We start from the raw sequence: 57,671 nt of genomic DNA, 5'->3' as shown, positions 1-57,671 counted from the left end.
TGTAAAGGGCGTTGCCATCCAGTTTAATATCGATATAGGGTACAATCTCATCGGCATCTTTTTCTTTTACAATGCCATATTTTAAAACATTCTCCTTGTTTACTGGAACTCTTATGTTTTCCACAGGGAAGTAATTGGTGCTTTTTAATTGCTCAGGATAACGGCTTAAATCTTCACCTTGTAATTCTAAAATTCTACGGTATTTTGTTTTAGGATTATCGCTAGATACAAAAGCGATAAAATCTTTAATCAACAACGTGTCTTTATTGTACGTACGTTTGTATTCTTCGGTATTAGGATCGTAGTACTTTAAGCTCTTCATTACATAATCTCGGGTGCCATATCTGTACTGGTCGTGCGTTAATGATGATGGAATAGGTTCACTCTCGTACGCTTGACGCTTCATCTGGTCGATATACCAATCCGTCTGAAATAAACTTGTGTTTATAATTCGCACATCGGTTCTATAACCTTCAATTTCTTGAGCGTACCAGAGCGCAAACGTATCGTTATCTCCAATGGTGAATAGAATTCCATTTTCTCCACAGGAATCTAAATACTTTTTAGCCATAGAATTGGCGGTGTATTTTCCTGAGCGGTCATGGTCATCCCAGTTATTAGAAATTAAAACAGTAGGGACTAATAATAAACAGACTAAAGTGACTGCCGGAGCGAGCATCGGACTATTAATACGGGTGCGTAACGCATTAAAAATTGCGAAAACGCCAAAACCAATCCACATAGCAAACACATAAAACGAACCAACGACCGAGTAGTCTCGCTCTCTAGGTTCAAACGGCCTGACGTTGGTGTACACTTGTATCGCTATTCCGGTAAAGAGGAAAAACACCAAGAGTATCCAAAAGAGTTTCTTGTCTCTATTGAATAAGAAAAACAAGCCGATTAATCCTAAAATAAACGGAAGGAAATAATAAGTGTTTCTTGCTTTGTTATTTTTTACATCACTAGGTAAATGATCTTGCGACTGGCCAAGAAGCCAAGCATCAAAACCATTAATACCACTTAACCAGTTTCCGTGATTGTCGTAACGCCCTTGTATATCATCTTGCCTTCCGGTAAAATTCCACATAAAATACCTCCAGTACATATACCCTAGTTGGTATTGAAATAAATAAGAGATATTACTTGCTAACGACGGCTTTTCGATGTCTAAATATTTTTGCCCAAATTGCTTTAAGAACACATGGTAATCTTCATAATCCACATTGCCTTTGGCAACTTCATTTTTAAACTGTGTAATGTAAGCAACGTCTTGCTTAAGGCTTTCGTTTAAATAGACTGAGAGTTGATCGCCATACACAGACATAAACTGGTCGTATTCAGTTTCAGTTAATTCGCCATTTTGGTATTTAACGATGAACGTGCTTATTTTTTGTTCTGAAAACGGATCGATAACAAATTCAGGTTTTAAGTCGAAATTTAAAAACCCCGTAAATATTAAATAATTCTCGGCATTTTCGCCACTCCACATACGCGGTAAAATGGCAGCTTGTTCAGAATTGAAATTTTGTTTGGCATTTTTATACGCGTTAACCACTACGTATTTTCCTGTAGCTTCGTTTTTCTCGTACTTAGGTTTGTCGTCTATGTAAGGTTCCTTTTTATCTAATCCTGTATATTGCTCTGTAAATAACGGCCCATAAAATAAATGCGTTTCTGGATACTGTTCTAAATTATAGTACGCCAATAGTTCTCTAGCACTCGACGGGTTGTTCTCATTAATAACAACGTTGGCATTGGCACGAATAGGGAGCATAATCCAGGTTGAAAACCCGATAACCACAAACGTAATACATAAGATACCTGTGTTGATATTGACGTAGTTTTTCTGGCGCGTATACCGCAAACTAAAGTAAATAGCAGCTACTAATAAAATACCGGCAATGATAGATCCCGAGTTAAATGGTAAACCTACAGTATTCACAAAGAATATTTCTATAACACTAAAAAAGCGTAAAATATTTGGTGCTAATAGTTTAAATATAAATAACAAAATAGCCACCGATACTACATTGGCAACTATAAAATTAAGCGGTGTTATCGTTTTGTAGTTTTTGAAATAATAAATCAGCCCCAAAACAGGAATGGTTAAGAGCCCCATAAAGTGCACTCCAAACGAGAGCCCGATAACAAAGGCGATAAGTATTAACCAGCGGTTACCTCTGGGCTTATCCATATCCATTTCCCAGCGTAATCCCAAATAGAATAAAATAGCCATAATTAAAGTGGCCATCGCGTACACTTCAGTTTCTACGGCATTATACCAGAATGAATCGGTAAATGCAAAAGATAAACTGCCCACAAGAGCACTTCCTAATATTGCAATAGCGGTTCCTTTAGTAAAGATTTCCGATTTTATTAGCTTCGGAAGTAGTATCGTAAGACTCCAAAACATAAATAATATAGTAAACGCACTAGAAACAGCACTTAGCATATTCATCATTAATCCTACTTGAGAGGGCTCTAAAGCAAAGGTAGAGAAGGTCGCTCCAAGCATCTGGAACAGTGGTGCTCCCGGTGGATGGCCAACCTGAAGTTTCGCAGAGGTTAAGATGTATTCTCCTGCATCCCAATAACTAACAGTAGGTTCTACAGTTAAACTGTATGTGATTAATGCAATTAAAAAAGCGAGCCAACCAATAATGTTGTTCCACTTTTTAAAGGTGATTGAGGTCATATTTTAAATTATAATATTAAACTGTGGCGAATTTAGTAATAATAATAAAAAGACACTAATCATTTGGGGAGTCTTAACGCAGAACCTTTAAAACACGATGAAATGCTTGTAATGAGTAGGTTAACGATAGGGGGCGAAAAAAAGATGTATTTTTGATGAAAATTTATTGATAAATGTTTGCGTAAATAAAAGTTTGTCTTAAATTTGCAGCAATGTTAGAAACACTGGCCTATGGTGTAACTGGCAACACGTCGGTTTTTGGTACCGAAGAGTCTAGGTTCGAGCCCTAGTAGGCCAACAGACAAATCCTAATTCTTTTATAGAATTAGGATTTTTTGTTTTCAGTCCTTTTTTTCTTAATTTTTGAAGTGCTAAAAAGGGATCATTCCTAAATGTTGTTTTGATCCAAATTCTATTTGAATAACAGTACAGTACTCCAAATCATATACTTGGAGTTAAGAAGTAGATTTTAAAAAAGGGTTTAGATTGGTCTCTTCGAGCGCCGTCGAGAGGTTACTTATAAAGTGACAAATAGAAAAGAATAGCTAACCGCGACAAGCCTAGGCTTTAGTGACTCTTTAGCGCCCTTGGAGGGGTGCACCGCCCCTTTAGAATTAGAATGAATGCTCTGCCGGGATATTTGGAAATTCGAACGCCTACACACAGATACACAGCTTTTGAGAATGCTGTGGAGTGCGTAAAAAAGAAAAGGATAAATAGCGTTAACACCTTACATCTAAATTATATCCCTCACTCAAAAAAAAGCACGATAAGTAAAGGTGTTTTGAAAAGCAACGCGATAAAGGCTGTCGTATCCCAAAGCCATGAATTCTTAATTCTCACTACGCCTTTTAGCGATACCCTATAGATGGTGTATGGATGCCCTATGGATACCCTATGGATAATGTATGAGGAGTGTATGGTTAAAAAGCGTTTAAAACAGCCTTTTTAAAAGTTAAGACAGTAAACTTAGTCGTATTAAATCTTAAAAGTAATTACGGGTCTTTTTGCGTGGTTCACTAAGTCCTCACTAATACTGCCATTTAAAAAGTGCGAGATCCCTTGTCGGCCGTGCGTGCTAATTCCAATCAAATCGGCATTAATAATTTGCGAGAAATTTAAAATGCCTTTCTCTACGCTCTCGTCATTATAGATGTTAGTTGTAAAATTCTCGAATGTATTACCTTCAATAAATTCTCGTATTCTTACTTTGGCAGTAGCGGTAGTTGTAAAATTCCCCATAGTATTCACCATAAGTAAGTGGATTTTAGCATTAAAAAGTTCGGCAAGTTTAATGGCTTGTTTGTAGGTGTCTTTATTATCATTTTTAAAATCTGATGCAAAAACAAACTCTTCAATAGTAAAATTAATATGTTCGTTTTTAATCACAAGAACAGGAACATCGGAGGTTCTTACAATTTTTTCTGCGGTCGATCCAATAAACATTTCTTTTAAACCATCTGCCCCGTGAGATCCCATAATGATTAAATCAATACTGTTTTTTTTACACGTTTCTAAAATACCTTGAGAAATTTCTTTAAAATCAACAGTATGCGTAATCGAGAGAGATTGTAAATAGTCTTTTTCTAAAAGATCTTCAAATTTTTTCTGAGCTAATTTCATGAAATAGACAGCTTCTGGGAGCTCGGTTGGCGTGCCTAACTCACTAATTTGTTGGAGTGGTAAATCTAGTAGATGCAGAAGTAAAAGCTCACAATCGTGTTTTTTTGCGAGCTGAGCAGCCACCTTTAATGCGTTTTCTGCTTCCGGTGAAAAGTCGGTAGGAACAAGTATTTTTTTCATAAAAGAGGTTGTTTTAGTTGTTTTTCTAAAGTTAACTATAAAATTTGATATTTCAATAATTATGTAAATCAATATAATTGTGTATATTTGCACCGTTGTAATAAAAAAAGAAAGCGAGGGGACGGAGAGTCCCCTCTTTTTATACTTAAGAATGTTTGTAGCAAAAGTCAAAGAATTATTAGAAAACGGACTATTAGAAAGAGAAGATCTTTTTCTAATAGATCTTACCATTTCGGGAGATAACGAGGTTACTATTATTATCGATGGAGATCAAGGCGTTAAGGTAGAAGATTGTATCTTTGTTAGCCGCGCAATCGAACATAATATTGATAGTGAAGAATACGATTTTTCTTTAGAAGTCGCTTCAGCAGGGGCAACAACACCTTTAAAATTGCCAAGACAATACAAGAAAAATATTGGACGCGAAATAGAGGTGAGAACAGCAACTGAAACGATTACTGCAAAGTTAGTTTCTGCTTCAGAGGAAGCAATAGAGTTAGAATGGAAAGCAAGAGAACCTAAACCTATAGGAAAAGGTAAAGTTACCGTTCAGAAAAAAGCAAATATTGTCTATGATAACATATTAGAGGCAAAAGTGATGATAAAATTTTAATTCAATAAGAGTTATGGAAAATCTTGCATTAATTGAATCGTTTTCGGAGTTTAAAGACGATAAATTAATCGACCGTGTTACATTAATGGCTATTTTAGAAGATGTTTTTAGAAATGCCTTAAAAAAGAAATTTGGAGATGATGATAATTTTGATATCATTATAAATCCAGATAAGGGAGATTTAGAAATATGGAGAAATAGAATCGTGGTAGCAGACGGAGAAGTGGAAGAGCCCAACCAGGAAATTTCATTATCTGAAGCGCGTAAAATTGAACCAGATTTTGAAGTAGGTGAAGATGTGTCTGAAGAAGTAAAATTAATAGATCTTGGTCGTCGTTCTATTTTAGCATTACGCCAAAATTTAATTTCGAAAATTCAAGAACACGATAACACTAATATCTACAAGCAATTTAAGGATTTAGAAGGATCTTTATATAGTGCAGAGGTACACCATATTCGTCACCGTGCCGTTATTTTATTAGACGACGAGGGCAACGAAATTATATTACCAAAAGAAAAACAAATTCCTTCAGATTTTTTCAGAAAAGGAGATAATGTAAGAGGGATTATTGATAGTGTAGAATTAAAAGGGAACAAACCGTCCATTATAATGTCGCGTACTTCTCCTAAATTCTTAGAAAAATTATTTGAAGCTGAAATTCCAGAAGTATTTGATGGTTTAATTACCATTCAAAATGTAGTGCGAATTCCAGGTGAAAAAGCAAAAGTTGCGGTAGATTCTTACGATGATAGAATAGATCCTGTTGGCGCTTGTGTGGGTATGAAAGGATCTAGAATTCACGGTATTGTTCGCGAATTAGGAAACGAAAATATCGATGTAATTAATTATACAACAAACTTACAGTTATACATTACGAGAGCATTAAGCCCGGCACGTGTAACATCTATTAAAATAGACGAGGAAAATAAAAGAGCAGAAGCGATTTTAAAACCCGAAGAGGTAAGTAAAGCAATTGGTCGTGGCGGTCACAACATCCGTTTAGCAGGCCAATTAACAGGTTACGAAATTGATGTCTTTAGAGAAGGTGCAGAAGAAGATGTGGAATTAAGAGAATTCTCAGATGAAATTGAAGGCTGGATCATCTCCGAATTTAGCAAAGCAGGTTTGGATACAGCGAAAAGCATATTAGAACAAGATGTTGAAGATTTAATAAAAAGAACAGATCTGGAAGAGGAGACAATTCTGGATGTTATTAGAATTCTTAAGGAAGAATTCGAAGATTAACATATATTTGAGTAAAATTAAAGGTTAAAGGCAATTTATGGCTGAAACGATTAGATTAAATAAAGTATTACGTGAGCTTAACATCTCGTTAGATCGTGCCGTAGAATTTTTGAATTCTAAAGGTATCGAGATCGAGAAGCGTCCAACAACGAAAATATCTCAAGACACTTATAACGTGCTTTCAGGTGAGTTTCAAACAGATGCGAGCAAAAAAGTAAAATCTCAAGAAGTTAGTGAAGCTAAGCAGAAAGAAAAGGACGATTTGCGTTTAAAACGTGAAAAAGAATTGGAAGCTAAGCAGAAAGAAGATGAAGAGAGAGAACGCGCTAGAAAGCAAGAGGTTGTTAAAGCTAATAAACCCCTTTCAGGCCCTAAACAAGTAGGCAAAATCGACCTTGATCCTAAAAAGGCCAAGGAAGAATCTAAGCCAGCTGAAACTCCAAAAGTAGAGACTCCTAAAGTTGAAGCTCCTAAAGTAGAAACGCCAAAAACTGAAGCCCCTAAAAAGGAAGCGCTTAAAGTGGACGCCGAAACTAAAAAGGAACCTTCAAAACCGGAGGTTAAAACAGAGACAGCTAAACCTAAAACTACAGTGTCTAAAACAGAACCTGTAAAAACAGAAAAACCTAAAGCGACAGATAAGCCGTCTGTGGACTCTAAGGAGACTGTTAAAAAAGTAGACACGCCAACACCCGCTAAAAAAATAGAGACTATAAAAGCAGATACTCCAAAAGTAGACACTCCAAAAGCCACTAAGAAAGCAGAAACTCCGAAAGCAGAAACACCTAAAGTAGATGCTGTAAAAGAAGACGCTGAAAAACCTGGCGAGCTCGTTGAAGAAACAGTTAAAACAAAATATCAGAAACTTTCAGGGCCAAAAATTGCAGGAGAGAAAATAGATCTTTCACAATTTAAAAAGCCTAAGAAAAAGAAAGATGATAAAAAAGAGATCGATAGCGCGAACAAGAAGAAACGTCGTCGTATCTCTAAACCAGGAGATAATAAACCGGGAACGTCAACAGGAGGGAATACCAGAACTAACGACAGATTTAAAGGGAAAAAAGCGACGCCTGTACGTCGTACTACCGTTGTTAAAGAAGATCCTAGTGAAGATGATGTTAAAAAACAAGTAAGAGAAACCTTAGAGAAACTTCAGGGTAAATCTAACAAAGGTAGAGGTGCTAAATATCGTAGAAATAAAAGAGATTCACACAGAGATCAAACTGAAAAATCGCTTGAACAACTAGAAGCTGAAAGCAAAATCCTTAAAGTTACAGAGTTTGTAACCGCAAGCGAGGTCGCTATGATGATGGATGTTCCTGTAACAAAAATTATCTCTGCATGTATGTCTTTAGGTATGATGGTAACAATGAATCAACGTTTAGACGCTGAAACGTTAACTATTGTAGCCGATGAGTTTGGTTATGAAGTAGTATTTGTAACTGCCGATATTGAGGAATCCATTGTAGAGGTTCTGGACAAACCGGAAGATTTGGTTACCAGAGCACCTATTGTAACGGTAATGGGTCACGTAGATCATGGTAAAACATCGTTATTAGATTACATCCGTAAGGAAAATGTAATCGCTGGAGAATCGGGAGGAATCACACAGCATATTGGTGCGTATGGTGTAGAATTAGAAAACGGACAGAAAATCTCGTTTTTAGATACACCAGGTCACGAGGCCTTTACCGCAATGCGTGCGCGTGGAGCTCAAGTTACCGATATCGCTATTATTGTAGCTGCTGCCGATGATGATATTATGCCGCAAACTAAAGAGGCTATTGCTCACGCTCAAGCTGCAGGAGTTCCTATTGTGTTTGCCATTAATAAAATTGATAAGCCAACAGCAAATCCTGAGAAAATTAAAGAAGGATTAGCACAAATGAACCTTTTAGTTGAAGATTGGGGAGGTAAAATTCAATCGCACGATATTTCAGCTAAACAGGGAACTGGTGTTAAAGAATTATTAGAGAAAATATTACTAGAAGCAGAGATTCTAGAACTTAAAGCAAACCCGAACAAGCCAGCAGTGGGTACAGTCGTAGAAGCTTATTTAGATAAAGGACGTGGTTACGTGTCTACTATTTTAGTCCAAGCCGGTACACTTCGTATTGGAGATTATGTATTAGCAGGTAAAAATAGTGGTAAGATTAAGGCTATGCAAGACGAAAGAGGCCGTGAGGTTCTTGAGGCCGGACCATCGACACCGGTATCTATATTGGGATTAGACGGTGCTACACAAGCAGGAGATAAGTTTAGTGTTTTTGCAGATGAAAGAGAAGCCAAACAAATTGCAACTAAACGTATGCAGTTGCAACGTGAGCAAGATGTACGTACTACTAAAACATTAACGCTTGCCGAAATAGGAAGACGTATTGCTTTAGGAACGTTTAAAGAATTAAATATTATTCTTAAAGGTGATGTTGATGGATCTGTTGAAGCTTTAACCGATTCGTTCCAAAAACTATCAACCGAAGAAATACAAGTTAATATCTTACATAAAGGTGTTGGTGCCATTACAGAGAGTGATGTGTTATTAGCAACTGCTTCAGATGCTATTATTATCGGATTTAATGTAAGACCAGTGGGTAACGCTCGCGTTATTGCAGATCGTGAAGAAGTGGATATTAGAACCTATTCTATTATTTATGATGCTATCAACGATCTTAAAGATGCAATGGAAGGAATGTTATCTCCAGAATTAAAAGAGGAGATTACGGGTACTGCCGAAATTAGAGAGATCTTTAAAGTGTCTAAAGTAGGTTCAATTGCGGGTTGTATGGTAATGAATGGTAAAATATTCAGAAACTCAAGAATTCGTTTAATAAGAGATGGTGTTGTAATGCACACAGGTGGTTTAACCTCTCTAAAACGATTTAAAGACGACGCTAAAGAAGTTGCTAAAGGATACGATTGTGGTATGCAAATTAAAAATTATAACGATATCGAAGAGGGCGATACTATTGAAGCGTTCCACGAAGTTGAAGTAAAAAAGAAGTTGAGATAAACATCTACCTTTTTAAATATAATAAAAAGCATCTATTGAAAAATAGATGCTTTTTTACTTTTATGAGTTACCAGATTTTAATAGCACAAACGCAATCGCGTTGTGCGCAATCTAGCGGCTACTTATACAGTGATGTGCTGTAGTATTCAAACTTCGGGTTTATTGTTCCTGAGAACACGGGAAAGGGCCGATCACGCCGTAACGAAAAAACCGAACGGTCTATGCTATTAGTTTACATTATGGATGTTTCTAAATTGAGACGCCACTTTAACGTCGTATGTATTCTTCAACATTAAGTAGTTTTTTGTTTAGTTAGGTCTATACAGTGATTTTATGTTTCAAATAGGGAATGGATTGAAAGGTGCTGTACTGCGTTTTTGTTTATATGTTATTCTGTAATTTTTAAGATAGTATAACAGCTGTTGCTTTCGGGTACAATCAAGCCAGCCTTATAGTACAGGAGATTTTGAAGATATTATCTATTAATTTCTGTGGTATCGCAATTCAGTGTATCGCTGTATTTAAAGTATGCTATAAAATGAGAACAACCGTGTTTTGTATAAAAAAACAGATTACGGCTACCCTATTTTATGAGTGGATTTCTATACTGAAGTGTTAAATAATAAGCGAGGTGTTTTCGAGGCTGACTGAATTTTAAACGGTACGTTATAGATGAGAGTTTAATCGGTCTCTAGAATTAAAGGTTATGTAATATATACGATCAATTCTGAAATATAAAACGTAACGTCTATAAGCTTCCCTAATAAAAAAAAAGCACCTCATTTAGCGATTTAAATGAGGTGCTTTTTTATTCCTACTAAAGGGAAGTAATTATTGTTTTTTTGGGTTTAAAGGAAAGGCATTCGGAAATGTTTTTTTAATTTTAGCTAAAGCCCGGTCAGCCTCTAATCGCGATCTAAAGCTTCCTGCATAAATTTTGTAATTAGGCGTCTCGTATTTAAGCGAAGTGCTCCAATCCGTATGTGCCTGCTTAAACTTACTACGCGCACTTTCCGCTCCTTCTAAACTCCCGGAGTAGATATTAATACGGTAACGCTCATTATCACTCTCATTAGTGTTTATTTCTTTCTTTAATTCTAACAATTTTGTAATTTTGGAATCTTGATTGATCACTAATGTTCCTTCTTGCGCGTGACTGTAAAAACAGACTGATAGTGTTAATAAAATCACTAAACTGCTGTTTCTTAATGGTAATAATTTCATAGAGTTATCTTTAGGTATGCAAATGTATAGGTTATAAACGTAAAATGGATGTATTTTCTTATTTAGAATTTATCTAAATTAATAATTAAGACTTCTCTAACATTTATAAAATCGACTTTAAGTATTACTTTTGCTTAGAAATTTATAAGCGTATATTTCTTTCTGAATATGAAAAAATCGTACCAAAGTTTGGAAGATAATTTAACTAATAATATGAAACAGGTGATTCACCGTAAATTAGGACGTAACATACTAGGTTTAGGTCTAATTATTTTACTAGCATTTTCTACTTCTCTTCAGGCCCAAGATGGCGATCCAGTTGCAGGTAAGGCATTGTTTAACACGAATTGTGCAGCTTGTCATAAGTTAGACAAGAAAATGACAGGACCCGCATTGCGAAATGTCGAGGCGCGTTTAGCAGACGAAGAAGGTTTAGACCGAGAGTGGCTAAACAAATGGATACGTAACAGTGCCGGTATGGTAAATTCTGGCGATGCGTATGCCGTAAAAATTTACGAAGAATATAATGGTGCGGCAATGTCTGCATTTCCTTTGTTCTCTGATGCGGATATCGATAATATCTTAGCGTATACAGCAGAAGAGAAAAAAGAAGCACCGGTTGGTGTTACGGGAGTTGGAGCAGTAGCTGCAAACCCCCAAAATGATGGTGCTTCCAATAAGTTAATTCTTGCCGGTCTAGCATTATTGTTTTCTTTATTAGCGGGAGCGTTATTCTTAGTAAATAAAACACTACGCCGTTTTGCAGACGAAAAAGGCTTAGAATTAAATCAGAAACCAAAAAACACACCCATTTGGAAAGCTTTTCTCCAAAACCAATTTTTAGTATTGGTAACTGTGGTGTTCTTATTGTTGGCTGGAGGTTATTTTGTTTACGGTTACTTAATGCAAGTAGGAGTAAATCAAGGTTACGAACCAGTACAACCTATACATTTCTCACACAAAATACACGCCGGAGATAACGGAGTCGATTGTAAATATTGCCACTCTTCAGCAAGAGTGAGTAAGACGTCAGGTATTCCTTCTCTTAATGTATGTATGAACTGTCATAAATCTATTTACGAATATAACGGGGAAACTTCTGCTGCGTATTCTAAAGAGTTCTACGATGGAGAAATTAAAAAATTATACGACGCTGTTGGATGGGATGATGCAGAGCAAAAATATACAGGAGTAGAGAAGCCAGTAAAATGGGTTAGAATTCATAATCTTCCAGATTTTGCTTACTTTAATCACTCACAACACGTTGTCGTTGCAGGGTTAGAATGTCAAACGTGTCATGGACCTGTACAGGAAATGGAAATTATGTCTCAACACTCTCCATTAACAATGGGGTGGTGTATTAACTGTCACCGTGAAACAAAAGTAAAAGTAAAGGACAATCCTTACTATACAAAAATTCACGAACAGTTATCAAAAAAGTACGGTGTTGAGGAATTAACAGCAGCTCAAATGGGTGGATTAGAATGTGGAAAATGCCACTACTAATAAAATTAATTAAAGAAGTAAATTCAATTATATAATATGTCATCAAACAAGAAATACTGGAAAAGTGTTGAAGAGCTAAACGAAAATAGTTCTATTGTTGAGACGCTAAAACAAAACGAATTTGTTAACGAAATTCCAACTGACGAGTTTTTAGGTGATAAAGACACGTTAGAAGGTTCTTCTACAACACGTCGTGATTTCTTAAAATATGTTGGTTTTAGCACAGCAGCAGCTTCTTTAGCAGCATGCGAAGGACCAGTAATTAAGTCAATCCCTTATGTAGTTCAGCCAGAATCAATTATTCCTGGTGTTGCAAACTACTATGCTACTACAATAGCTGATGGTTTTGATTTTACAAGTGTTTTAGTTAAAACCCGAGAAGGTCGTCCAATAAAAATTGAAAACAATACATTAGCCGTAACCGATGGTGGGGCCAATGCAAGAGTTAATGCCTCTGTTTTAGGATTGTATGATAGCTTAAGGGTGAAAACACCAATGAAAGGCGAAAGCGAAATTTCTTGGTCTACTTTTACTACTGAAACTTCTCAGAAACTAAGTCAATTAGAAGGTACAGGAAAGCAAATTGTGTTATTAACACAAACCTATGCAAGTCCATCTACCAGCAAACTGATTTCAGAATTTAAAGAAAAGTATAGCAATGTAAACCATGTTGTTTACGATGCTGTTTCAGAATCTGCAGCATTAGATGCCTTTCAAGCAAAATATAACGAACGTGGTTTAGCGGGGTACGATTTTTCTTTAGCAACGACCATTGTGTCTGTTGCTGCCGATTTTCTAGGAGATTGGCAAGGTGGAGGTTTCGATGCGAGCTATGCGCAAGGTCGTGTTCCTGTAAATGGGAAAATGTCTCGCCATATTCAATTTGAGTCGGTTATGTCTCTCGCTGGAGCGAATGCAGATAAACGTGTTGGAGTAACACCAAGTCAACAAAAATTAGTTCTAGCAAAATTACATAGTTTAATCGTAGGTAGTGCTTTTTCTAAAAGTTTACCGGCGCGTGTTGAGAAAGCAGCACAGTCTGCAGCATCACAGCTTACAAAAGCGGGGAGTACTGGTGTTTTAATATCTGGTATTAACGATGTCAATGCCCAAACCGTAGTTTTAGAAATTAATGAAGCTTTAAACAGTAGAGCTTTCGATCCTAAAACACCTATTAAAACAAGACAAGGTAATGATAAAGCCGTAAAAACTTTGGTTGCCGATATGAAAGCAGGTAAGGTTGGCGCTATTATTATGAGTGGTGTTAACCCACTATATACATTGCCAAATGCAACTGATTTTGCTGAAGGTTTAAAACAAACCGATTTATCTGTAACTTTCTCTATGAAGGCAGACGAAACAGCTTCTGTAACACAGTATATTGCAGCAGCACCTCATTATTTAGAATCTTGGGGAGATGTAGAATTAAGAAAAGGCCATTATGGTTTAATTCAACCTACAATCCGTCCGTTATTCAATACAAAACAATTCCAAGACGCACTATTAATGTGGAATGGAAACGATGTGGTGTATAGCGATTATATTAAAACACTCTGGAAGGAGACTATCTTAAATGGAGCTTCTTATAACAGTGCGTTGCACGATGGTGTTTTTGTTTCTAAAGTAGCTCCAGTAACAGAGGATACGACGGCAAATATAGAAGACGCTGTTGAAACTCCTGCTAGTAATGCATCAAGTGCTTTAGCAGCATCAGTTTTGGCGAAAGGAATGGAACTTACATTGTACACTAAAATAGGAATGGGAGATGGTCAACAAGCCAATAACCCTTGGTTGCAAGAGTTTCCAGATCCTATAACTAGAACATCTTGGGATAACTATTTAACAGTATCTGCTACCGATGCTAAAACGCTTGGTTTAGTAAACCAACACGTAGCAACAGGTGGTTTAGATGGAAGTTACGCCGATATTACGGTAAACGGAACAACAGTTAAAGTACCGGTTATTATTCAACCAGGTCAAGCAACGGGTTCTGTTGGTTTAGCTTTAGGTTATGGTCGTACAGCAGGTATAAAAGACGAAATGAAAACGGGTATTAATGGATACCCACTATATAACGATTTTAATAATGTTCAATCTGTAACTGTCGCTAAAGCTGCAGGGATGCACGAGTTTGCTTGTGTACAATTACATAATACATTAATGGGTCGTGAAGATATTATTAAAGAAACGACACTAGAGATTTTCAATACTAAAGATAAAAAACATTGGAACGCTGTTCCTATGGTTTCTTTAAATCATAAAGAAACTCCAGTAACGTCTCCAGAAGTAGATTTATGGGATGAGTTTGATCGTTCTATTGGTCATCACTTTAATTTATCTATCGACTTGAACTCTTGTACGGGATGTGGGGCTTGTGTTATCGCTTGTCACGCTGAAAACAACGTGCCAGTAGTAGGTAAAGAAGAAATACGTCGTAGTCGGGATATGCACTGGTTGCGTATTGACAGATACTACTCTTCTGAAGAGACTTTTGAAGAAGATATTACTAAGAAAAACGAGTTCTCTGGACTATGGGGAGATAAAGGGTCACTATCAGGATTTGGTGAATTAGAATCTGCCGCCGATAATCCACAGGTTGTATTTCAACCCATAATGTGTCAACACTGTAACCACGCACCATGTGAAACTGTTTGTCCTGTAGCGGCAACATCTCACGGGCGTCAAGGGCAAAACCATATGGCTTATAACCGTTGTGTAGGTACACGCTATTGTGCAAATAACTGTCCATATAAAGTACGTCGTTTTAACTGGTTCTTATACAATGGTAACGATGAGTTCGATTACCATATGAATGATGACTTAGGAAGAATGGTTATTAACCCTGATGTAACTGTACGTTCAAGAGGAGTGATGGAAAAATGTTCTATGTGTATACAAAAGACACAGAAAACAATTCTAGATGCTAAGCGTGACGGGCGTGTTATAAAAGATGGTGAATTCGAAACAGCATGTTCTTCAGCTTGTAGCAGTGGAGCGATGGCCTTTGGAGACATCAATGATAAAGAAAGTAAAGTTGCAAAACTATTAGAAGACGATCGTATGTATCACTTATTGGAATATGTAGGGACTAAACCAAATGTTCAGTACCATACAAAAGTGAGAAACACATCTGAAGCTTAGAATAAATTAATTAACGAACAATTATAAAAGGATTATGGCGTCTCATTACGAAGCACCTATTAGAAGACCCTTAGTTACAGGTGAAAAATCATATCATGATGTATCTGTTGACATTGCCGCTCCCGTAGAAGGAAAAGCAAACAAACAATGGTGGATTGTCTTTTCAATCGCACTAGTGGCATTTCTTTGGGGAATTGGTTGTATTATTTACACAGTATCAACGGGAATAGGAACCTGGGGTCTAAACAAAACAGTTGGATGGGCTTGGGATATTACCAATTTCGTTTGGTGGGTAGGTATCGGTCACGCAGGAACACTAATTTCTGCAGTACTATTATTATTCCGTCAAAAATGGAGAATGGCAATTAACCGTTCGGCGGAAGCAATGACTATCTTCTCCGTAGTTCAAGCAGGTTTATTCCCAATTATACACATGGGAAGACCGTGGTTAGCGTATTGGGTATTACCTATACCAAACCAGTTTGGTTCTTTATGGGTGAATTTTAACTCACCATTACTCTGGGATGTATTTGCAATTTCAACCTATTTATCGGTGTCATTAGTATTCTGGTGGACTGGTTTACTACCTGATTTTGCAATGTTACGGGATAGAGCAGTAAGACCGTTCCAAAAGAAAATTTATAGCCTTTTAAGTTTCGGTTGGTCAGGTAGAGCAAAAGACTGGCAACGTTTTGAAGAAGTATCTTTAGTACTTGCAGGTTTGGCAACACCATTGGTTCTTTCGGTACACACGATTGTATCTTTTGATTTTGCTACGGCAGTTATTCCAGGATGGCATACAACAATTTTCCCTCCCTACTTCGTGGCAGGGGCAGTTTTCTCTGGATTTGCAATGGTAAATACACTTCTTATTATTATGAGAAAAGTATGTAACCTTGAAGATTATATTACTGTACAGCACATCGAGTTAATGAACATTGTAATTATGGTTACCGGTTCTATCGTAGGTGTAGCTTATATTACTGAGTTATTTGTAGCGTGGTATTCTGGTGTGGAATACGAACAATATGCATTCTTAAACAGAGCAACAGGGCCATACGCTTGGGCGTATTGGATGATGATGTCGTGTAACGTTTTCTCACCACAGTTTATGTGGTTTAAGAAACTAAGAACAAGTATTATGTTCTCTTTCGCAATATCTATTGTAGTAAACGTAGGGATGTGGTTTGAACGTTTTGTAATTATTGTAACATCGTTACACAGAGATTACTTACCATCATCATGGACAATGTTCTCTCCAACATTTGTAGACATAGGTATTTTTATAGGGACTATAGGATTCTTCTTTGTATTATTCCTATTATACGCTAGAACATTCCCAGTTATTGCACAAGCCGAGGTTAAGACCATTTTAAAGTCTTCTGGTGAGCGTTACAAAAAAATAAGAGAAAGAGGTGAAAGTCTTTCAGGTACTGGAGCAGATGCTAGAACATCTGGTAGTGAAATTAAACAATCAAATACAGAAAAGTAGCCTATGGAAACTTCAAGAGTAATTCACGCTATTTATACAGACGATGATGTTTTAATGGCTGCTGTTAAAAAAGTAAAAGCCGAAAGATATCATATTGAAGAGATATACACGCCGTTTCCAGTCCATGGGCTTGATAAAGCGATGGGGTTAGCACCTACACGTTTAGCAATAACAGCATTCATTTATGGATGTATTGGTTTAATAGTGGCTACCTTAATGATGAATTTTATAATGATTGAAGATTGGCCTCAAGATATTGGAGGTAAACCAAGCTTTAGTTATTTAGAAAATATGCCAGCATTTGTGCCTATTATGTTCGAACTTACTGTGTTTTTTGCAGCGCACTTAATGGTGATAACATTTTATTTAAGAAGTAAAATATGGCCGTTTAAAAAAGCTGAAAATCCAGATCCAAGAACTACAGATGACCATTTTCTTATGGAGATTCCGGTGACCGGAGATGAAAAAAAATTACAGGATTTGTTATTTGAAACTGGTGCAGTAGAAGTTAACTTAGTCAATAATACGCATTAATTATACACTATGAAAAGTATTTTTAAAATTACAATATTAGCTTTAGTTTTAGTGTCTTTTGCCTCATGTCAAAAAAACTCTAGACCAAACTATGAATTTATGCCAAATATGTATGAATCTGTTGGCTATGAAGCTTATCAAGAGTCTGATGCATTTGCAAATGGAATTGAAGCTCAACTTCCAGCAGAGGGATCCATATCAAGAGGGCATATACCTATGGATATCGACGGCACTAATGACGGCTATTTATTAGCTAAAGAAACATTAAAATCACCTTTGGATTCAACGCAAGTAGATTACTCTAGAGGAGGACCACTTTATGTTATTTATTGTGGAATTTGCCACGGTAATAAAGGCGATGGTGCTGGTAATTTGGTGAAACGTGAAAAACTGTTAGGTGTTCCAAGTTATGCCGATGTAGGAAGAGCCATAACTGAAGGAAGTATTTACCATACTGTTTATTATGGTAAGAATGCAATGGGTTCTTATGCAAACCAACTTAACGAAGAGGAACGCTGGCAAGTAGTGGCTTACGTTTTACAGTTAAAAGCAGATTTAGAAAAATAAGATTTAGATAAAGTTTATATAAAGATATGTACACATTTTCAAGTAGACTAAAAATAGCTTCTATAGCGCTAATGGTCATCGGGGCATTAGGTATTGGATTTGGGTTTATGAGTTCTCATAAATCTTTTCAGGACGTTGAAACCATGTTATCTAATGAAACAGCCCACGGGGGTGGTCATGCGTTAGAAACTAAGGCACACGTTGTTGCAGGTGATACCAATCATACTGATAATGCGCACGATGCCAACGCACACGAGGCGCTCTCAAGTGTAGAACATAAAGTAGACGAGCATAAAGAACATGTAGAGCACGTTCAACACCAAATAGCGAATAGACCGTGGTCGGCTATTTACGTTGCTGCTTTTTTCTTTATGATGATAGCCTTAGGGGTCTTAGCATTTTATGCATTACAATACGCGTCCCAAGCCGGATGGTCTCCACTATTACTTCGTGTAATGGAAGGGATAACTGCTTACCTATTGCCGGGAGCTTTAATTGTACTTCTTATTGCGGCACTGTCTCATTATATAGGGCACAACAACATCTTTATTTGGATGGATCCTGAAATGGTAAATCCAGAAAGTGATAAGTTTGATAAGCTTATAGCAGGTAAACAAGGATGGTTAAACGTACCAATGTTTCTACTTAGAGGTTTAATCTTTATTGGCGGTTGGTCGTTATACAGATACTTCTCTAGAAAATTCTCTATCGCTCAAGACCAAGCAGACGATAATAAAAACTTTAAGAAAAACTTCCGTATCTCGGCGGCATTTTTAGTGTTCTTTATCTATACGGAATCTATTACGTCTTGGGATTGGATTATGAGTGTAGATCCACACTGGTTTAGTACGTTGTTTGGCTGGTATGTGTTATCAGGAATGTTGGTTTGTGGTATCACAGTCATCGCCTTAATAACCATCTACCTTAAGTCTAAAGGATTACTGCCGCATGTAAACGATAGTCATATCCATGATTTAGCTAAATATATGTTTGGTTTTAGTATTTTTTGGGCGTACTTATGGTTTTCACAATTTATGTTAATCTGGTATTCTAATATTCCAGAAGAGGTGACGTATTTCGTAACACGAATTGAAGATTACAATTTACCATTCTTTGGAATGCTTATATTAAATTTCATATTCCCAATATTATTATTAATGAATAGTGAGTACAAACGTATTCCTTGGTTTGTCGTTATGACAGGATTAGTAATCTTAGGAGGTCATTATATAGATGTATTCAATATGATTATGCCAGCAACAGTTGGTGATAGATGGTTTATTGGTATTCCTGAAATATGTTCAATGTTATTTTTCACTGGCTTGTTTCTGTTTATTGTTTTTACAGCATTATCAAAAGCACCTTTAACGCAAAAGAGAAATCCGTACATAAAAGAAAGCGAGAATTTCCATTATTAATTATAAATTAAGTAAAGAAGAACGACAACAATGACGGCTTTATTAACAATTTTAGTTTTAGTATTTATTCTAGTTGCCATCTGGCAAATGGTTAAAATATTTGATTTAACTCAAGGTAATTCAAAAGAGGATCATAATCAAATAGCAAACGATAAGGATAATAAGTATCAAGGGTATTTAATGTTAGGCTTTTTAGTCTTCATTTATGCCATTACCATCTTTAGTTTTATCGAGTATGGAGATTTGCCATTACTCTCTAACTCGGCATCAGAACACGGTCCAGAGGTAGATAGATTAATGATTCTTTCGTTAGTTGTAATCTTCATAGTACAAGCAATAACACAATTCCTATTACACTACTTTGCGTTTAAGTATAGAGGTGAAAAGGGTAAGAAAGCATTGTTTTATGCCGATAACAATAAATTAGAAGCCATCTGGACAACTATTCCTGTAATCGTTCTAGCAGCATTAATCATTCAAGGTTTATTTACTTGGACTAACATTATGAATGTGAACCAAGAGGATGATCCATTAGTGGTTGAATTATATGCACAACAATTTAATTGGACGGTGCGATACTCTGGAAACGATAACACTTTAGGTAAGGCTAACGTAAGGTTAATCGATATCGATAAAGCAAATATTCTAGGTGTTGATGAGTCAGATCCTAATGCCCAAGATGATATTATCGCAAAGGTATTACACTTACCTGTAGGACGCCCTGTTTTAATAAAAATGCGTTCTCAAGATGTATTACACTCGGCTTTGATGCCACACTTTAGGGCTCAAATGAACTGTGTTCCTGGTATGATTACGCAATTTGGGTTTACCCCAACAGTGACTACAGATGATATGCGGGTTACACCGGAAATGATCGATAAAGTCGCCAATATTAATAGAATCAGAGCTGAAAAAAGTGAAGAGTTGATTGCGGAAGGGAAAGATGCTTTAGCGCGTTATGAGTTTGATTACTTAGTACTATGTAATAAAATTTGTGGTACCTCTCACTACAATATGCAAATGAAAATTATAGTTGAAACGCAGGAAGAGTATGATGCTTGGATTAATAGCCAAAAATTATTCAAAGACTCTTTAAATAAATAACACATAAAAATATAAAGATATTAGATTATGTCAGCACACGCAGATACTCACGCTCACGACGATCATGGTCACCATCATAAAGAAACTTTTATAACTAAGTACATCTTTAGCCAAGATCACAAAATGATCGCTAAGCAGTATTTAATTACAGGTACGCTAATGGGGATTATTGGCGTATTAATGTCAATGATGTTTCGTATACAGATCGCTTGGCCAGAAGAACCAAATGTGCTTTTTGAAGCATTACTAGGTAAATGGGCACCAGACGGTGTTATGGATGCCGATGTTTATTTAGCACTGGTAACCATACACGGTACCATTATGGTATTCTTTGTACTTACAGCCGGATTAAGTGGTACCTTTAGTAACTTATTAATTCCGTTGCAAATTGGAGCACGAGATATGGCCTCTGGATTCCTTAATATGGTGTCTTATTGGTTATTCTTTATCTCTAGTGTAATTATGCTGAGCTCTTTATTTGTAGAAGCAGGACCAGCAGCAGCAGGATGGACAATTTATCCGCCGTTAAGTGCCTTACCAATGGCGCAAGGAGGTTCTGGTTTAGGGATGACATTGTGGTTAATCTCTATGGCTATATTTATTGCCTCATCGTTATTAGGATCCTTAAACTACGTCGTTACCGTTTTAAACTTAAGAACAAAAGGAATGTCTATGACACGACTTCCACTTACCATTTGGGCGTTTTTTGTAACGGCTATTATCGGTATCGTATCGTTTCCAGTGTTATTAGCAGCTGCGCTGTTACTAATAATGGATAGAAGTTTTGGAACGTCTTTCTTTTTATCAGATATTTTCATTCAAGGAGAAGTATTGCATTACCAAGGAGGATCTCCAGTATTATTCGAGCACTTATTTTGGTTCTTAGGTCACCCAGAAGTTTATATTGTAATTTTACCAGCAATGGGAATTGTTTCAGAAATTTTAGCATCAAATTCACGTAAACCTATTTTTGGTTACCGTGCCATGATTGCTTCAATTTTAGCAATTGCATTCCTTTCAACAATTGTTTGGGGACACCATATGTTCGTTTCAGGAATGAATCCATTTTTAGGTTCTGTATTTACATTTACAACACTATTAATTGCAATTCCTTCCGCAGTAAAAGCCTTTAACTGGATTACAACTATTTGGAAGGGTAACCTCCAAATGAATCCAGCGATGCTATTCTCTATAGGTTTTGTATCTACCTTTATTACAGGTGGTCTTACAGGAATCATTTTAGGAGATAGTGCTTTAGATATCAACGTGCACGATACCTATTTTGTAATTGCGCATTTCCACTTAGTAATGGGAATCTCAGCGATCTATGGAATGTTCGCAGGTATCTACCACTGGTATCCCAAAATGTTTGGGCGTATGCTAAATAAAAAATTAGGATATATTCACTTCTGGATTACAGCAATCTGTGCGTACGGAGTTTTTTTTCCAATGCACTTTATCGGAATGGCTGGTTTGCCAAGACGTTACTATACAAACAGTAACTTCCCACTATTCGACGACTTAGCAAATGTAAACGTTGTTATTACAGTGTTTGCTTTAATTGGTGGTGTAGTACAAATAGTATATTTATATAACTTCTTTGTCAGCATATTCTACGGTGAGAAAGCAACACAAAACCCTTGGAGAGCAACTACTTTAGAGTGGACTACACCTGTAGAGCACGTACACGGTAACTGGCCAGGAGAGATACCTCATGTATACCGTTGGGCTTACGATTATAGTAAACCAGGTCACGACACAGACTTTGTCATGCAAAACGTACCCTTAAAAGAAGGTGAAGAAGAGCTTCAACATTAAACATCCTTAAAAAAGGGGTCTCAATAAGAGATTCAAAATACTGAAGCCTTTCTATTAATTTAGAAAGGCTTTTCGTTTTTTAATAAAAAAGTATAGTACACTTCGTATATTTGTTTGAATAGAGACGACGTAGGCTACAGATTTAGAAGTATCTATAGCGCTGAGTAAAATATATTAGACTCTATTTTATATCGCATAAAAATAAAAAGAATCCCACTATTGTGGGAGGTACGTATGAACGAAAACCTAGATCCCACAAACGATAATTTTTCATCTGAAGAATTTGATGCTGAAAAAAACTTAAGACCCTTATCGTTTGACGATTTTAGCGGGCAAGAGCAGGTATTGGAAAACCTTAAAATTTTTGTTCAAGCCGCCAATAGAAGAGAAGAAGCTTTAGACCATACGTTATTTCACGGTCCTCCGGGATTAGGGAAAACGACTTTGGCGCATATTTTAGCGAACGAGCTTAATGTAGGCATAAAAGTAACTTCAGGACCTGTCTTAGATAAGCCCGGTGATTTAGCAGGTCTTTTAACAAATCTCGACGATCGTGATGTGTTATTTATAGACGAAATTCATCGTTTAAGTCCTATAGTTGAAGAGTACTTGTACTCGGCAATGGAAGACTATAAGATAGATATTATGATTGAATCTGGCCCCAATGCACGGACGGTTCAAATCAATTTAAATCCGTTTACATTAGTCGGGGCAACCACAAGATCGGGTTTACTTACCGCTCCAATGCGAGCGCGTTTTGGTATTCAAAGCCGATTACAATATTACGATACCGAATTATTAACAACCATTATTCAACGTAGTGCAGAAATATTAAAAGTGCCTATTACAATGGAGGCCGCTATAGAAATCGCCGGTAGAAGTCGTGGTACACCTAGAATAGCGAACGCATTACTGCGTCGTGTACGCGATTTTGCCGAAATTAAAGGAAATGGTAGTATCGATGTTAAAATAGCAAAATACGCGCTTGAAGCTTTAAATGTAGACGCGTATGGCTTGGATGAAATGGATAATAAAATTTTGGCAACCATTATTGATAAATTTAAAGGCGGCCCAGTAGGTATTTCTACGATTGCAACAGCAGTAAGTGAAAGCACAGAAACGGTAGAAGAAGTGTACGAACCGTTTTTAATACAACAAGGATTTATTATGCGTACGCCACGCGGACGTGAGGTAACCGAATTAGCCTATAAACACTTAGGTAAAATTAAAGGACATAGTGAAGGGGGGCTTTTTTAAACTGAAGTTCTGTCGAAAAGTTTTAAATGGCCACAAATAAAACCACCTATACAAAAGGGATTAAAGCCGAAGCAGAACGCCTCGGTTTTTTGTCTTGTGGTATCAGCAAAGCGGGATTTTTAGAAACCGAAGCACCACGTCTTGAAGATTGGCTCAATAAGAATAGAAATGGCCAAATGACGTATATGGAAAATCATTTCGATAAGCGCTTGGATCCTACAAAACTGGTAGACGATGCTAAAAGCGTGATTTCGCTACTGCTAAATTACTATCCTTCCGAAACACAAAAAGATCCTGAAGCACCTAAACTAAGCAAATACGCTTACGGACACGATTACCATCATATTATAAAAGGGAAATTAAAAGAACTCACCCACTTTATTCAAGATGAAATAGGTGAGGTCTCTGGCCGTGCCTTTGTAGATTCAGCACCTGTTTTAGATAAAGCATGGGCTGCCAAATCTGGATTAGGATGGATTGGTAAACACAGCAATCTACTCACTCAAAAAGTAGGGTCTTTTTATTTTATTGCGGAACTCATTATAGATTTAGATTTAGACTACGACGCGCCAGTTACAGATCATTGTGGCACCTGTACAGCGTGTATAGATGCGTGCCCAACGCAAGCTATAGTGGACCCATTTGTAGTAGATGGCAGTAAGTGCATTTCGTATTTCACTATAGAATTAAAAGATCAGTTACCGAATGCTATGAAAGGGCAATTCGACGATTGGATGTTTGGCTGCGATGTCTGCCAAGATGTGTGTCCGTGGAATAAATTCTCTAAACCACATAACGAACCCCTTTTTAATCCGCACCCCGAATTGTTGGAGATGACCAAGCAAGATTGGGAGGAGATAACAGAAGATGTTTTTAAAAAAGTGTTTCAGAAATCGGCAGTAAAACGGACTAAATTTTCAGGGCTAAAACGTAATATAGAGTTCTTAAAGGAGTAATATCCAAGTTAAAAAACTTACATTTGTGAGTCAACAATAATCAAAATAATATGAGTAAACAGAGCAGACGCAGGGAGGCATTGGTATACCATGCAAAGCCTACGCCAGGTAAAATTAAAGTAGTTCCTACTAAAAAATATGCAACACAAAGAGACTTGTCATTAGCATATTCACCCGGTGTTGCAGAACCTTGTTTAGAAATTCAAAAAGATAAAAATAACGCTTATAAGTATACTGCTAAAGGAAATTTAGTGGCTGTAATTTCTAACGGAACCGCCGTTTTAGGATTAGGGAATATAGGTCCCGAAGCTTCAAAACCGGTAATGGAAGGTAAAGGGTTGTTGTTTAAAATATTTGCCGATATAGACGTTTTTGATATTGAAGTGGATACTGAAGATATTGAAGTGTTTATTCAAACGGTTAAGATGATTGCACCCACTTTTGGTGGTATTAATTTAGAAGATATTAAAGCGCCTGAAGCATTCGAAATCGAAAGACGCCTAAAGGAAGAATTAGATATTCCGGTAATGCACGACGACCAGCACGGTACGGCAATAATTTCTGCAGCAGCATTGTTGAATGCTTTAGAATTGTCAGAAAAAAATATCCAAGATGTGAGAATCGTAGTAAGCGGTGCAGGGGCAGCAGCCGTTTCTTGTACACGCTTGTATATGGCGTTTGGTGCCGTACGTGAAAACATTGTAATGCTAGACAGTAAAGGTGTTATTAGAGACGATAGAGATAATTTAACATCGCAAAAAGCGGAGTTTGCTACGCATCGCGATATAGAGACCTTAGATGAAGCGATGGTAGATGCCGATGTATTTATTGGTTTATCTGCAGCCAACATAGTGTCTCCACGGATGTTGTTATCTATGGCTGCTAACCCCATTGTATTTGCAATGGCCAATCCAGATCCAGAAATCGAATACCAACTGGCAGTCGATACGAGAGACGATATTATTATGGCAACGGGACGTAGCGACCATCCTAATCAAGTGAATAATGTGTTAGGTTTTCCGTTTATTTTTAGAGGAGCTCTCGATGTAAGAGCGACTAAAATTAATGAGGAAATGAAAATGGCAGCCGTAATGGCATTAGCTAACTTAGCGAAAGAAGCCGTGCCAGAGCAAGTAAATATTGCATATGGTGAAACCCGATTAACGTTTAGTAAAGAATACATTATTCCAAAACCATCCGATCCACGTTTAATTGCCGAAGTACCCCCTGCAGTTGCTAAAGCGGCTATGGAAAGTGGTGTAGCTAAAGAACCTATAGAAGATTGGGAGAAATATAAAAACACGTTATTAGAGCGTTTAGGCGCAGATAATAAAATTGTGAGGTTGCTAATTAACCGAGCAAAATTAAACCGGAAGCGCGTAGTTTACGCAGAAGCAGATCAACTTAGTGTGTTAAAAGCGGCACAAATTGCTTACGAAGATGGCATTGCAATACCTATTCTTTTAGGACGAAAAGATGAAATTGAACGTCTTAAAGAAGAAATTGAATTTGAGGGTGATATTTTAATTATCGATCCAAAATCGGATGAAGTAAAAGAACAAAAAGATAAATATGCAGAAGTGTATTGGAACCAACGTAAACGCCGTGGTGTAACGTTATTTTCTGCTAAAAAATTAATGAGAGAGCGTAACTTCTTTGCCGCAATGATGGTAAATGAAGGGGACGCCGATGCACTAATTTCTGGCTATTCACAAAGCTATCCTTCAGTGGTGAAACCAATGTTAGAAGTTATTGGTTTAGATTCAGGATCTACAAGAGCAGCGACAACAAATGTAATGATGACGCAACGCGGACCAATGTTCTTAAGCGATACCTCAATAAATATAAATCCCTCCGCTAGCGATTTAACAAAAATAGCACAAATGACGGCGGGCGTAGTAAAAATGTTTGGTATAGAGCCTGTAATGGCAATGACGTCGTATTCAAACTTTGGGTCTTCAAAAAACCAAACAGCAATAAAAGTACGCGAAGCGGTAATGTATTTACATAAAAGACATCCTGATTTAATTGTAGATGGCGAATTGCAAACCGATTTTGCTTTAAACAAAGAACTACTTCAAGAGAATTTTCCGTTTTCTAAACTGGCAGGTAAAAACGTTAATACGTTAATTTTTCCAAACTTAGAATCTGCTAATATTACTTACAAGCTTTTAAAAGAATTAAACAATTCTGAGTCTATTGGGCCAATTATGATGGGAATGCGTAAACCAGTGCATATCCTTCAATTAGGAGCAAGTGTAGACGAAATTGTAAATATGACGGCAATAGCAGTTATCGATGCGCAACAAAAACAAAGACGTGAAGCGCAAGCCGCTAGTATAGAGTAAAATTTATCCAATAATTTTATTACATTTGAGCGATAACAAGTTATTGTAAATGATTACACATATAAAAGGAAAGTTAGTAGAGAAAAATCCAACCGACGTCGTTATAGATTGTAACGGCGTGGGCTATTTTATAAATATCTCACTACATACATTTTCGCAAATTCCAGACCAAGAGAATATAACACTTTATACGCATCTTCACGTAAAAGAAGATGCGCATAGCCTATACGGTTTTGCCTCTACTGGAGAGCGTGAAGTGTTTAGATTATTAATTTCGGTGAGTGGTATTGGTACCAATACTGCGCGAACGATGTTGTCGTCGTTAACCCCGCAGCAAATAAAGGATGGCATCGCAAGTGAAGATGTGGCACTTATTCAATCGGTAAAAGGCATTGGTTTAAAAACAGCACAGCGTGTTATTATAGATTTAAAAGATAAGATTATTAAAATCTACGATATCGATGAAGTTTCTGTTAATAAAAACAATACCAATAAAGAAGAAGCGTTATCTGCTTTAGAAGTACTTGGTTATGCCAAAAAACAAGCTGATCGCGTTGTTGATAAAATTGTATCTGCCACCCCAGAGGCGAGCGTAGAAGATATTATTAAACAAGCTTTAAAAAAATTATAAAAGATTTTGAATAGAACTAACCTGAAATTTCAAAAATCCATTAAAAAGTATTTAGTATTACTATCTTTTACGCTATCAACTACAGTGGTTTTAGCGCAAGATCCAGTAATTCCTGTTGTAGAACAAGACTCTACAAAAACAGGGTTTGTAATGGGAGATATGGAAATGCCTAATCCGCAAAGTATAGAATCTAGATATACGTACGACCCTAAAACAGATAGTTATATCTACACAGAGTCTGTGGGTACTTTTACTATTAACTATCCTACAATTCTAACTCCTAAAGAATATCAAGACCTCGTTTTTAAGGAGAATTTAAAATCGTATTACAAAAATAAAATTGATGCTTTTGAAGGTAAAAAAGACAATACCGGCGACCAGCAGAAAAACCTATTGCCAGAGTTTTATGTGAATTCTGGTTTTTTTGAAAGTATTTTTGGTGGTAATACTATCGAGGTCGTACCGCAAGGGTCTTTAGAAATGGATTTAGGTGTTTTGTTTACCAAACAAGATAATCCGTCGTTTTCGCCACAAAACAGAAGTAATTTTACGTTCGATTTCGATCAGCGGATCAGTTTAAGTTTATTAGGAAAAGTAGGAACGCGACTTCAGGTAACCGCGAACTACGATACCGAATCTACCTTCGATTTTCAGAATTTAGTGAAGTTAGAATATACGCCAACTGAAGATGATATCATTCAGAAAATAGAAGTGGGTAATGTTAGTATGCCTTTAAACAGCTCTTTGATTTCTGGTGCACAGAGTTTATTTGGTGTAAAAACACAACTTAAATTCGGGAAAACGACTATAACAGGAGTGTTTTCTGAGCAAAAATCAGATACGCGATCGGTGGTAGCTCAAGGTGGAGGAACATTAAGTGAGTTCGATTTCTTCATTAGAGACTACGACGAAAACAGACACTTTTTCTTGGCACAATACTTTAGAAATAATTACGATAAAGCACTTAGTAACTATCCGCATATCAATTCTAACGTTCAAATTACAAGAGCTGAAGTGTGGGTAACCAACAAAAGTAATCGTACCGAAAATGTTAGAAATATTGTTGCCCTTCAAGATTTAGGAGAATCCGGTGTTATTGGAAACTCGGGGGTTACGGTTACAGCCGGACCAAATGCGTTTCCTAGTAATGGAAATAACCGATTAGATCCCACTAATATTGGTGGGCCCGGATCGCAATTAACATCGGCTATTAGAGATATCGCGACCGTGCAATCGGGGGTTATCGTCCCTGGTTTTAATGAAGGGTTCGATTATGCCAAATTAGAAAACACTAGAAAATTAAACGAAGGTCAAGAATACACGTTAAACACGCAGTTAGGGTATCTTTCTTTAAATCAACGGTTAAATAATGACGAAGTGCTAGCCGTAGCCTTTCAATTTACGGTCGGCGGAAAAGTATATCAAGTAGGAGAATTCGCAAACGATGGCGTAAATGCTACCGATGTGGATACTAATAGCGACGGCGAAGTTACCAACGTTACCAATAATAACTTAGTCCTTAAATTACTTAAAAGTAGTATTACAAGCGTCTCGCAACCTATCTGGGATTTAATGATGAAAAACGTTTATAATACGGGCGCTTATCAATTAAGTCAAGAAGATTTTAAGCTGAATATTTTTTACAACGAAGCCGCGCCTTTAAATTTTATTCGTCCGGTGGAGGGGACTACTTTTGGAACCGATTTTGAAGGTAATGCTATAGAAGAAACCACCTTGTTAAGATTATTTAATCTCGACCGATTAAACTTTAATAACGACCCCCAAACTAATGGTGATGGGTTTTTTGATTTCGTTCCCGGGATAACAGTGATTCCACAAAACGGAAATATCGTATTTACAAAAGTAGAACCCTTCGGCCGTTATTTATTCGATGTTTTAGATGATGATAATAATCCAGGAGATAATGCTACGGATTACAACAATGATACTTACGCCAATCTAAACCAAGAAAAATACGTTTACGATTTACTTTATAAAGGCACAAAAACAGCTGCCCTAGAAGAAAACGAAAAAAATAAATTTCAAATTAAAGGGCGTTACAAATCTGAAGGGGGAGAAGGAATCCCTATTGGTGGCTTTAATGTGCCGCGTGGTTCTGTAAAGGTAACTGCCGGAGGGCGAGTGTTAGTGGAAGGTGTCGATTATACCGTAAATTATCAATTAGGACGTGTTCAAATTTTGGATCCTGCTTTAAAAGCGTCAAACACACCTATTCAAGTAACTACCGAGAATAACGCCATATTCGGGCAGCAAACAAAACGTTTTACAGGGTTAAATGTCGAGCATCAGTTTAATGAGAGTTTTATATTGGGTGCCACATATATCAACCTAAATGAAAGACCAATAACTCAAAAGGCCAATTATAATACAGAACCTATCAATAACACGATGTTAGGGTTTAATGGTAATTATTCTACCGAAGTGCCTTTCTTTACACGATTAGTAAATAAGCTTCCTAATGTTGATACCGATGCACCATCAAACCTATCGGTAAGAGGTGAGTTCGCCTATTTATTGCCGGGCGCACCAAAAGGAACCGACTTTAATGGAGAAGCGACAGCTTATGTGGATGACTTTGAAGGGACTCAAAACGGAATTGATTTACGTTCGCAACAGGCGTGGTTTTTATCGAGCAGACCCCTTAATTTGGGACGTATCTATAGCAACTCATCGGCATCTGAAGATGATAACGGATTGCAAAACGGTTACGATAGAGCGTTATTAAATTGGTATAGTATCGATCCTATTTTTTATAGTAGTCAGCGACCAAGTGGTCTTACCGACGATGATGTCTCTAATATTTACACGTCTCGAGTTTTTATAAACGAATTGTTTCCAGAGCAAGACATCGCTCAAGGACAAACCTCGGTAATAAACACCTTAGATTTAACGATTTATCCGCAAGAACGCGGCCCTTACAACTTTAAACCGGGTACCGAAGATAACATAATTACCACGCCAAACGAAAGTTGGGCGGGTATTACAAGAGGGTTATCATCGACAGATTTTGAACAGTCTAACGTAGAATATATTGAGTTCTGGCTCCAAGATCCATTTCAAGATAATGCCACAAACCCGGGAGGGAAATTAGTCTTTAACTTAGGGAGTATTTCTGAAGATGTTTTAAAAGACGGAAGAAAACAGTATGAAAACGGATTGCCTAAAGATGGAAATATCGCCTTATTACCACAAACCGATTTCGAAACAGTAGTACCACAAAATCAGGCGTTAATTTATGCTTTCGATACTACTGGACAAGAACGTATTAATCAAGATGTTGGTTACGATGGGTATAACGATACAGAAGAAGCTGCCGTATTTGCTGCTTTTGGGGGGTTAGCAGATCCTGCAAACGATAATTATCAATATTTTATAAATGCAGAAGGAGACGTGTTAGACCGTTATAAGCGCTATAATAATGTTCAAGGAAACTCGCCAGATAACTTTAGTGATACCAACCGAGGGTCTACAACGCAGCCCGATGTTGAAGATGTGAATAGAGATAATACAATGAATACTATCGACAGTTATTTTGAGTATAATCTAGACATTACACGACAAAATTTACCCATAAACTCATTAAACGAAATAACGACAAACAACCCTATTGGAGAGTTTATTAAAGATCTAAAAATTAGACCGAGAGTAATGCCAAATGGCGATACCGAGCAAATTCGTTGGTATCAATTTAGAGTGCCAGTAAATGTACCGTTATCTACTTTCGACGACCCAACAATACCTCAATACACAAGACAAAACGGAATCACAGATTTTAGATCAATCCGTTTCGCGCGTATGTATTTAGAAAACTTTAGCGAACAAACAACGTTTCGTTTTGGTACTCTAGAATTAGTGCGCAGTGACTGGAGACGCTACACATTGGCACTAGACGAAAACGATTCTAGTCCAGACGACCCCCAAACCGATTTTTCTGTAGGCGCAGTAAGCACGCAAACCAACGATGGTAATTATGTGTCACCTCCAGGCGTAGAGGCAGAACAATTAAATAATAATAATTCTATAATCGACCAGAATGAACAGGCACTTGTTGTTAATGTTTGCGGTCTAGAAACAGAAGATTCTAGAGCTGTTTACAAAAACATTAGTGTCGATATGCGGCAGTATAAACGTTTACAGATGTTTGTACACGCACGAGAAGGCGATATTGCAGGGCTTGGAAATAACGATTTGGTTGGTTTTATTAGAATGGGTAACGATTTAACTCAGAACTACTACCAAATAGAAATCCCATTATCGGTATACAATGGCGGCGCACAACCAGAAGATTATTGGCCAGAATCTAACGAGATTGATGTCGAGTTAGAATTATTACAACGTTTAAAATCGTTAGGCATTAGCGATGGCTCATTAGCGAACGAAGATGCTTCGTTTTACGATGTTATAGACGGTGAATTAGTAGCGGTGCCTTTTGCTAATCAGTATGACGGTTATGTTACTGGACAACAACGTTTAGCTATTAAAGGTAATCCTAATTTTGGAGCGATTAGAACCTTAATGGTGGGAGTTAAAAACGCTTCCGGTTTCGAATCTTGTGGAGAAGTATGGTATAACGAATTGCGTTTATCTGAAATGGATAATGAAGGCGGTTGGGCTACTGTACTAAGTATGGACACCAACTTTGCAGATTTTGCTAATGTAAGCGCAACAGGGCGTATGGCCACTGCAGGTTTTGGATCTATAGATCAAGGGCCAAACCAACGTAGTCGTGAAGATGTGAAGCAGTACGATGTGGTTACTAATTTAAATTTAGGACAGTTATTACCTAAAAAATGGGGACTGCAAGTGCCTTTTAATTACGGTCAAGCCGAAGAGCTAATCACACCAGAATACGATCAACAATACGAAGATTTAAAACTGCAAACACGTTTAGATGCTGCTGAAACAGAGTCGGAGCGCGACAATATTAGAGAACAATCGGAAGAATATACCAAGCGAAAAAGCATCAACTTTATTGGTGTTCGAAAAAATAGAACGGGCGAGTCTAAACCACAGTTGTACGATGTAGAAAATTTAACCTTAAACTATTCGTATAACAAAGTAGAGCATCGCGATTTTGAAATTGAACGTTCAGTAGATAAGCAATTAAGAGCAGGAGTAAATTATGCCTATAACTTTCAACCTAAAGTCATCGAACCTTTTAAAGAGAACGATTCGCTCTTCACCAAAAAATACTGGAAACTCTTAAAAGATTTTAATGTTAATTTGCTACCGGCAAGTTTTACTGTAAATACGGATGTGAATAGACAATTTAACCGTCAATTATTTAGAGAAGTAGAATTAGGGGGTAGTAATATCGGGTTAGAAGAATTATACAGAAGAAATTACACATTCGATTTTCAATATAATGTGAATTGGAATTTAACGAAATCATTAGCCTTCAATTTTTCAGCGTCTAATAATAATATTGTCAGAAATTATTTTAAAGAAGGTAACATTCGCGGTGAACAAGATCCAGAATTAGATGTGTGGGATGGCCTTTTAGATTTTGGAGATCCGAATAGACAATATCAGTTGTTAGGTATTAATTATGAAATTCCTATAAATAAAATCCCAGCATTAAGTTTTATAAAAGCAACTTACGCATATACGGGAGAATTTCAATGGCAAAAAGGTTCGGATTTATTCGGCGATATTGTTGCAGACGATGGGGTGTCTTACGATTTAGGAAATTCTATTTCTAATGGAAATACACATAACATAAATTCAACTTTAGATATGAATAAGTTGTATAAATATGTGGGGCTAACCAAGAAAAGAAAAACATCACGATTAGGAAAAGTAAGTCGTTTTGATCGCAATGTGGTAGGAGCTCCTCCGGGAGAAGAAGAGAAGGAAGACGGTAAGAAAGATAAAGGCCAATCTGGTGCTAACGCGTTGGCAAATATTGGTATCGATGTGTTAACCGTAGTAAAACGTATTCAAGTTAACTACTCAGAAACTAACGGTACATATATTCCAGGATATTTAAATACTCCTGGTTTTGTGGGGACCTTAAAACCGACTTTAGGCTATACTTTTGGTAGCCAAAATGATGTTAGAGAATTAGCTGCGCGAAACGGTTGGTTAACGGTATTTCCAGATTTTAACGAACAATACACAAAAAACAGAACAGAGCAATTAGATATATCGGCAAATTTAGAACCGTTTAACGACCTTAAAATTGATTTAGTAGGGTTTAGAACATATGCCGAAAACTACACAGAAAACTATAGAATAACCGATGGTCTTTACGAGTCGCTAACACCAAATACGTTTGGAAATATTAGTATTTCTACCTTTACATTACCAACAGCTTTTGGTAAAAGTAACGATGTGAGTTCCGATGCTTTTACCGATTTTAGAGAGAATAGATTGGTAATTGCGCAACGTTTGGCTAGAGAACGTGGAGCAGATGCCAATGCGGTCGATGCTGAAGGCTATCCTTTAGGTTTTGGCAAGACAAGTCAAGCTGTATTATTACCGGCTTTTGTAAGTGCCTATACCGGCCAAAAAGCAGAGAAAGCGAAGTTAGGAGCGATTAAAAACTTTCCTATTCCAAACTGGGATATTAAATACACGGGTTTAATGAAGGTGAAATGGTTTAAAGACCGCTTTAAACGGTTCTCTTTAAGTCACGGATACCGTTCTAGTTATACCATAAACCAGTTTCGAACCAATTTAGATTTTAGCGGTATCGACTATGGTTTAGACTACAATACGCAACCAGCAGAAGATATTGATCAAGCCGGAAATTTTAAAAACGAAAACTTATACAGTAACGTTAATTTAACCGAACTATTTAGTCCGTTAATTCGTGTAGATTTCGAAATGAAAAACTCTGTTAAGGTGTTATTGGAATTAAAAAAAGACCGCTTATTATCTTTAAGTTTCGATAATAATTTAATGACCGAAATTCAGGGTAACGAATATGTCTTAGGATTAGGATATCGTTTTAAAGATGTAAGAATAAAAACAAAACTTGCAGGGCCTAAAAAGTCGATAGTGAGTGATTTAATAATGGAAGCTAACATTTCTGTGCGCGATAATAAAACCATTATTAGATATCTGGATGTAGACAACAATCAAATTACTAACGGCCAGACTATTTATGGTTTAAAATACAATGCGAATTACTCGTTTAGTAAAAACTTAACTGGTATTTTCTATTTCGATTATACGTTCTCAGAATATGCGATTTCGACAGCATTTCCGCAAACAACTATTCGTTCTGGATTAACGCTACGATATAATTTCGGTAATTAGTAGTTTCCCACTTGAAATACCAATTTGATTAAATACCTTTGTAAAAAATAAAATAATGAATATACCATCAGAATTAAAGTACACTAAAGACCACGAATGGGTTAAAGTAGAAGGAGACGTAGCAACTGTAGGGATTACAGATTTTGCACAAAGCGAATTAGGAGACATCGTTTATGTAGACATTGATACGGTAGATGACACTTTAGAAATTGAAGAAGTTTTTGGATCTGTTGAAGCCGTAAAAACGGTATCAGATTTATTTTTACCATTATCGGGAGAAATTATCGCGTTTAATGACGCTTTAGAAGACGAGCCAGAAAAGGTAAACACAGATCCTTATGGAGAGGGATGGATTATTAAAATTAAATTTTCTGACGCTTCGCAAATAGAAGGGTTAATGTCAGATAGCGATTACAAAGCTATGATCAGTGCTTAAAAAGGGTTTATGTTTTTTAAGTGTAGCGTATACTTGTGTATTACTGTTGGCCAGTTTATTAAACGTTAATAGTATCACCCAAGAGTTACCTACTAATAGTGATAAAGTTTTACACGCTATGGCTCACGGTATTCTAACAAGCTTTTGGTTTTTAACGCTAAGCGTAACGTTTAATATAAAAGTGCTAAAGTCTGTAATCTATGCTGCTGGAGCAGCCATTATCTTTGGAGTAATTATAGAGGTGCTGCAAGGAACTATAACACAGAATCGTGTTACAGACTTTAACGATATCTTAGCAAACGTTTTAGGCACAGTTGTTGCTGTGTTAATAATACTAGGCTTACGCTTTAAAGAATTAAAAAATAAATAAACCTTTGCTTTTTTTACAAATAAATAGTTAAATTAGCACTCAGGAAAAAAAATTAATTTATGGAACCTAAAAAAAATCCGAAATCTAACGTAGGGAGAAACAGTTCTCTTTATTTTGCGGTTGGGATGGTGTTAATGTTACTATTAACAAATTTCGCCATTAACTACAAGACCTACGACAAAGAGATCGTTGACATTGCTCAACTTGACGTGGCCGATGAATTGGAAGAAGACATTCCAATTACAATGCAAGCACCACCACCGCCACCACCTCCGCCACCACCACCAGCGCCAGAGGTTATTGATGTTATAGAAGACGAAGAAGAAATTGAAGAAACGGTTATCGAATCTACCGAAACGAGTCAAGAAGAAGAGATTGTTGAGGTCGAGGAAGTAGTGATTGAAGAAATTGAAGAGGATGTAGAAGTCTCTTTTGCTGTAATAGAAAATGTGCCAATTTTCCCAGGTTGTGAGAGTGGTACGAACGCACAGAAAAAGAAATGTATGTCTGATAAGATTAATCAGATAGTTAGAAAAAAGTTTGATGCTGAATTAGGTTCTGAACTTGGTTTAAGTGGAAAACAAAAAATTAGCGTTTTCTTTACTATTGATAAAGTAGGAAATATTGTAAACGTTAGAACTAGAGCACCGCACCCAAGATTAGAAAAGGAAGCACAACGTGTTGTAGGTTTAATACCTCAAATGAAACCAGGTAAACAAAGAGGGAAGCCTGTTAAGGTAACGTTCTATTTACCAATATCATTTAACATTCAGTAACAGTACGTTTAATAATACTCTTAAAAAATCCCACTACAAGCCGTAGTGGGATTTTTTTGTTTGGTACACTTATTGATTATTTATAATAATATTAACATTTAAAATCGATTATTATGAAAAAATCAATTATTAAAGTAGGTAAGCTTCAGGATAGTGGTAAAAGTGTTACTAAATCTGGAAAAAAACAAACGGATTTAAAATACAACGCATCGCTTTATTTCCAGATCGGATTAATAATATGCTTGCTCGGTAGTTATCTAGCCTTAGAGTCTAAATCTAAAGTGAGTTCAAAACGTATTATATATCAAGAGGTTCAAATAGTTGAAGATATAGATTACACTGAAAGCAATTTTGAAGTGTATAGGGAGCCGACAGAAAAGATTTCCTCTATGAATAAAATAGAGACTCAAGTTATTACCGAAGTTATTCAAGTTACAGATAACGACGCTATTAGTGCAAAGAACGATGTTGTATTTATTACAACGCAACAAAATGAATTTGTAGGGCCTGCTAGAGCGGTGTTATCAACAAACGCACCAGATTTAAACATCGAAAAACCCGAGGAACCAGTAAGTATTTTGGCGGTTCAATTCGTGCCTGTGTATCCTGGTTGTGAAAGTGAAACCACAAACTTGGGCAGACGACACTGTATGTCTGAGAAACTAGGGCGATTTGTCAAAAAACAATTCGATGCTGATTTAGCTCCCGATTTAGGTTTAATTGGACGTCAAAAAATTGATGTTCTTTTTAAAATTAACAAACAAGGTGAAGTGGTAGTTTTAAAGACAAGAGCGCCAAGAATAGAATTAGAGAAAGAAGCACGACGAGTAATAAGTGATATACCAAGAATGCAACCCGGTAAAAACGGCGATAGTGTCGTGGAGGTATTATACAGTCTTCCTATTATTTTTGATATACAAAATTAGTCTAATCCTTTATAAAATATACTAAGCGGATATTAAGAAAAGCAATAGCCGCTTTTTTTCTGTTTTCTCTTCATTAAAAAACACTATATTTCGCAAAAATAAACGCCATTTCTTATGAAGCTTCGCTTGCTAGGAGTACTTTTTTGCCTACCACTAATTACCTTATCGCAGAATAACACAACGAACGAAAAACCGCCAGTTTTTGAAACGTGTAGTAAAGAGCCGTTAGCGGATATTCAAAAATGTTTTGATACTAAAGTGTATCAATTTCTCTTCGAGAATTTTAATGTGCCTAAGGCATTGGTAGATGAGAATTACAAAGGCGAAGTGGTTATTCTCTTTGAAGTAGATGCTAAAGGAGCTTTTGGAGTGATGTACGTAGATGCCGTTTACAATACCTTAAAAACAGAAGCGATTAGAGTGTTCAACGCTTTTCCAAAAGTGAAGCCAGCGACGTATAATGGTAAGGCAACTTTTAAACAATACTCGATTGCTTTAGCTATTCCATTAAAAGATAGAAGTGTTTCAACCGAAGAGTTATCAGGCAAGAACACAGAGCAAGAGCTCTCGGTTTTAGAGCAAGAAGCAAAAAAAGAATTCGATAGTGTTTCACAAAGTTTGGTGCCGTATTCTGAAAAAGAATATAGCAGTCAATTAAATATTCCGTTTACGCATAGTAATTATGCGAAATTTGATCGTGCTATTAATTTAGTCGGAACCAATAGCCATACCGCCTCCAAACCTTATTTATACGAGGATGTTTATAATTATTATGATTTTAAATCAGAAAATAAAGCGTTAAAGAAAGAAACAAATTCGTGGTTGGGAAGAAAATTATGGAATGAGCATTTGGTGCAAGTGCAAAGCAAATCCTATTGGTTCACTATCGACCCTGTGTTAGATTTACAAATCGGTAAAGATTTTGATGCCGATTTTAATGCTACATTCAATAACACGAGAGGGGTTTATATTCAAGGTGGATTAGGGAAAAATTTAAGTTTTTCTGCCTCTGTTTACGAAAGCCAAGGACGATTTGCTCAATATTATAATACATATGCCGAATCTCTAAAAGCATTTGGCCCTGACCCGGCAATCATTCCCGGTCGCGGAATTGCCAAACGCTTTAAAGAAGATGCTTACGATTATCCAGTAGCAGAGGCTTATCTTTCGTACAGTCCTTCCTCTTTTATAAATGTTCAATTTGGTCATGGTAAAACATTTATTGGCGACGGTTACCGCTCGTTATTACAAAGTGATGTTGCTAGTCCGCACCCATTTTTAAAACTGAACACCAAATTCTGGAAAATAAAATACACAAATACGTACACGTGGTTGCGCGATGTGCGACCAGAAGTGACCGAAGACGGCGCGTTTTTAACAAAATATATAGCGAATCACTATTTAAGTTGGAACGTTAACAAACGTTTAAACATTGGTTTATTCGAATCTGTAGTATGGACAAATAGTAACGATCGCGGTTTCGATATTAATTATTTAAACCCTATTATTTTTTACAGAGCGATAGAGTTTGAAACGGGTCAAGATGCCGGAAATGCAATTGTAGGGGCCTCAGGGAAATATAAACTCAATGATAACGTAAATTTTTACGGACAATTTATTCTAGATGAGTTTTCGCTAAAGGATATAAAAGGTGGTGAGAAAAGTTGGAAAAATAAGTATGGCTATCAATTGGGAGCGAAGTATTACGATGCTTTTAAAGTGAAGAACTTAATGCTTCAAGTAGAATATAATCAAGTACGACCGTATACGTATTCTCATAATTCTATCGAATTAAATTACGGACATAATAACCAGCCGATGGCCCATTTATGGGGTGCTAATTTTAAAGAGCTTATTTTAATTGGGCGCTATAATTACAAACGTTGGATGGGAGAAGCGAAATTGGTGTATGGTATTCGTGGTTTTGATGTTAATGATGATGCAGATACCTTTAGTTATGGTGGCGATATTTATAAAAATTACAACGACCGACCTTTTGATACCGGAGTGGACATAGGGCAAGGTATAAAAACAAAAACAATTAACGCGAGTTTACAAGGGGGTTACTTGGTAAATCCAGCTTCAAATTTAAAACTCTTTGCTAATATTAGCTACCGAAACTTTAATCCAGAAGCACAAACAACTTCTTTGCTAAACAATAATACGGTATGGTTTAGTTTAGGACTTAAAACAGACTTATTTAATTGGTATTTTGATTTGTAGAATTACTTTTTCAAAGTATCTTTGCAACAGCTAAAAAACAGCTTGTAAAGCAAAGCCCTATTTTGAGTAAAACAGCAACACCAAGAGTAAAACACAGTTTACTTTCAGATTTTAAAGAAATCACAAAAATGCGATTAGCATTAAGTGTGGTGTTCTCTTCAATAGCAGGTTATTTGCTTGGGGTAGACGAGGTGAGCTTTAAAGTGCTTGCATTATTAGCTCTTGGTGGTTATTTTATGGTTGGAGCCTCTAATGCTTTTAATCAAATCATAGAAAAAGATTTAGATGTTTTAATGCATCGCACTAGAAACAGACCAATTCCTGCGGGACGAATGTCTGTAAAAACAGCCTTTATAATTGCTTCGGTTTTTACTGTTTTAGGGCTTTCAATTTTATACTCCATAAACAAACAAACAGCGATGTTTGGGGCTATTTCTATCTTTTTATACACGTGTGTCTATACGCCTTTAAAAACAAAAACACCATTATCGGTATTTGTCGGTGCTATTCCTGGCGCTATTCCTTTTATGTTAGGATGGGTTGCTGCTACCGATACTTTTGGTATTGAGCCCGGTACATTATTTGCATTGCAGTTTTTTTGGCAATTTCCACATTTCTGGGCTATTGGGTGGTTTCTTTACACCGATTATAAGCGTGGTGGCTTTTTTATGTTGCCCACCGGTAAACAAGATAAAGGTACTGCTGTGCAGACAATAATGTATACCATTTGGACAATTTTAATTTCTATTGTTCCGGTTTTTGGAATTACGGGGGAATTAAAACTGTCTATTATTGCAGCGGTTATTGTTTTCGCTTTCGGACTGTTTATGTTGTTTTATGCGATTCAGTTGTTTAAGAAAATGACAGAAAAAGCGGCGAAACAGTTAATGTTAGCCAGTGTTTTATATATTACTTTAATTCAAATTGTCTACGTGATAGATAAATTTATTCGATAATTATGGACTTAACTCAAGGAACGCTTCAAGAAAAAAATAATAGAGCCAAAAAAATGATGCTTTGGTTTGGTATTGTTTCACTTATTATGTCTTTTGCAGGACTAACAAGTGCGGTAATAGTAAGTAGCGCACGGCCAGATTGGACGGAAGATTTGCAATTGCCAAACGTTTTTATCTTTAGTGTATTCGCTATTGTTATAAGTAGTATTACGTTTATGCTCGCAAAACGTGCTTTAAAACAAAATAACAGATCGGCAACGACCTCCTATTTAGTGATTACTTTAGTTTTAGGTATTGCGTTTATTACAATGCAGTTTTTAGGCTTTCAACAATTAATAGAAGCTGGCTATTATTTAACCGGTCCTACTAGCGATCCTAAGGCTTCATTTGTCTTTTTAATAGCGTTTGTTCACATTTTACACGTACTAGTAGGGCTTATTTGTTTGGTGGTTGTAATTTATAATCATTTTAAACAAAAGTATACAGCCACTAATATGTTGGGCTTGGAATTGGCAGGTACATTTTGGCACTTTGTTGATATACTTTGGGTCTATCTCTTTTTATTTTTATATTTCTTGAGCTAGTTTTTTATTTAAAACAAGCCCACTCATAGCATACAATAACAAACAATTTAAACGGAATTCAAATTTAAATCACGTACTATTTCTTTAGTATAATAAATTGATTATTTTTGTGCCACATATATAAACTAATTACACTTTATGGAGACGACAGTTGAAACCACTGGAAAAGAAGGTAAAACATGGGGAGGTGGCAGCGAGCCACTAAGGGCAAGTTATGGTAAAATGATGATGTGGTTTTTTATCGTATCAGATGCCTTAACATTCACTGGGTTTTTAGCAGTCTATGGCTTTTCTAGATTTAAGTTTATAGAATCTTGGCCAATTGCCGATGAGGTGTTTACACACGTTCCGTTTTTTCACGGAAGTTACCCAATGATATATGTTGCTTTTATGACATTTATCTTAATTATGTCTTCAGTAACTATGGTATTGGCTGTAGATGCAGGACATCATTTAAATAAAACCAAAGTAACTTGGTATATGTTTTTTACCATTATAGGTGGTATTATATTCGTCGGCTCTCAAGCTTGGGAATGGAACACTTTTATTAAAGGAGAATATGGAGCTGTTCAAACTAAAGGAGGTAATATCTTGCAGTTTGGTAAATATACAACGGTAGACGATAAAGAAACATTTCAAAGAGTGGCAGTGGCCGATTTTGCACAAGTGGTGAAAACTGAACGTGTAGTACACGAGCGTAAAAATGGTCTGTGGTACGAAACAGGAGCGCCAATGCCTAAGTTTACCGTAAATGAAGTGCTAGAGGGCCTAAAAGCCAATCCGGAGGTGTTAGTTAGAACTCAAATGTTAACAGAAGAAGGACATAAAACAGTATTATCTCGCGACGAATCAATAAAGCAAATTACAGATAACGGAAAACAAGTAGTGCACGGTGCAAACCTTCATGTAAATGAATATGGTGCGCCAATATTTGCAGACTTCTTTTTCTTTATTACTGGTTTTCACGGGTTTCACGTGTTTTCAGGTATTGTTATTAATATTATCGTGTTTTTTAACGTGATCTTAGGAACATACGAAAAACGTAGAAGTTACGAGATGGTAGAAAAAGTAGGTTTATACTGGCACTTTGTAGATTTAGTATGGGTATTTGTATTTACATTCTTCTACTTAGTTTAATTTATAATAAGAGTATTTAAAAATGGCACAAGAACACAATTTATCAATATTTAGAGGTTTAGTAAAATTTAAGTCGAACACTCAAAAAATATGGGGCGTTTTAATCTTTCTATCAATTATTACAGCAATAGAGGTTGTTTTAGGTATCTTTAAACCCCAAGTCTTAATGACTCAGGTTTTAGGTATGAAAGGTTTAAACTGGATCTTCATAATCTTAACTTTAGTTAAAGCATATTACATCGCTTGGGACTTTATGCACTTAAGAGACGAAAAACCAGCGTTGCGAAGAGTAGTAGTTTGGACAGCCGTTTTCTTAATTAGTTACCTTATGTTTGTTCTATTACAAGAGGGTGGCTATGTAGAGTCTGTATTTAGAAATGGATTTATAAAAAATACATTTTAGTCACTAATTAATTTAGTGTTAAACATAGAGAAAAGGTGGTTTATTTAAACCACCTTTTCTATTTTTGTAAACTCATAAAACGACACGTTTGCGATGGATATTAAAAAAGTTAAAAAAACAGCTATACTTATAACGTTATTTTTTTTACCCGTTATCTTTTTGTTGTTTTTATACCCTTCAACGAACAACTACACACCCTTAAACATTGTTAAAGAAAACGTATTAGACGTTCAGAATTTAACGTCTTATGCAAATTCTGATATTGTTTTAGAAGATCATATCTCTGTTATTGCTTTCTTAGGAACAGATCCCGAATTAAAAATTAAACAAATGTCCAATCTACGGGAGCTTATCTACGATAAGTTTCAAGGATTTAAAAAGTTTCAAGTCGTTATTTTAGTCTCTAAAGGATCAGAAGACGGTGCTTATCGCTTAAAACAAGAGCTAAATAAATACAATGAGTTAAAGTATTGGCATTTTGTATTTGTCGATAATGATGATAGTCAAAAACTGTTTAATAATTTACGATCCACTTTAAGTTTAGATAGCAATTACGCTTCAGACTATGTATTTATTGTAGATAAGGATTTAAACCAAAGAGGGCGTTTGGACGATAGAACAGATAAAGAGATTGAAAAGAATGATCTAGTCTATCCGTTAACAGCCTACAACTGCACCAAAGTAGCCATTTTGAAGAATAAAATGGGAGCAGACGATTTACGTGTGTTATTTACAGAATATAGACAAAAGCGAAAAGGAGAATTTGATTCGTCTACACGTCGCGCAAACCAAATAAAACCAGATTATGAAAAAGAAAACTAATTATTCGTACATAGGAATTGCCTTCATTATTCTATTATTTGGGATTATTTTTGTGCCTAAAATTGTAAATAGAGTAAAAAATAACGACATCTCACGAAGCGATCGTTTAAGTGCTGGTCAAGACAATAACTTTTCTAGTGACGATGCGTTATCGTTTATTGAGATTAATGGGAAACGCAAAAAAGTACCAAATTTTAGCTTTACCAATCAAGATGGAGAAACCATTTCTCAAGAGGATTATAAAGGTAAGGTCTATGTTGTAGAATTCTTTTTTACAACGTGCCCAACAATATGTCCTCGAATGAATAAAAACTTGGTGGAGATTCAAGATGTATTTAAGGGAACGACCGATTTTGGTATTGCATCGTTCTCTATTACCCCAAAAACCGATACCCCAGCTATTTTAAAAGAATATGCCGAAGAATACGGCGTAACCAATCCAAACTGGAATTTAATGACGGGAAACGAAGCAGATATTTACGAATTAGCTAACAAAGGTTTTAATATATATGTTGCTAAAGTAGAGGACGAAGTAGGGTTTGAGCATTCTGGAGATTTTGCATTAATAGATAAAAATGGATTTGTGCGTTCGCGATTAGATGCCTTCGGAAATCCGAAAATTTTCTATAAAGGAATCATCAGCGAAAAAGAAAAATATGATGAAGATGGTAATGAACAGGAGATTTCAATGCTTAAAGAGGACATTAAAAAGTTGTTAAATGAATAGTACCGAAAACATCGCAAATGAGAAGAAGTATAATAAATGGATCGTTGTTTTATCCATAGTTATACCCGTAGCTGTTGCTGCACTTTTTGGCGTCAATTTAAGAGAATTAGGGTTCGATGTCCAACCGCTTACTTTTTTACCGCCAATATATGCGTCAATTAACGCGCTTACGGCTTTAGTTTTAGTAGTAGCACTAATAGCTGTCTTAAATAAAAAAGTAAAGCTTCACGAACGTCTAATGAAGTTTGCTATACTTTTGTCGGTAAGTTTCTTATTACTATATATTGCGTATCATACCACGAGTGATTCGACTAAATTTGGAGGTGAAGGTGTTATAAAATACATTTACTATTTTATTTTATTTACACACATTGTACTCTCGGTAGTTGTTATTCCGTTTGTCTTAATAACCTATGTTCGTGCTATTTCAGGAAACTTTGAGCGTCATAAAAAAATCGCTAAAGTTACATTCCCATTATGGTTATACGTCGCAGTTACTGGCGTTGTAATCTATATTATGATATCACCGTATTACACCTAAATTATTATGAAAACTAAACTCTTATTTTTTATATTTTCGCTTCTATTTTTTATTAACAGTAACGCGCAATGTGCTATGTGTCGCGCCGTATTAGAGAGTGAAGCAGGTCAAGGCACTGCAAAAGGAATTAACAACGGAATCGTGTATTTAATGGCTGTGCCTTATGTGTTAGTCTTTGGATTAGGGTTTTTTATCTATCGGAAATATTTTACAAAACCTAAGGCGTAATTGGAATAGCCAATCGTACTGTAAAGCTTCAAATGTTATCATCTGAAGCTTTTTTTTTAAACTGTCATTTATGTTTTAGTACTAAATGTGTTCGTTATAGGGCTTAAATCTGTAGTTGAACGCGCAACTTGAGATTTTTTATTTATTTATTTTTATAAATGATGTAACATTTTTGAATACTAACAGTCTAATTATTATATTCCTGTAAAATCAGTACGCAATAAAAAGCCAATTCATATGCTAAAAATTAACAAACTGCACAAGTCTTATCCCATAGGTGATTCAAGTTTACACGTTTTAAAAGGCATTGATCTCTCTGTAGAGAGTGGAGAGATGGTTGCGATAATGGGATCTTCTGGTTCGGGTAAATCTACACTTCTAAATATTATAGGAATGCTAGACGAAGCAGATGAAGGCGATTATATCCTAGATAATGTCCCAATTAAAAATCTTACCGAGAAAAAAGCAGCGATTTATAGAAATAGATTTTTGGGTTTTATTTTTCAATCGTTTAATCTTATCAATTATAAAAACGCCTTAGATAACGTGGCATTGCCATTATACTATCAAGGTTTAAAACGTAAAGAGCGTATTGAAAAAGGTCTGTTTCACCTAGAAAAAGTAGGTTTAAAAGCGTGGGCAGAACATTTGCCAAGCGAATTATCTGGTGGGCAGAAACAGCGTGTTGCAATTGCGCGAGCATTGGCAGCCGATCCTAAACTGCTTTTAGCCGATGAACCAACCGGAGCTTTAGATACCACAACTTCCTATGAAATAATGGCGTTTCTACAACAATTAAACGACGAAGGGAAAACTATTTTAATAGTAACTCACGAAGAAGATATTGCAGATATGTGCAAACGTATTGTACGCTTAGTAGACGGTGTTATTATGGAAGATAAATTTGTAGAACAAGTTAGAGCTTCGCAATATGTTTGATAGAGACCTTTGGAGAGAAATATTTCAGAGTATAAATATGAACAGAACCAGAACCTTACTTTCTGGTTTTACGGTAACGTTTGCTATTCTGCTTTTTGCCATTCTTTTTGGTATTACAAACGGGCTAACCAATACGTTCGATGAGGCTTTTAAAGACGATGCTACCAATTCTATTTTTATTAATTCTGGACGTACAACACAAGCGAATAAAGGCTTGCAAGCGGGACGTCAAATTCAATTCAAGAACGAAGATTACGATTATATAAAAAAAGAGTTCGGCGATAAAGTACAGTTTATTACAGCTCGAGTGTATAAAAATGTTAATGCTTCTTTTCAAAATGAAAAAAATAGCTATTCTGTAAGAGCGGTACATCCTGATCACCAGTATTTGGAAAACACAAAAGTGACTCAAGGGCGTTACATTAATCAATTAGATTTAAATGAAAACACCAAAGTAGTTGTAATTGGTCGTTTGGTAGAAAATGATTTGTTTTTAAAAACAACGGCAATTGGTAAATATATTAATCTTAACGGAATACAGTATAAAGTTGTTGGAGTGTTTGAAGACGATGGTGGCGATAACGAAGAGCGCTTAATTTATATGCCTATTTCAACGGCACAACAAATTTATGGTAATAACGATTATATAGATCAAATTAATCTTACCTATAACCCTGCAATGGGTTACGACCAGGCGATTGCCTTTAGTGGTTTACTAACGAAAAAATTAAAAGATCGGTTCTCGGTGGCAGAAAGCGACCAACGTGCTGTGCGAGTACGAAATCTAGCCAACGAAGCTAAAGGTATTAACCAAATGACAACGGGGTTAGGAATGATTGTTCTCGTTATTGGTTTTGGTACACTTATCGCTGGCGTAGTAGGGATTAGTAATATTATGATTTTTATTGTAAAAGAAAGAACTAAAGAAATTGGTATTAGAAAAGCCCTAGGCGCTTCACCTAAATCTATTGTATCTATTATTTTAATGGAATCTATTTTTATCACCGTAATCGCAGGATTTCTTGGTTTGGTAATAGGAATGGGCGTTCTCGAGTTGGTTGGTCCCAGTTTAGAGAAGTTTTTTATTAAAGATCCCAAAGTAAGTTTAAGCTTAGTTGTAAGTGCGACCGTAACTTTAATTGCTGCTGGTGGAATTGCAGGTTATTTACCGGCAAAAAAAGCATCGAAAATTAAACCTATAGTTGCGTTACGAGATGATTAATAAAGTAAATATAGAATTAACAGCAGTGTTTAATACGGCATCAAATCAAATAATGAGTAACCAACCAATAAGAATTAACAAATGAGATTTTTATTCGAAAGAGATACCTGGCAAGAAGTTTACGATAGCTTAAGTAAAAATGTACTGCGTACAGTGTTAACTATGGTTGGCGTATGGTGGGGTGTTTTGCTATTAATTGGTTTGCTGGGCTCGGCAAAAGGACTAGAGAATTCTTTTAATAGACTCTTCGGAAGCTTCGCAACCAATAGTGTCTTTGTGTGGGGGCAAAGTACTAGTAAACCTTTTAAAGGATTTCAAGAAGGAAAACAAGTAGTACTTACCTTATTTGATGCTAAAAAGCTAGAAGAAAATATTGATGGTGTAGAGTTTGTAGTGCCTAGAAATCAAAATCAGGGAGTGGTTACCAGAAATTTTTTGTCCGGAAGTTTTGGCGTAAATGGCGATTACCCCTTACTAGATCGCGTTCAGAAAAAGAAAATGATTCACGGACGATTTATCAATCAAAATGATATCGATTCCAATAAAAAAGTAGTCATCATTTCAGAAGAAATCTACAAGCAATTATTTCAAAAAGATGCTGAAATGATTGGCGAATACATTCAAATAAATAGTATCAACTTTATGGTTGTTGGTATGTTCGAAAACGGAAATAGAAGTATGGGGCCTACGAGCGATCTTCATATTCCGTTTACTACGTTTCAACAAATATACAATCAAGGAAATGATATTGGTTGGATAATGATTACCGGTAAACCAGAGGCCGATATTACCCAAATTGAAGCCGATGCCAAACTAATGCTTAAAAATTTACATAGAATTCACCCGGAGGACGATCGTGCTTTTGGTAGTTTTAACTTAGGTAAAGAGTTTGCTAAACTTACAGGCTTTTTAACAGGAATGCAATTTTTAACTTGGTTCGTGGGTATTGCAACATTAATTGCCGGGGTTTTTGCCATAGGTAATATTTTATTAATTACCGTTAAAGAGCGAACTAAAGAAATTGGTGTGCGCCGTGCTTTAGGAGCAACACCTTTCGAGATAAAACGACAAATTATTGTCGAAGCCGTTTTTATTACTCTTATTGCCGGCTTTTTGGGAATTATAAGTGGTGGTTGGATCTTAATTGGATTAAATGCCGCATTTGGGCAAGGGGACGAAGCCGTTCTTGTAAATGCCTCGGTACCTATTGCTGTCGTTTTTATTGCCTTGCTTATTCTCGTGTTTTTAGGAACACTTATTGGACTAATACCTGCATTTAAGGCCACCAGCATTAAGCCAATAGACGCGTTAAGAGAAGAATAATTAATACTATATATAAACCATAAAAACGAATAGATTTTTATAACCAACGTTATTAAATACATTAAAATGAAAAAAGCATTAAAAATAATTATTGGGGTAAGTTTGGTAATTGCTCTAGTTTATGTTCTAAAATATTTTAGCGACTCCAACTCTAAAGGGGTTGAAGACTTTAAAGTCGAAGAACCTTTCTACACGTCAATAAGAACTAAAACGGTGGCTACAGGAAAATTAAATCCTGAAGAAGAAATCGAATTGAAACCACAAATTGCAGGAATTATCGATAAAATATTAGTTGAAGAAGGCGATATTGTTAAGAAAGGCGATTTAATAGCAACGATTAGAGTTGTGCCTAACGAGCAAAGTTTAGTAAGTGCAAATAGCCAAATTAATTCAGCTAAATTATCTTATAATAACGCCAAGACATTGTACGATAGAAACAAAGTGTTGTTTGATAAAGGAGTCATTTCTAAACAGGATTTCGAAAATAGCCAGTTATCACTAAATCAATCGAGTGAATCGTTAAGCCAAGCACAGAATAACTACCAGATTATAAAACGTGGTTCGCTCTCTGGCGGAGGTTCTGCAAACACGAGTATTACAGCACAGATTCCTGGTACCGTATTAGAAATTCCGGTAAGGGAAGGTGATCAAGTTATAGAAAGTAATAGTTTTAATGCGGGAACAACAATCGCTACTATTGCCGATATGAGTAAAATGATTTTTGAAGGAAAAGTCGATGAAGCTGAAGTTGGTAAGCTTCAAGAAGGTAAAGAAATCATAGTGATATTAGGAGCGATTAACGAGAAAAAGTTCCCAGCAAAATTAACGTTCGTTGCACCAAAAGGAAACGAGGAAAATGGCGCAGTACAGTTTACAATTAAAGCGGATGTCGATATTGAAGAGTCTACAAAAATTAGAGCAGGTTACAGTGCTAATGCAGAGATTGAAATGGAAAGTAAAGACAGTGTTCTAGTTATAAAAGAAGCGCTACTTCAATTTAACCGTATTACCGAAAAACCGTATGTAGAATTAATGGTGGGCGATGGTCAGTACGAAAAGAAAAATGTGGAACTTGGTATTTCAGATGGAATAAACATCGAAATAACGGACGGTGTAAAAGAAGGTGATAAAATTAAAGTGTGGAACAAAGCATTAAAAGACAATAACGATGAGGATGAAAACTAAAACAATTTTCGCAACAGTAGTCGCTTTAAGTCTAAGTTTCGCCGCTTTAGCGCAAGACAAGCAATGGACGTTGCAAGAAAGTGTTAATTACGCGCTAGATAATAACATTACTGTAAAACAGGCGTCGAATACATTATTGACGAATCAGCAAGATATTATTGCTGCAAAAGGGCAGTTTTTACCATCGGTTAACGCTAATGCTAATCATAGTTTTTCTACAGGTAATGTGGAGTTGTTTCAAGGGCAATTTACCAACCGAACGTCTAATAGTACCAGTTTAGGGCTCAACGTAAATGAAACCGTTTTTAACGGATTTAGAAACACGAACTTATACAAACAATCGCAATTAAATTTAGAATCTAATCAGTTAGAATTAGACCGCATTAAAGATGATATTTCGTTAAACGTCGTGAACGCGTATTTAAATATTTTATTTAATATTGAAAATTTAGAAACGGCAGAAGCACAATACGAATTTTCTCAAAAACAATTACAACGTGTCAACGAATTAGTAGATGCAGGCGCACAACCAAGAGCCGATGTTTACGATGCGCAAGCCACTTTAAGTAGGGACGTGCAAAGTGTAACGGTAGCCGAAAACAATTATGAGTTATCTTTATTAACACTATCACAATTATTACAAGTGCCTTTTGAAGGCTTCGCTGTAGAAGTTATAGAGATAGATTCACCTTCGGAAGCATTAATGTATAACGATGTGTCTCCTATTTTAGATTATGCTTTAGCAAATAGAAATGAAGTTAAAGTCGCTGAAAAAGGTATCGAAATATCAGAATTAGGAACAGAAATTTCTAAAGCTGGATATTACCCGAGTGTCTCTTTAGGTTACGGTTTTGGATCGAATGTGTTTTATTCTAATTTACAACAAAATGAAGATCCGTTTTTTCAACAATTAAACGATCAGAAATCGCACCGTTTTACCTTGAGTGTTAATATACCTATATTTTCACAGTTTCAAAATAAAACGGCAGTTGCGAAATCGCGTATTCAAGTAGAGAATGCCAAATTGCGTTTGGAACAAACAAAATTAAATTTAGAGTCGAACATACAACGTGCGTTTACCGATGCAAAAGCGGCGTTCAGAGCTTACGACGCTGCAAAGGTATCCTTAGAATCTCAAGAATTAGCATTTAACAACTCTCAAGAACGCTATAATATAGGAGCGATGAATGCGTTCGATTTAGAGCAATCGCGTTTGCGTTTAGTAAATGCGGAGTCGTCTTTAATTAATGCGAAATATGATTTTATTTTTAAGACGAAAGTATTAGATTTCTATCTTGGAAAACCAATAACAGAATAGCCGTGGCTTTAATATTAAATATAGAAACAACAACAACAAATTGTTCTGTCTCTCTTTCTAAAGAAGGAGAGACTTTGCTTTTAAAAGAGGATTACGATAATAACTATTCGCATGCCGAACGCTTACACACATTTATCGCAAACATTCTAAAAGAAGCAAAAGTAGAGCGCGAAGATTTGGACGCTATTGCGGTTAGTAAAGGCCCAGGGTCTTATACAGGGTTACGTATTGGAGTGTCGGCAGCAAAAGGCTTATGTTATGCTTTAGAGATCCCGTTAATAGCAGTAAGTACTTTAGAGGCGTTAGCACACCAAGTAAATGCGGAAAGTGGCGTGATTGTACCGATGCTAGATGCTAGACGAATGGAAGTGTATTCGGCTGTGTTTTCCTCAGATTATGAAATGGTGCGTGCTATTGAAGCACAAATATTAGATACTGATGCTTTTGCAACATATTTAAATAACGGTAAAGTCTATTTTGTTGGCAATGGTGTTGAGAAAACTAAAACACTAATACCGCACGAAAACGCGGTGTTTATAGAGCATAAATTACCATCGGCAAGTACAATGGGTGCTTTAGCTTTTGCTAAGTACAAAAAAAGCGACACCGAAGATGTCGCTTATTTTGAGCCCTATTATTTAAAAGATTTTGTGGCTTTAAAACCAAAACCAAAACCCTAAAATATTAGTACTGTAACAGCAATTGCTCATTTATTTTTTATAAAGCTGCAACCAAGCGCGCGTTAAGAATTACTTAATCGTTTTAATACTTTACAAGGGGCAATCGTGGTTGCGTTAGGGGTTAAACGGCTTGTTTAAGCTCTCCCGATTACTATCGGGAAGCGCGTAGTGAAAGCCCGACCATGTTTTTCTCTTGGTAACGCCCAAAACCGCATTATTATACCATTAGCCTTCTTTATGAATTTCGACTTGATGTGGGTAAGGAATATCGATACCAGCCTCGTCGAATGCTTCTTTGGTACGCTCGATTAAATAGAAATGAACATCCCAATAATCGGCTTGATTTACCCAAGCTCTGGTGAAAAAATTAATAGAACTGTCTGCTAATTCCGATACGTTTACGGCAGGAGCAGGGTCTTTTAAAATAGCGGGATGCGAATTAATTACCCCTAAAATAACCTCCTTAGTTTTCTTAATATCCGAATCGTAGCCAACGCCAAATGTTAAGTTTACACGACGGGTGCTTTCGGTACTATAATTTACAATGTTGCCGTTGGATAGCGCTCCATTTGGCATTATTACTTCCTGATTATTCGTGGTGAGTAATTTTGTGTTGAAAATATCGATTTCTTTCACGGTACCAGACTGCCCTTGAGCATCTATAAAATCTCCAATTTTAAAAGGTTTTAAAATCATAATTAAAATGCCGCCTGCAAAATTAGATAGTGAACCTTGTAAAGCCAAACCAACAGCTAAACCACCAGCCGCTAAAACAGCAGCAAAGGAGGTGGTTTCAATACCTACTGTTCCTAAAATAACTAAAATTAAAACAATTTTTAAACCCCAACCAATAAGATTGCTTAAGAATTTTTTTAGGCCAATTTCTAGACCTTTTTTGTCCATTGCTTTATTAATACCTTTTAATAAGTATTTAACGATAATGCCACCAATTAGCCATATTGCAATAGCTGCGAGAACTTTTGGCCCAAGGTCTACAATGACTTCCCATCCTTTATCGATCCATTTTTGTGTTTCCATTTTATATTTTAATTTATTAGACCGTAAAATTTAACATTTTGGGAAGCTTATGCAAATTTAAAATGTTATTTCTATTATAAAAATTTAAAAAATACGCAGCTATAGTATGCCGTACTAAATGTTAGACGGCAACGCCCGTGGGTTATACAGTTATTCTTTTATCAGTTGTATGGCAGCGTTTACGTTACTTACCGGAAGTTTGCAACTCTTATTTACACAAACATAAATTAAGGTCTCTCCATCTATAAACCGATGTTCTAAAAGTGGCAAATTGCAAGCAGTTGTACTACCCACGATTAATTTATTAGGAATATAAGTAGTGTTAAGTTCTTTTAATTTTTCTTTAGCATCTTTACCTGCAATCGCTACTTCGTAATAAGGCTCTGTATAATTTAGCATTAAATCTAGCCAATTTGAAAAGCCGCTAGGGTACTCGGTAATTTCTGGCGACACATTATGGAGCATTGTAGTTGCTGTTTTTAAGTAATACGCATTGCCTAAAAAATGAGAGAGTTTAAATAAATTTTTTGCAAATATTGAATTGCTTGCAGGAATAACATTATCGCGATAGTCTATACTTCTTGATACCAGTCGCGCGTCGTTGTTATTGGTAAAAAAGAACATTTTACTAGCAGCGTCATAAAAATGATCGAAAGCATAATTGGTTAAATCCCGAGCGGTATAAAGCCATTGTTTGTCTAACGTAATTTCGTACGCTAAGATAAAAGCCTCAATAGTTGTGGCGTAATCTTCTAAAAAACCATTAATGCTGCTAGTGTCGTTTTTATAAGAATGGTATAAACTCCCATCTTTTTTTAACTGATTGTTTACAATAAAATATGCGTTTTTTAAAGCAGCATCCAAATACGTTTTGTCTCCTAAAACGCGGTAAGCATCAAGGTAGCCTTTAAGCATTAAAGCATTCCAAGAGGTTAAACTTTTATCATCTAATCGCGGTGTTTCGCGTTTCGCGCGCTCTTTTAATAAAAGGGTTTTCCACTCTTGCTTTTTAGTGTTTAGCCCGTGCTGAGATAATTTATGGTTAGTTGTAAAGTCCTGATCACTTTCCGATCGTATAAGGACGTAGTTTTTATGCTCCCAGAAACCAAAAGCATTAATATTGTAATACTCAGCAAACAATTTGTAATCGCTTTTTAAGAGAGTTTCGAGTTCTCTTTTTGTCCAGACGTAATAGGCGCCTTCTTCTAGAACCCCTTCACTCGTATTGCTATCGGCATCCAAAGACGAATAGAAAGCGCCGTTTGGTGTTGTTAATTCTCGCGCAACAAAGTCTAAGGTTTCGGTAATGACTTCTTTATATAATGGGTCCTTTGTAATTAAATAAGCATCGGCATATAAGCTTACAAGTTGTCCGTTATCATAGAGCATTTTTTCGAAATGCGGTACGTGCCATTTTGAGTCTACCGAATAGCGAGAAAAACCACCGCCTATATGGTCGTAAACGCCGCCATAAGCTATTTTTGTTAAGGTCGTATTTACGAATTTCTGAAGCTCTATATCTTTTTTCTGATACGCATAGCGCAACAGAAAGTGATAGTTGTTAGGCATCATAAATTTCTGTTGTGTTTTAACACCCCCAAATTTTAAATCGAAGTGTTCTGACCATGAGTCTACAGCATTTTCGATATCTTTAGACTGAAAATCAATCACTTCAGTATTAGGGACAATAACATCTAGATTTTTAATCCCTTGCTCAAGCTTATCAGCATAGTCGTACAATTTCTCAGGGCTGTTTGCGTACAATTTAGCAATCTGTGTTAACGCTTGAGTCCACTGGTCTTTTTTAAAGTAAGTACCGCCCCAAACTGGTCGTCCGTCAGGGAGCGCAATAACGTTTAGTGGCCACCCGCCTTGTCCTGTCATTAATTGTACAGCATTCATATACACTTGATCTATATCTGGGCGTTCTTCACGATCTACTTTTATACTTATAAAATTAGCGTTCATTATTTCGGCGACGTCTTCATCTTCAAAACTTTCGTGTTCCATAACGTGGCACCAATGGCAAGCTGCATAACCCACACTAATAATAATAAGTTTGTTTTCAGATTTAGCGCGTTCTAAAGTCTCGGTGTTCCAAGCGTTCCAATTTACGGGGTTGTGAGCGTGTTGTAATAAATAAGGGCTTGTTTCATTAATTAGAGAATTGGTGTGAGGGTTTTGCATTTGCTTTTTTATTTGTGAGTTGCAACTTAACAATAAGAATAAGAGGAGGTAACTAAAATAGTTCATAAAATCAAAGTTAATGTTTTAGAAGTGAAGCAGTTTTTAAATACTAATCTTTCTAAATAATTGTGAAATGGCGGTAGGGTTTTTTTAGAAGATGTTGTTATATAGTAGATAGCAATTTGTTAGAAGACATTCTTTACTGAATAGATGAATGGTTAATTGAATAGATAATTAACACAGTTAACGAGGTATTTAGACTGAATTGTTGTCATAAAAACTCAGTAATTATTAGTATAATTGCAGATAGATTAACCTAATATTGAAAAATAACCTCATTATAATGAAGAATTTTACATTACTCATACTTTTAGTGTTTACTTTTTTTACGGCATCTGCTCAAGATGTGCTTATGCAAAACGGGTCCATTGATACCTGTTCTGGAGTTTTCTACGATTCTGGAGGAACTTCGGCAAATTACAGCAATGATGAAAATTTCGAATATACTATATGTCCAGATACTGTAGATGCCTCAGTGCAAGTCGCTTTTACAGCGTTTGGTACTCAGGCAGCTTTTGGAGGCAACCCAGCAGATACCTTAACCGTCTATGATGGAGACGATACCTCGGCTCCTGTATTGGATGTTTTGTCAGGTACTGGTGCGGCTGCTTTTCCAGGTACTATTACCGCATCTCCAGGAAACACTTCGGGATGTTTAACTTTTGTTTTTGTAAGTAATGGTTCTGGTAATACAACAGGTTGGGCAGCAACAATAGAGTGTTTAGTGCCTTGCCAAACGATTACACCAACTATAGATAGCACAAGTCCTGTAGCCGACGGCGACGGAAATATAATAATAGCCGATGGCGATACGGTTACGTTTGATGGAAGTGCAACGTTTTCAGATGATGGAACAGGAGCAACATATTCTTGGAATTTTGGTGATGGAACAGCACCGGCAACAGGGCAATCTGCAAGTCATGTGTTTACCGGGTTTGGGACGTATACCGTAACATTAACCGTAACCGATGCAAACCCAACGGGATGTAGCGAACAAACTACAATAACAGTAATTATTCCAAGTCCTTATATAGAGGTTAGTACAACAGATTATACTGTAGATGGTTTAATAAGTGACGTGCTAATTAATAGCGACTGTGCAGGGGTTTCCAATGTGACTTCTAGTACAGGAAGTGATTTTGGTAGTGTAAATGGAATAGGATCTTTTAGCAGTACAGGTGGTAATTTTGGCTTTGAAGCGGGAATTGTATTGACGTCCGGGTCTGCCGTTCTTGCTGAAGGACCAGAAGTAGGTACGCAAAGTGAAGGAAATAGTGCTTGGCCAGGTGATACAGACTTAGAAGCTGCTATAGGTTTAACACCAGGAATTACTAATAATGCATCTTACATACAGTTTGATTTTGTGCCACTTGCCGATACTATTAGTTTCGATTTTATTTTTGCTTCTGAAGAATATGGTACGTTTCAATGTAGTTTTACCGATGCGTTTGCCTTTTTATTAACAGATCAAGCTACTGGAATAACTACAAATTTAGCTATGGTACCAGGTACCACAGATGTGGTATCTGTACTTACTGTTAGAGATAATACGTATAATACCGGTTGTCCGTCTGTAAACCCTGGATTTTTTGATTCATATTATGGACCTACTACCGGCTTGCCTCCCGCTAATAATCCAACAAACTTTCTGGGATATACGACTTCTATGACGGCGTCGTCTGCTGTAATTCCTAATAATGTATATACCATTAAATTGGTGATTGCAGACGATCAAGACACGGCTCTTGATGCCGCCGTATTTCTTAAAGCGGGCTCTTTTAATTTAGGAGGTGATTTAGGAAATGATGTCACTATCGCAGCGGGTACAGCGCAATGCCCTGGTGCTCCAGTGACTTTAGATACTCAAACACCTTCGGCTACGCATGCTTGGTATTTGGATGGCGTTCTTATTGCAGGTGAAACTGGATCTACCTACGATGCTACTGAAGCAGGAGACTATACAGTAGAAATTGTGTTCTCAGGGAGTTGCCAAGCTTCTGATACGGTAACTGTTGAATTTCTTCCAGGACCAACAATTGATAATGTTAACGATTTAACGGAGTGTAATGATGGCAACGGAGCGGTAATATTTGATCTTACTGAAAATGATTCTGAAGCTTTAGGCACTCAAGATCCTACGCAGTTTAGTATTACGTACTATAATTCTCAAGCAGATGCCGACGCAGGAACGAATCCTATTTTAGATCCTGCAAACTATTCCGGTACAGATGGAGAGCCTGTTTTTATAAGAATTGAAGATGCAACTTCTGGAACTTGTGTAGATACAGAATTATTTACCTTAAATTTCTTAAATATAACTTACAATCCAGCTCCAGATATGGAACTTTGCGATGATGCTTCTAACGATGGTACAGAACCATTCGATTTAGAGTCTCAAAATGCAACTATATTAGGAACACAATCTAATACAGACTATACGGTAACGTATTATACAACATTCGCTGATGCTAATGCAGGAACAAATGCTTTAGTTAGTGATTATATTAATGTCGTCAACCCAGAACCCATTTATGTTCGTGTTGATAGTGCAGGTGCTTTAGGATGCTTCATCGCTTCACCAACACCAGCATTTAACTTAATTGTTAACCTTAGAGACGACTCATCATTTACAATGCAAGCGACTTGCGACGGGGGGACAGTAGATAGTTTCGTAACTGCAGGAGGAACCTATACTTTTAATCCTTTACCAACAGATACAGCAACGATCGATCCGGCAACAGGAGAAGTATTGAGCGGAACGGCTGGAGCAACGTACACTATTGAGTATACCACAACTGGACAATGCCCATCAACAGCAACTTTCGATCTTACCGTTTTATCAGTAGACGATGCGAGTATAACAATGACGCCAACGTGCGACGGCGGTATTGTCGATACAGAAGCAACACCAGGCGGAACGTATGTGTTTAACCCAGTACC

Annotated in this window: 41 protein-coding genes and 1 tRNA gene (1 of these 42 running past the window's edge); 37 read left to right on the top strand and 5 right to left on the bottom strand. The window is 36.4% G+C overall.

Going from position 1 to position 57,671, the window contains the following annotated elements:
• A protein-coding gene (locus tag ES677_RS11070; RefSeq protein ID WP_148381269.1) for a glycosyltransferase family 117 protein crosses the window boundary here: on the bottom strand, positions 1-2,698 show its 5' portion. It extends 791 nt beyond the left edge of the window; 2,698 of the gene's 3,489 nt are visible here — the first part of the coding sequence; it begins with the start codon at positions 2,696-2,698; the stop codon falls past the left edge of the window.
• 225 nt (positions 2,699-2,923) lie between these two features.
• On the opposite strand from ES677_RS11070, the gene ES677_RS11065 reads away from it, so the two are divergent.
• A tRNA-Gln gene (locus ES677_RS11065) sits at positions 2,924-2,996 on the top strand.
• 680 nt (positions 2,997-3,676) lie between these two features.
• Here the strand turns inward: ES677_RS11065 and ES677_RS11060 are convergent.
• Positions 3,677-4,501, bottom strand: a complete 825-nt coding sequence (locus tag ES677_RS11060) for a universal stress protein (RefSeq protein WP_148381268.1) — start codon at positions 4,499-4,501, stop codon at positions 3,677-3,679.
• A gap of 151 nt (positions 4,502-4,652) precedes the next feature.
• On the opposite strand from ES677_RS11060, the gene rimP reads away from it, so the two are divergent.
• The 3 genes from rimP to infB are packed head-to-tail and all read left to right on the top strand — an operon-like array spanning position 4,653 to position 9,370.
• Entirely contained in the window at positions 4,653-5,114 is a 462-nt protein-coding gene (gene rimP, locus ES677_RS11055) for a ribosome assembly cofactor RimP (protein WP_148370486.1), read from the top strand.
• Between the two features lie 13 nt (positions 5,115-5,127).
• A complete protein-coding gene (nusA, locus tag ES677_RS11050) occupies positions 5,128-6,360 on the top strand; it encodes a transcription termination factor NusA (RefSeq protein WP_148370487.1) in 1,233 nt (410 codons plus the stop codon).
• A 37-nt stretch (positions 6,361-6,397) separates the two neighbouring features.
• The gene (gene infB, locus ES677_RS11045; protein ID WP_148370488.1) at positions 6,398-9,370 is read left to right on the top strand and encodes a translation initiation factor IF-2; all 2,973 of its coding nucleotides are present in this window, start codon (positions 6,398-6,400) and stop codon (positions 9,368-9,370) included.
• A gap of 831 nt (positions 9,371-10,201) precedes the next feature.
• On the opposite strand, the gene ES677_RS11040 is transcribed toward infB, so the two are convergent.
• Positions 10,202-10,594, bottom strand: coding sequence for an SPOR domain-containing protein (locus tag ES677_RS11040; RefSeq protein ID WP_148370489.1), 393 nt, complete (start codon positions 10,592-10,594; stop codon positions 10,202-10,204).
• Positions 10,595-10,807: 213 nt separating this feature from the next.
• Here ES677_RS11040 and ES677_RS11035 point away from each other — a divergent pair, with 213 nt between their 5' ends.
• The 32 genes from ES677_RS11035 (at position 10,808) to tsaB (ending at position 51,446) form a co-directional block, all read left to right on the top strand.
• Positions 10,808-12,100: a c-type cytochrome gene (locus ES677_RS11035; protein WP_148370526.1), complete on the top strand. Its 1,293-nt coding sequence runs from the start codon at positions 10,808-10,810 to the stop codon at positions 12,098-12,100.
• Positions 12,101-12,136: 36 nt separating this feature from the next.
• Complete coding sequence (locus tag ES677_RS11030; RefSeq protein ID WP_148370490.1) at positions 12,137-15,241, top strand: TAT-variant-translocated molybdopterin oxidoreductase; 3,105 nt, start codon at positions 12,137-12,139, stop codon at positions 15,239-15,241.
• A gap of 34 nt (positions 15,242-15,275) precedes the next feature.
• Positions 15,276-16,733 (top strand): NrfD/PsrC family molybdoenzyme membrane anchor subunit, encoded by a 1,458-nt coding sequence (gene nrfD, locus ES677_RS11025; protein WP_148370491.1) that lies wholly within the window; start codon positions 15,276-15,278, stop codon positions 16,731-16,733.
• A 3-nt stretch (positions 16,734-16,736) separates the two neighbouring features.
• Positions 16,737-17,267: a DUF3341 domain-containing protein gene (locus ES677_RS11020; RefSeq protein WP_148370492.1), complete on the top strand. Its 531-nt coding sequence runs from the start codon at positions 16,737-16,739 to the stop codon at positions 17,265-17,267.
• A 9-nt stretch (positions 17,268-17,276) separates the two neighbouring features.
• The gene (locus tag ES677_RS11015; protein ID WP_148381267.1) at positions 17,277-17,834 is read left to right on the top strand and encodes a c-type cytochrome; all 558 of its coding nucleotides are present in this window, start codon (positions 17,277-17,279) and stop codon (positions 17,832-17,834) included.
• Positions 17,835-17,860: 26 nt separating this feature from the next.
• Positions 17,861-19,252, top strand: a complete 1,392-nt coding sequence (locus ES677_RS11010) for a quinol:cytochrome C oxidoreductase (protein WP_148381266.1) — start codon at positions 17,861-17,863, stop codon at positions 19,250-19,252.
• Between the two features lie 30 nt (positions 19,253-19,282).
• On the top strand, positions 19,283-20,356 hold the full coding sequence (locus ES677_RS11005; RefSeq protein ID WP_148381265.1) for a cytochrome c oxidase subunit II: 1,074 nt from the start codon (positions 19,283-19,285) through the stop codon (positions 20,354-20,356).
• A 27-nt stretch (positions 20,357-20,383) separates the two neighbouring features.
• Positions 20,384-22,174 carry a cytochrome c oxidase subunit I gene (locus ES677_RS11000; protein ID WP_148370496.1) on the top strand — a complete coding sequence of 597 codons (1,791 nt, stop codon included), beginning with the start codon at positions 20,384-20,386 and terminating at the stop codon, positions 22,172-22,174.
• A gap of 234 nt (positions 22,175-22,408) precedes the next feature.
• Complete coding sequence (gene ruvB / locus ES677_RS10995) at positions 22,409-23,431, top strand: Holliday junction branch migration DNA helicase RuvB (RefSeq protein ID WP_148370497.1); 1,023 nt, start codon at positions 22,409-22,411, stop codon at positions 23,429-23,431.
• 26 nt (positions 23,432-23,457) lie between these two features.
• Positions 23,458-24,387 (top strand): tRNA epoxyqueuosine(34) reductase QueG, encoded by a 930-nt coding sequence (queG, locus tag ES677_RS10990; protein WP_148370498.1) that lies wholly within the window; start codon positions 23,458-23,460, stop codon positions 24,385-24,387.
• 50 nt (positions 24,388-24,437) lie between these two features.
• Positions 24,438-26,735 carry an NADP-dependent malic enzyme gene (locus ES677_RS10985; protein WP_148370499.1) on the top strand — a complete coding sequence of 766 codons (2,298 nt, stop codon included), beginning with the start codon at positions 24,438-24,440 and terminating at the stop codon, positions 26,733-26,735.
• Between the two features lie 49 nt (positions 26,736-26,784).
• Entirely contained in the window at positions 26,785-27,366 is a 582-nt protein-coding gene (gene ruvA, locus ES677_RS10980) for a Holliday junction branch migration protein RuvA (protein ID WP_148370500.1), read from the top strand.
• 150 nt (positions 27,367-27,516) lie between these two features.
• A complete protein-coding gene (gene sov / locus ES677_RS10975) occupies positions 27,517-34,650 on the top strand; it encodes a T9SS outer membrane translocon Sov/SprA (protein WP_449374894.1) in 7,134 nt (2,377 codons plus the stop codon).
• A gap of 55 nt (positions 34,651-34,705) precedes the next feature.
• On the top strand, positions 34,706-35,086 hold the full coding sequence (gcvH, locus tag ES677_RS10970) for a glycine cleavage system protein GcvH (RefSeq protein ID WP_148370502.1): 381 nt from the start codon (positions 34,706-34,708) through the stop codon (positions 35,084-35,086).
• Positions 35,079-35,456 (top strand): VanZ family protein, encoded by a 378-nt coding sequence (locus ES677_RS10965; RefSeq protein WP_148370503.1) that lies wholly within the window; start codon positions 35,079-35,081, stop codon positions 35,454-35,456. The genes gcvH and ES677_RS10965 overlap by 8 nt, the downstream gene beginning before the upstream one ends.
• A 59-nt stretch (positions 35,457-35,515) precedes the next feature.
• Positions 35,516-36,232, top strand: coding sequence for an energy transducer TonB (locus ES677_RS10960; protein WP_148370504.1), 717 nt, complete (start codon positions 35,516-35,518; stop codon positions 36,230-36,232).
• 113 nt (positions 36,233-36,345) lie between these two features.
• Positions 36,346-37,158 (top strand): energy transducer TonB, encoded by an 813-nt coding sequence (locus tag ES677_RS10955; protein ID WP_148370505.1) that lies wholly within the window; start codon positions 36,346-36,348, stop codon positions 37,156-37,158.
• Positions 37,159-37,272: 114 nt separating this feature from the next.
• Positions 37,273-39,381: a gliding motility protein RemB gene (locus ES677_RS10950; RefSeq protein ID WP_148381263.1), complete on the top strand. Its 2,109-nt coding sequence runs from the start codon at positions 37,273-37,275 to the stop codon at positions 39,379-39,381.
• A 62-nt stretch (positions 39,382-39,443) separates the two neighbouring features.
• The gene (gene cyoE, locus ES677_RS10945; RefSeq protein ID WP_148370507.1) at positions 39,444-40,337 is read left to right on the top strand and encodes a heme o synthase; all 894 of its coding nucleotides are present in this window, start codon (positions 39,444-39,446) and stop codon (positions 40,335-40,337) included.
• 2 nt (positions 40,338-40,339) lie between these two features.
• Entirely contained in the window at positions 40,340-40,921 is a 582-nt protein-coding gene (locus ES677_RS10940; protein WP_148381262.1) for a cytochrome c oxidase subunit 3, read from the top strand.
• A gap of 138 nt (positions 40,922-41,059) precedes the next feature.
• Positions 41,060-42,058 carry a cytochrome c oxidase subunit 3 gene (locus tag ES677_RS10935; protein ID WP_148381261.1) on the top strand — a complete coding sequence of 333 codons (999 nt, stop codon included), beginning with the start codon at positions 41,060-41,062 and terminating at the stop codon, positions 42,056-42,058.
• A 22-nt stretch (positions 42,059-42,080) separates the two neighbouring features.
• On the top strand, positions 42,081-42,461 hold the full coding sequence (locus tag ES677_RS10930; RefSeq protein WP_148381260.1) for a cytochrome C oxidase subunit IV family protein: 381 nt from the start codon (positions 42,081-42,083) through the stop codon (positions 42,459-42,461).
• A gap of 93 nt (positions 42,462-42,554) precedes the next feature.
• Positions 42,555-43,283: a hypothetical protein gene (locus tag ES677_RS10925; RefSeq protein ID WP_148381259.1), complete on the top strand. Its 729-nt coding sequence runs from the start codon at positions 42,555-42,557 to the stop codon at positions 43,281-43,283.
• Positions 43,267-44,010 carry an SCO family protein gene (locus ES677_RS10920; protein WP_148370512.1) on the top strand — a complete coding sequence of 248 codons (744 nt, stop codon included), beginning with the start codon at positions 43,267-43,269 and terminating at the stop codon, positions 44,008-44,010. The genes ES677_RS10925 and ES677_RS10920 overlap by 17 nt, the downstream gene beginning before the upstream one ends.
• A complete protein-coding gene (locus ES677_RS10915; protein ID WP_148370513.1) occupies positions 44,003-44,551 on the top strand; it encodes a DUF420 domain-containing protein in 549 nt (182 codons plus the stop codon). The genes ES677_RS10920 and ES677_RS10915 overlap by 8 nt, the downstream gene beginning before the upstream one ends.
• 6 nt (positions 44,552-44,557) lie before the next feature.
• The gene (locus tag ES677_RS10910; protein ID WP_148381258.1) at positions 44,558-44,779 is read left to right on the top strand and encodes a hypothetical protein; all 222 of its coding nucleotides are present in this window, start codon (positions 44,558-44,560) and stop codon (positions 44,777-44,779) included.
• A 237-nt stretch (positions 44,780-45,016) separates the two neighbouring features.
• Positions 45,017-45,718, top strand: a complete 702-nt coding sequence (locus tag ES677_RS10905) for an ABC transporter ATP-binding protein (protein WP_148370515.1) — start codon at positions 45,017-45,019, stop codon at positions 45,716-45,718.
• Entirely contained in the window at positions 45,711-46,940 is a 1,230-nt protein-coding gene (locus ES677_RS10900; protein WP_148370516.1) for an ABC transporter permease, read from the top strand. Before ES677_RS10905 ends, ES677_RS10900 begins: the two co-directional genes overlap by 8 nt.
• An 81-nt stretch (positions 46,941-47,021) precedes the next feature.
• Positions 47,022-48,263 carry an ABC transporter permease gene (locus ES677_RS10895; RefSeq protein ID WP_148370517.1) on the top strand — a complete coding sequence of 414 codons (1,242 nt, stop codon included), beginning with the start codon at positions 47,022-47,024 and terminating at the stop codon, positions 48,261-48,263.
• Positions 48,264-48,329: 66 nt separating this feature from the next.
• Entirely contained in the window at positions 48,330-49,448 is a 1,119-nt protein-coding gene (locus tag ES677_RS10890) for an efflux RND transporter periplasmic adaptor subunit (RefSeq protein ID WP_148370518.1), read from the top strand.
• Positions 49,438-50,766, top strand: coding sequence for a TolC family protein (locus ES677_RS10885; protein ID WP_170235061.1), 1,329 nt, complete (start codon positions 49,438-49,440; stop codon positions 50,764-50,766). The genes ES677_RS10890 and ES677_RS10885 overlap by 11 nt, the downstream gene beginning before the upstream one ends.
• A gap of 2 nt (positions 50,767-50,768) precedes the next feature.
• Positions 50,769-51,446, top strand: a complete 678-nt coding sequence (gene tsaB, locus ES677_RS10880) for a tRNA (adenosine(37)-N6)-threonylcarbamoyltransferase complex dimerization subunit type 1 TsaB (RefSeq protein WP_148370520.1) — start codon at positions 50,769-50,771, stop codon at positions 51,444-51,446.
• Positions 51,447-51,671: 225 nt separating this feature from the next.
• Here the strand turns inward: tsaB and ES677_RS10875 are convergent, their stop codons facing one another.
• Together ES677_RS10875 and ES677_RS10870 are read right to left on the bottom strand one after the other, a co-directional pair.
• Positions 51,672-52,484, bottom strand: a complete 813-nt coding sequence (locus ES677_RS10875) for a mechanosensitive ion channel family protein (RefSeq protein ID WP_148370521.1) — start codon at positions 52,482-52,484, stop codon at positions 51,672-51,674.
• Between the two features lie 150 nt (positions 52,485-52,634).
• A complete protein-coding gene (locus ES677_RS10870; protein WP_148381256.1) occupies positions 52,635-54,671 on the bottom strand; it encodes a thioredoxin domain-containing protein in 2,037 nt (678 codons plus the stop codon).
• Between the two features lie 343 nt (positions 54,672-55,014).
• Between ES677_RS10870 and ES677_RS10865 the strand changes: the two genes are divergently transcribed.
• A partial coding sequence (locus tag ES677_RS10865; protein WP_148381255.1) for a choice-of-anchor L domain-containing protein occupies positions 55,015-57,671 on the top strand: 2,657 nt, incomplete at its 3' end.

Origin of the sequence: Bizionia gelidisalsuginis (assembly GCF_008086185.1) — a bacterium.
In the GTDB taxonomy this organism is placed as follows: domain Bacteria; phylum Bacteroidota; class Bacteroidia; order Flavobacteriales; family Flavobacteriaceae; genus Bizionia; species Bizionia saleffrena.
The sequence above is the reverse complement of the archived record's forward strand: the minus strand, read 5'-3'. Positions and strand labels throughout refer to the sequence as shown.

Bases quoted from the DNA above. Each gene is read 5' to 3' on its own strand.
- ES677_RS10870 (WP_148381256.1), bottom strand. From the start codon at position 54,671: ATGCAAAACCCTCACACCAATTCTCTAATTAATGAAACAAGCCCTTAT.
- ES677_RS11060 (WP_148381268.1), bottom strand. From the start codon at position 4,501: ATGAAAAAAATACTTGTTCCTACCGACTTTTCACCGGAAGCAGAAAAC.
- nrfD (WP_148370491.1), top strand. From the start codon at position 15,276: ATGGCGTCTCATTACGAAGCACCTATTAGAAGACCCTTAGTTACAGGT.
- rimP (WP_148370486.1), top strand. From the start codon at position 4,653: ATGTTTGTAGCAAAAGTCAAAGAATTATTAGAAAACGGACTATTAGAA.
- ES677_RS10885 (WP_170235061.1), top strand. From the start codon at position 49,438: ATGAAAACTAAAACAATTTTCGCAACAGTAGTCGCTTTAAGTCTAAGT.
- ES677_RS11035 (WP_148370526.1), top strand. From the start codon at position 10,808: ATGAAACAGGTGATTCACCGTAAATTAGGACGTAACATACTAGGTTTA.
- ES677_RS10875 (WP_148370521.1), bottom strand. From the start codon at position 52,484: ATGGAAACACAAAAATGGATCGATAAAGGATGGGAAGTCATTGTAGAC.
- ES677_RS11010 (WP_148381266.1), top strand. From the start codon at position 17,861: ATGTACACATTTTCAAGTAGACTAAAAATAGCTTCTATAGCGCTAATG.
- ES677_RS11040 (WP_148370489.1), bottom strand. From the start codon at position 10,594: ATGAAATTATTACCATTAAGAAACAGCAGTTTAGTGATTTTATTAACA.
- infB (WP_148370488.1), top strand. From the start codon at position 6,398: ATGGCTGAAACGATTAGATTAAATAAAGTATTACGTGAGCTTAACATC.
- queG (WP_148370498.1), top strand. From the start codon at position 23,458: ATGGCCACAAATAAAACCACCTATACAAAAGGGATTAAAGCCGAAGCA.
- ES677_RS10910 (WP_148381258.1), top strand. From the start codon at position 44,558: ATGAAAACTAAACTCTTATTTTTTATATTTTCGCTTCTATTTTTTATT.
- nusA (WP_148370487.1), top strand. From the start codon at position 5,128: ATGGAAAATCTTGCATTAATTGAATCGTTTTCGGAGTTTAAAGACGAT.
- ES677_RS10960 (WP_148370504.1), top strand. From the start codon at position 35,516: ATGGAACCTAAAAAAAATCCGAAATCTAACGTAGGGAGAAACAGTTCT.
- ES677_RS10895 (WP_148370517.1), top strand. From the start codon at position 47,022: ATGAGATTTTTATTCGAAAGAGATACCTGGCAAGAAGTTTACGATAGC.
- sov (WP_449374894.1), top strand. From the start codon at position 27,517: ATGGGAGATATGGAAATGCCTAATCCGCAAAGTATAGAATCTAGATAT.
- ES677_RS10935 (WP_148381261.1), top strand. From the start codon at position 41,060: ATGGAGACGACAGTTGAAACCACTGGAAAAGAAGGTAAAACATGGGGA.
- ES677_RS10985 (WP_148370499.1), top strand. From the start codon at position 24,438: ATGAGTAAACAGAGCAGACGCAGGGAGGCATTGGTATACCATGCAAAG.
- ES677_RS11020 (WP_148370492.1), top strand. From the start codon at position 16,737: ATGGAAACTTCAAGAGTAATTCACGCTATTTATACAGACGATGATGTT.
- ES677_RS10900 (WP_148370516.1), top strand. From the start codon at position 45,711: ATGTTTGATAGAGACCTTTGGAGAGAAATATTTCAGAGTATAAATATG.
- ES677_RS10930 (WP_148381260.1), top strand. From the start codon at position 42,081: ATGGCACAAGAACACAATTTATCAATATTTAGAGGTTTAGTAAAATTT.
- ES677_RS11000 (WP_148370496.1), top strand. From the start codon at position 20,384: ATGTCAGCACACGCAGATACTCACGCTCACGACGATCATGGTCACCAT.
- ES677_RS10925 (WP_148381259.1), top strand. From the start codon at position 42,555: ATGGATATTAAAAAAGTTAAAAAAACAGCTATACTTATAACGTTATTT.
- ES677_RS10955 (WP_148370505.1), top strand. From the start codon at position 36,346: ATGAAAAAATCAATTATTAAAGTAGGTAAGCTTCAGGATAGTGGTAAA.
- ES677_RS10920 (WP_148370512.1), top strand. From the start codon at position 43,267: ATGAAAAAGAAAACTAATTATTCGTACATAGGAATTGCCTTCATTATT.
- ES677_RS10915 (WP_148370513.1), top strand. From the start codon at position 44,003: ATGAATAGTACCGAAAACATCGCAAATGAGAAGAAGTATAATAAATGG.
- gcvH (WP_148370502.1), top strand. From the start codon at position 34,706: ATGAATATACCATCAGAATTAAAGTACACTAAAGACCACGAATGGGTT.
- ES677_RS10905 (WP_148370515.1), top strand. From the start codon at position 45,017: ATGCTAAAAATTAACAAACTGCACAAGTCTTATCCCATAGGTGATTCA.
- ES677_RS10940 (WP_148381262.1), top strand. From the start codon at position 40,340: ATGGACTTAACTCAAGGAACGCTTCAAGAAAAAAATAATAGAGCCAAA.
- ES677_RS11015 (WP_148381267.1), top strand. From the start codon at position 17,277: ATGAAAAGTATTTTTAAAATTACAATATTAGCTTTAGTTTTAGTGTCT.
- ES677_RS11005 (WP_148381265.1), top strand. From the start codon at position 19,283: ATGACGGCTTTATTAACAATTTTAGTTTTAGTATTTATTCTAGTTGCC.
- ES677_RS10890 (WP_148370518.1), top strand. From the start codon at position 48,330: ATGAAAAAAGCATTAAAAATAATTATTGGGGTAAGTTTGGTAATTGCT.
- ruvA (WP_148370500.1), top strand. From the start codon at position 26,785: ATGATTACACATATAAAAGGAAAGTTAGTAGAGAAAAATCCAACCGAC.
- ES677_RS11030 (WP_148370490.1), top strand. From the start codon at position 12,137: ATGTCATCAAACAAGAAATACTGGAAAAGTGTTGAAGAGCTAAACGAA.
- ES677_RS10950 (WP_148381263.1), top strand. From the start codon at position 37,273: ATGAAGCTTCGCTTGCTAGGAGTACTTTTTTGCCTACCACTAATTACC.
- ruvB (WP_148370497.1), top strand. From the start codon at position 22,409: ATGAACGAAAACCTAGATCCCACAAACGATAATTTTTCATCTGAAGAA.